The organism is Micromonospora sp. NPDC048935 (assembly GCF_043197875.1).
Taxonomy (GTDB): domain Bacteria; phylum Actinomycetota; class Actinomycetes; order Mycobacteriales; family Micromonosporaceae; genus Micromonospora.
Window position 1 is genome coordinate 113,087 of the sequence record NZ_JBICTZ010000003.1, and the last position, 53,855, is coordinate 166,941.

The following is a 53,855-nucleotide window of genomic DNA, read 5'->3' on the forward strand; positions in this document are numbered from 1 at the left end:
CGGCGCAGCAAAGGCACCGCAGTCACCCCGGCGCCCACGCCCGCTCCTGCTCCTGCTCCAACCCGCCGACGGGCGACCACGCCGAGTGCCGCGACCCCGGCTGCTGTGGTCCGGCCCGTCGATCGTCACCCCACGTCCACCCCGCCCACGACGACCCACTCGTATGTCTCCGACGGGGTGCCCGTTCAACACACGACGATCAACGTCGGGTCCGGTGTCGCCAATATCACCGTGACCACTCAGCAGAGCGACCGAACTGAGGCCGTGATCGCCACGAGGGCGTCGACGGGCCTGTTGGAAAAGCTGAAGGCCGCCGGCTCCTGGATCGTTTCTGGAATTGTGGCCGGAGTCTTCAAGATCCTGGGACAGTAACGGTCCGCAGGGGCCCCGCTCCAGCGGGACCACCGCCGAGCACGATGCCGACCGCGGAGGCGGCCACCAGCCGTACGTTGCACGTCGGGCTGGCCGCAGGGCGGGCAGGTGCGGTTCGGTCCGCCGGCTGGCCGTCGTTCCCGACGAGGTCAATCACGTGGTGCTCGGCCGGCATCGCGTCAGCCTAGGGCTCTCCGGGACCGGCCGGCCGTAGACGGTCAAAGGTGTTCGCGGAGAGCGGGAAGGCCGTACGCGCCGATGGCGGTGACGACCTCGCTCGCGACGTCCGCGGCCTCGACGTCCTCGTTCAGGTCCCACCAGACGTCCTCGTTCACCGGCATCAGGTGGCCGAGCCGCCAGGACCACACGAAGCCGCCGTAGAAGGTGCCCGGCGAGGGCTTCAGGGGTAACCGGCTCTGCTCACGCCTGCGGGACTCCCAGACGATCCGTGGTACGACACAGAGGTTGACCGTGAACGTCAGGTGCTCTCCCGTGTTGAACCGCGAGGACTGGAAACCCAGCAGCGCCCAGGACTCCGGGTCCGGCAGGGTGTACCGCGAGCCCGACCCCGTGAAGCCGAGGGCGCGCAGAGCGGGAGCGACATCGTCACGCAGCATCGCTCGATAGGTGGCCTGCACGTCGACCATGTCCTCACCCGCTCGATGTCGGAGAGCCGGAACCTGGCGTCGAGCATGGACGACCCGAGCACGGTTGAACACTAGCTGGCGCGGAGACCGTCGCAGACGACGGCGATGACCCGGTCGCGGGCGCCGGTGTCGGCCGGGTCGACCTCCCGGGCGAGGCAGCCGCTCATCAGGGCCTTGACGTCGGCGAAGGTGATGTCGCCCCGAACCGCTCCCGCTTGTTGGGCGGCCTTCAGCATGGTGTGCAGCCGACCGGACACGTCACTGCCGGCTTCGACGGCGGCCGACTCGATGTCGAATCCGCCGCCGGCCAGCGACTCCGCCAGCCCTCGGTGGTCGGCACCCTCGTGGATGAGCGCGGCGAAGAAGGTGAAGAAGGCCGTCCCCGGGTCCTCGGTGGCTGCCAGGACGTCCGCCCTCGTCGTCAGCAGCGCCATGCGATCGAGCAGAACCGCCGCGAACAGGGCCTCTTTGGTCGGAAAATGGCGGCTGACGGTGCCGGTGCCCACTCCCGCGCGTCGGGCGATCTCGTGGACGGGCACGGAAAGACCCTCGGTGGCGAACGTCTCCGCCGCCGCCCGCAGCACCGCAGCCCGGTTGCGTCGGGCGTCGGCGCGTGGTGCCCGCGCAGGCTTTCCCGTCATCGGGGGTGATCTCCTTCTGTTCAAACGGGACGACCGTCCCGTATATTCACTTCATCCGGGACGCTGGTCCCGATTGTAGGGATCAGGGGGAACACCATGGCTACGTGGACCGCCGCCGACGTCGGTGACCAGCACGGCCGTAACGTCGTCATCACCGGCGGCAACAGTGGCATCGGCTTCGAGACGGCCAGGGTGCTCGCGGCCCGGGGCGCCTCGGTCGTCCTGGCCTGCCGAGACCGCGACAGGGCGGCGGCCGCGGCCGCCGCCCTGCCCGGCGGGAACGTCACTATCGTCGACCTCGACCTGGGCTCGCTCGCCTCGATCCGCCGCGCGGCGGAGGAGCTGCGAGCGCGCCACGCTCGGCTGGACCTGCTCATCAACAACGCGGGCCTGATGATGCCCCCGCTGGGTCACACCGAGGACGGGTTCGAACTCCAGATCGGCATCAACCACCTGGGCCACTTCGCCCTGACCGGGCTCCTCCTCGATCGGCTGCTCGCCACCCCCGGCTCCCGCATCGTGACCGTCAGCAGTTCGGCGCACCGCCGGGGGCGGATCGACATCGACGACCTACAGTTCCGGCGCCGCACCTACCGGCCGACAACCGCCTACAGTCAGTCGAAACTCGCCAACATCCTGTTCACGTACGAACTCCAGCGTCGTCTCAGCGCGGCGGGTGCCGAGCCCATCGCTGTCGCACTCGAACCCGGCATCATCTCGACCGGCCTGCAACGCCACGTCACGGGCGCGCTGGCCGCCGGCATCGCGGTCGTCGGAAAGCTGATCGGCCAAGCCAGCCCCGCGGCCGGCGCGCTCGCCACCCTGCGCGCCGCCACCGACCCCACGGTCGGGGGCGGCGACTACTACGCCCCGGACGGTCGGCTGCTGAACGCCTCGGGTCAGCCGGTGCCGGCCCGATCAAGTTCCGCGTCCCACGACGTCGACACCCAGCGCCGGCTGTGGACGGAGTCCGAGCGGCTGACCGCCGTGACGTACTCGTTCACCAGCCGGCCCGACACCGAACCCTGATGATCCCCGGGGCGCGAGGAGAGCGGCACCTGTTTGACCCCGGTGGCGACGGGGCATCGTGGCGGAGAGAACGAGCCGAGTCGACAACGACTGCGGGAGGCACCGATGCCAGCAGGATCGAGCCCGAAGAGGGAACGGCAGTACGAGCACATCAAGGAGAGCGCCCAGGAGCGCGGCGCCTCCGCCGGGCGGGCCAAGGAGATCGCCGCCCGTACGGTGAACAAGGAACGGGCCCGCTCGGGTGAGGCCCGCACGTCGAGCCGGTCGTCGCGCAACGACGTGTCGTCCGCGCACCGTGGCGGTAAGCGCTCCCACAGCGGCGCCCAGGGCCGTACCAAGGAGCAGCTGTACAACGAGGCGAGGCAGCGCGGCATCAAGGGACGCTCGTCCATGTCGAAGGCGGAGCTGGAGCGGGCCCTGTCGAAGTAGGGCAGCGGGTCAGCTCATCGTGGCCAGCAGGTCCCGACAGGCCCGCTCGCAGGCCCGACAGGCGTCCGCGCAGAGCCGGCAGTGCTCGTGCTGGTCGGCGTGCCTGGCGCACTCGTCACCACACGACCTGCACGCCGTGGCGCAGGTCTCCAGCAGGCTTCGGCTGAGGTTCGCGTCGTAACCGGTGTGTCGGGACAGCACCCGCGACGTGGTGGCGCAGATGTCCGCGCAGTCCAGATCTGTCCGGATGCACTCGGTCAGGTCGGCGACCATATCCTCGCTGAGGCAGGCGTCCGCACACGCGGTGCAGGCCTGGGCGCAGTCGTTGAGGGCGTCGATCGTCGCCGCCAGCTTCGCGCGGTCCAGGTTGATCGACTTCGGGTACGTCTCCAGCATCGACATCGTGATGCTCGGCATCGGGGATTCCTCTCGTCGGGTCCCCCCGGCCCTACCCGAAGTCTCGCCCCGCACACCTCGCCCCGCTCACCTTGTGCCCGGCGCGGTGGTCCGGCCCCGGCTCGTCCCGGTCACCGGCTCAGACCGGCCCCAGCAGGGCGGCCAGCGCGTCGTCACCCTGGCCGAGCTGCGCTCCGCCGCTCGGTGGCGAGACCAGGAAGCGTCGGCAGCCGTCGAGTTCCACGTACCGGTCGGGGCCGCCGGTGCCGTCCAGCGGCCGCAGCACCGCGAAGCGGGAGGCCGGCGTGGCGCAGTCGGCCACCGCCCGACGGTTGGCGAACGCCCGGAGCACGCCCGCCTGGCGCTCGGCCGGGAGCGGTCCGCCGTACACGAAATCACCAGCCGGCTTGCCGCTGCCCCGCTGTGTCGCGGGCACCTGGTAGACGCAGAGTCGCAGCGGCTCGGCGGTCGCCGGCGCGGGCGGCGCGGGCGGCCCGGCGCGGCCGATGGTGGTCTCCACCGCCACCATGTCCGTCCACCGTTGCGAGCATCCGGCGGCCTCGGCGGCCGGGGCCTCGACCTGCCCGATGGTACGGCTGTCCACGGTGGTCATCGGCAGTTCGGCGAGCGCCGTCAGCACCTCGGCGCGTGGTTTGCCGCAGGAGTCCGTCGGCACGTACGGCCGCAGCCAGCGCCCCCGGTCGTCGAGCAGCGCCAACCACGGCGGGACGACCAGGTCGAGTGTGCAGGCGACGCCCCCGTCCGATTCCTGGTCGGGCAGGCGTAGCGCGGTGAGCAGCGGCGCGATCTTCTCTGCGCGTCGCTCGGTGGCGACCTGCTCCTGCCCTCCGTTGGGGCCCGGAGTGATGGTCCGCCCGCAGAGCACGGCGGCGGCCGGGGTGAACGCCGGGTCGATGCGGCCGATCGTCGGTTCGACCCCGGCCGGTGTCGGCGCCCCCGTGTTCGGCACCGACAGGATCGCGCCGGCCTGCGGCGCGGCCTCGGCGCAGGAGGTCCACCTGTCGACGATCTGGGCCGGGCCGGGATCCTTTGTCCCGCCCGTGCCGCTGCCCGTGCCACCGCAGCCGCCCAGCGCCACGCCGAGCAGTGCCACCGCCAGTGCCGTTCGACCCGAGCGCATCCGGCTCACCACCTCTCCATCCGAGGATGGGACGAACGACTGGCGCGCCCGGTTCCGGCCGTGCGGTCGCGGCACCCAAACCCGGTGATCGACTCGGGTTTCGTGATGTCGCGGTGTCAGACCGCCCCGGACACCCCGACTTCCGTAAACCCGAGTGGATCATGCGCCGGCCGCCGGCCGCCGGCCGCCGGCCGCTGGCCGCTGGCCGAACGTCACGTCGCGCAGCACACCGTGACGCATTAACGACATCGCGCGCACATTGGGTTACGCTCGACGCCACCCATGTTATTCTCCGATGTCGATCTCTGCCGCGCGGACCCCTTCCGGGTCGTTGTCGGAAGGACACCTCCGATGCCGGCCGTTGCCGCTCCCACCGGGCCGCCGCCCACGCTGGACAATCCCGCCGGTGGTGCGCTCGTCCTCATCTTCACCACGATCCCGGCACTGCTGCGCCTGACCTGCGGTGTGATCGGCGGTGCGGTGGCCCTGTCCGTGCAGGCCCCGCCGGTCGACCCAGCCCTGCTGCTGCCCGGCGTGGCAGCGCTCACCGGCTGGTCGGTCTGGTATGCGTACCGCGCGATTCGCCACGGGATCACCTTGGTCCTGGTCACCGCCGACGTCACGGTCACCGCGTTGGCCTGTCTCCTCATCCCCGTGCTTGTCGCACCCGGAGTGCTGCCCGGCGAGGGCAGTTGGATCGCCGTGCTGGCCAGCACCACGGTGATCAACGCGCAGGCCACCGCCCCGGCGCGCTGGTCGATTCCAGCCGGGGTGCTCGTCACCGTCACGTACGCGACGGGCGCGCAGGCGGCCGGCAACCCCACCGAGGCACGGGCACACGCGACCACCCTGCTGGTGCAGACCGCCTGCACGGCGATGATGGCGGCGGTGATGCGCCGACGCATCGGTCGCGCCGACCGCGCGTTCGTCGAGCATCAGCGGCTGACCCGGCAGGCGCTTGTCGCGCGGGCCGCCCGCGACGCCGAACGCCAGCAGAACCGCGACCTGCACGACACTGTGCTCGGCACCCTCACCATGGTGGGGCTCGGTGCGGTGACCGGCTCCTCGGCCACCTTTCGCGACAGGTGCGGCGCCGACCTGCGTACCCTCGTCGCACTCACCGACGTCGGCCCGGTGGCCGGCGACGGCCCGGTGCCGCTCGACGGTCGGTTGCGGGCGGTGGCGGGCCGACTGCCCGAACTGTCGACGGAGCTGGCCCTGACGCCGTGCGCGGTTCCCGCCGGGGTGGCCGACGCGATCGGCGAGAGCGCCTACGCGGCGCTGTCCAACGTGGTCCGGCACGCGCCGGGCGCGCGGGTCACGCTGCGGCTGAGCCGGCACGCGGTCGGCGTCGTGGTCGAGGTCGCCGACGACGGCCCCGGCTTCGACCCGGCCACCGTCCCACCCCACCGGTACGGCCTGCGCGAGTCGATCCACGGCCGGATGGAGACTGTCGGCGGGCGGGCCGACGTGCGATCGGCGATCGGGGCCGGCACCCGGATCCGACTGGAGTGGCCCGGTGTCGGCTGATCTCGGCGCTCCGACGCCCCATACCGTCACGACGGAGGCACCGGACCGGGTCGGCGTGCCCGTCCCCCGGGAGCCGGCGTCCACGGCGGGGCTCGCCGCGCCGGCCGCGGTGGCGCACGCGTCCGACCGGGGCGCCCGGATCGTCGCCGTGACCATCGCACTGGCCTGGCACGCCGCGATCGGGCTGCCGGCGGTGTTGGCCGCCCGGGCGGAGTTCACCGCACCGACGGTGGTGCTCGGTGGCTGGGTGCTGGTCGCGGTGGCCGGCGCGGTCGCCGGGGTGCGACTGCTGCGCGGTTCACCGCTGCCGCCGTGGCTGCTGGCCGGGCTGCTGCTGGCCGTCGACGTGGCCGTGTTCGCCGCGGTCGGCGAGGAGCAGTTGTTCACCGCCGCCAACTGGGTGTGGGGCACGCTCGGCTGGTTCTTCGTGCTGGCGGTGTGGGGTCGTCGGGTCGCGGGGCTGATCGTGCTGCTGAGCACGCACGCGACCATCGCGCTGGTCGCGGTGCTCGGGCACGGCCCCGACCCGGCCGACGTGGCCCGCTACGTGATGTACGTCTACGGCACGTTCTCACTCCCGGTGGCGGTGTTCGTGGGCAGCGCGACGATCGTGAGCCTGGCTCGCGAGCGGGCGGCCGTCTCCGTCGCCGCCCACGCGATGGCGACCGAGCGCGCTGCCGCCGAGCGTGGCCTTCGGGAACGCCGGGACCGGCTCGCCCTGGTCAGCTCGGCGGCCGGGCGCGTGCTCGGGGAGTTGGCCGCCGGCCAGGTCGACCCGGACGACCCGGAGGTGCAGCGCCGCTGCGTGTTGGCCGCCGCCCGGCTGCGTCGACTGATCGCCGAGTCCGACGACGTGCCCGACCCGCTGCTGCACGAGTTGCGGGCGGCCGCCGACCTCGCCGAACGCAACGGCCTGCCGATCGACCTGGTCACCATCGGCACCCCGCCGCCGCTGCCGGTGGAGATCCGACGTCGGCTGGCCGAGCCGCTCACCGGCGTCCTCGCCGACGCCCGGGGCTGGGCCCGGCTGACAGTGGTCTCCGGTCCGGCGGAGGTGGTGGTCAGCCTGGTCACACCGGACCGGGAGGGGCCGGACGCCACCGGTCCACCTTCCGGGGAGCACGTCGACGGGCAGGTAGAGCACCTCTACGAACGGGACGGAAGCATCAGATGGGCGCAGACCCAGTGGCGGCGGTGACCGGTGACCGACCGATCGGGGTGGCGATCGTCGATGATCACCCGGTGGTGGTCGAGGGTGTGCGCGCCTGGCTCGCCAGCGAGCCGCGGCTGACCGTACTGGCCACCGGGGACGATCCGGACGAGGTGCTGCGGGCGGCACCGGACGCCGACGTCGTCCTGCTCGACCTGCGGCTGCACGGTCGGATGGCACTGGACAAGCTGGCCGAGTTGAGCGCCACCGGGCGGCGGGTGGTGGTCTACTCGGAGCACACCGACCCGCAGACCATGCTCGCCGCGCTGGACGCCGGGGCGGTGGCCTTCCTGGCCAAGCACGAGGGTCGGGAGCACTGCGTGGCGACCGTGCTGGCCGCCGCGAGCGACCGCCCGTACGTCCCGCCCGCGCTGGCCGGGGCGATGGTCGGCGACCCACGACCGGACCGACCCATGTTGTCCGACAAGGAGCGTGAGGCGCTGCTGCTCTGGTTCCAGTCGATGTCGAAGGCGTCGGTGGCCCGCCGGATGCACATCAGCGAGCACACGGTGAAGCAGTACGTCGACCGTGCCCGAATCAAGTACACCCGGGCCGGGCGGCCAGCCGCCACAAAGGCGGCACTACTCGCCCGCGCGATCGAGGACGGGCTCGTTCGCCCGGAGGAGATCGGCATCTACCGGTCACAGGCGACACACGACCGGACGACCCCCTAACAGGCGTCATGACAGCGGCCCTCCGATCCGACAGGCTTCATCCACAAGCCAGCTGACCGGAAGGTCGTGACGATGCACGCCGACACGTCCCCCTTCTTCATCGGTCCCCACCGGTTCGACGCTCCGGACGACGACGTGGGGCCGGCCCTGGATCGCCGATACGACCTGCGCCCCGCGCCCGGTGAGCGGGTTCTCGGGCGGCACCACCTGCTGGTCGCGGGCTACCTGCTCGGGCCGAGCGAGGCGCGGCACCGCTGGCAGTTGCCCGGGCCGGTCTCGGTGACCGTCACCGACCAACGGATCTGCTGGGTGGGCAGCGGCGCGCAGTTGTCGCTGGTCGTCGACGACGCGCCCCGGGCACGGCCACCCGCTCGGCTGAACGGCCTGATGAGCGGGCAGATCCGCTGGCAGTGGCCGTCCCGGTTGGAGTTGCCCACCGTCGAGCGGGGAGAGCCGACACAGTTGTTCATCGTGTGCGACGCGTTGCGCACCATTCAGCAGCCGGCGTTGGCCCTGCGCGGAGCATCCGCCGCGGTGGCGGAGTTGGCCCGGCAGGTCCGCCGGGCGGTGGCCATGTTCCGGCTCACCCGCCCCCAGCTCGTCGACCTCTCGGCGCAGGAGCGTGACGTGCTGCTGCTGCGGGCCGGCCCCGGCCTGCTCGCCGGGGACACCCGGGTCACTCTGCCCGGCTCGTTGCCTGTGGAGTTCCACTCCCGGGACGACTACTACCGCTCGGGGCCGGAGCCCGCCCCCTGGGGTGGGCTCACGGGCGGAGCGGCATCCGGGCATCGGTAAGCCCGACGACCCACGCCACGGCGTGCCCGGTCAGGTGCGCGACGCTCCCGTCAACCCGACGTCAGACGCTGGGGGCGCGTTGCTCGTCGACCGAGTCCAGGGCGGCGGCCTCCTCCGGAGTGGGGGCGCTGCCGCCCAGGTGCGCCGGCAGCCACCAGGTGTCGTCCGGGCCGGCGGGCACGTCCGGATATTCCCGCTGGGCCCGCTCGACGAGCGCGCTGAGCCTGGTGGTCAGCTCGGTGGCCAGCATGTTCGGGTCCGGGAAGTCCGCCGGGTCGATCGGCTCACCGATCAGGATGGTGATCGGCGTGTGCCGACGGGTGAGCGTGCGCGGGCGGCCCTTGGTCCAGAGCCGCTGGGTCCCCCAGAGCGCGACCGGCAACACCGGGACCTTCGCCGAACGGGCCATCCGGACGGTGCCGCTCTTCAGCTCCTTCACGGTGAACGACCGGCTGATCGTCGCCTCGGGAAAGACGCCGACGATCTCGCCGCGCTTGAGGGCGGAGACGGCGGCGCGGAACGAGGCCGCGCCGGCGTCCCGGTCCACCGAGATGTGCCGCATCCCGCGCATCAGCGGGCCGGAGATCCGGTGCGTGAAGACCGACTTCTTGGCCATGAACCGCACCAGGCGACCCGACGCGTTCGCGCCCAGACCGGCGAAGATGAAATCGAGGTAGCTGATGTGGTTGCCGGCCAACACCGCCCCGCCGGTCCGAGGGACGTGATGGGCGCCCTCGATGGTGATCTTCAGGTCGAGGACACGAAACATCGTCTTGGCGGCGGCGATGACTGGCGGGTACACGAGCTCCGGCATCCGCAGAATCTACCCTGCCCGGCTGGGTGCCGACCGGCGGCGGCGCGGCCCGCGCGCCGCCGCCGCGGTCGAACGGGTCAGTCCGCGAACTTGTCCAGGTCCAGTCGGCCCCGGGCGAACGCGTCCACCCGGCCCCAGCGACCCGGGATGTCCAGCACCTCGATGCGGCCCATCCCCACCGGCAGCCGTGGCTCGACCGCCAGGTGGCCGTCGTGCGGCTCCAGGCCGAGCATGGTACGCAGCAACAACAGCGGCGTACCTGTCGACCAGGCCTGCGGGCTGCACGCCGTCGGGTACTCCACCGGGAACTTGGTCAGCTCCCGCGGGTAGCCGCCGAACGCCTCCGGCAACCGTCCGTCGAAGTACGTGGCCGCGTCCAGGATGCCGCTGGCGATGGTCGCGGCCTCCTCGGCGAAGCCGTACCGGCGCAGACCCCAGGCGATGAACGAGTTGTCGAACGGCCAGATCGTGCCGTTGTGGTAGCCGATCGGGTTGTACCGGGCCTCCCCCTCGGCGAGCGTCCGCACCCCCCAGCCGGAGAAGAGCCGCGGCCCCACCAGGTGCGCGGCGATCCTCTCCGCCCGCTCCGGTCCGACGATCCCGCTCCACAGCAGGTGGCCGATGTTGGAGCTGAGGATGTTGCACTGGCGGCCGTCCGGGTCCAGGGCCAGGGCGTAGAACTCGCCGTCGGCCACCCACCAGTCCCGGTTGAACCGCTCCTTCAGCGCCGCCGCCTCCCGCTCCAACTGGTCGGCGAACTCCGGGTCACCCCAGAACTGGCGGGCCATCCGGGCCGCGCGGACCTTCGCGTCGTACGCGTACCCCTGCACCTCGCAGGTGGCCCGCGGGAACGGCGGCAGCGTGCCGTCGGAGTAGGAGATCGAGTCCCAGGAGTCCTTCCAGCACTGGTTCTCCAGGCCGGTGTCGGTGTTACGCCGCTCGTACCAGATGTAGCCGTTGCCGACCAGGTCGGCGTAGTTGTCGATCCACCGCAGCGCCGCGCGGGCCTCCTGCTCCAACTCCTTGACCAGCGCGACGTCCCCGGTCCACCGCTCGTACTCGTCGAGCAGCACGACGAACAGCGGCGTCGCGTCCACCGACCCGTAGTACGGCGAGTGTGGCTGCTCCTCGAAGGCCGCGGTCTCGCCGTAGCGCATCTCGTGCAGGATGCGCCCCGGGTCCTCGTCCCGGAAGTCGTCGAACCGGCTGCCCTGCAAGGAGGCGAGGATGCGCAGCGTCGTCTTCGACAACTGCGGGGTGAACGGCAGCGTCTGCAGGCAGGTGAGGATGCTGTCGCGACCGAACATGGTCATGAACCAGGGCAGGCCGGCGGCCGGCAGGGTGGCGCCGCCCAGCGACAGCGGCGAGAAGCGCAGGGCGGCCAGGTCGATCAGACTGCGCCGGTAGGTGCTGGCCACCCGACCGTGCTGGCTGTTCACCTTCGGCGCGTCCGCGATCCACCGTTGCAGGTCATGTTGGAGAGCGAGCCGCTCGGTGCCGTGCATCCGCAGTCCGAAACGCAGATCGCGACCGCCCGGCCCGACCGCGCGCGTCTCGACGTCGATCACGGCCTCCCACTGCTCGTTGGGTTCCAGGTGGACGGTGTACGCGAACCCCCTGTTGTCGTACCGTGCCGACGTCGACGAGGAGATGCTCGTCTCGCGCTGGAAGTTGCCCCGCCGATAACCCAGTCGAAGTCGGTCCGGTTCGACCTCGGTGTAGATCTCGCCCTTCTTGTTGAGCACCTCGTCCTTGACCTGGAACAGGTCGGCGAAGTCCGACGCCGCTTCCATCCGGATTTCCAGATCGACGGGCTTCTCGTCGTGGTTGAGGATGGTGAGCTGCTCCCGGAAACTGCCGCCCACCGTGCGCTCCCGGATGATCGACAACTTGGCGTCCACGTAGTGGGTGGCCACGCCCGGGACGAGGAAGAACCGGGACTCGAAGTACTGCAGGTCGTCGTAGGAGAGCGAGTTGAGCCGCTCGCCGTTGACGGTCAGCACCCAGGTGGACAGAAACCGGGTGTCCAGGGAGAACAGGCCGGTGGGTTCGCTCGGGGTCGCCTCGATGTCGCCGGTGTCCTCGCAGACGACGAACGTGCTGCCGTCCAGGATCCGGATCGTGTTGCTCTGCCCCATCAGTACCCCTCCCCCGCGAAGCGTCGACGGGGCCCGCGGGCGTCCGGCGAACTCGGAAAGACCCGCTCCACCTGCACCACCAGCCGGGCGTCACCGGTCACCGTCATGTCCCCGCGCAGCAGCGCGGCCAGGCCGTGCTCACGGCCCGCGGCGATGTCGTCGAAGAGGACGGGGCTGGCACCGAGGACCGTGTCGGCCTCCCGGTTCTCCTGGCTCACGTTCAGCCGACCGTGGTCGATCCTCAGCAGCCAGTGCCGGGTCTGCGCCCCCTCGTGCAGGTCGATCCGCAGTGTCCCGGAGGCCTTCGCCAGCAGGGGTTCGTACCCCCGCCGGTCCAGGTCCTCGAAGAACCTCGTGGTCGCGTCCACCATCGGGTCCACTCCTCCCAGTTGCCAGGCCCGGGGTCCCGCACCGCGCTCGCGTACGCGCGGACGGCCGGCGTGCACGTCCCCGCACGGGTCCCCGCCGGTCCCCCGGTCAACCTCGCCCGGATCGGGTGAGCGGCCTCGTCGCCCCGGTACGGCAGCGCCGGCCCTCCCCGAGGGGAGAGCCGGCGCGCCGGTGGCGAAAAGCTAGTTGTTCGGGTCGTCGGCGCTGATGTCCGCGAGCACCGACTGCGGTTCGCGCTCGACCGCGAGGTCACCCATCGAGATCAGGCCGACCAGGCGCCCGTCGTCGATCACCGGAAGCCGGCGTACGGCGTACGTGCGCATCAGGTCCGCGGCGGCCACCACGTCGTCGTACTGACTCACGGTGATCACGTCGCGGGTGGTGATCTGGCCCAGCCGGGTCGAGCCCGGGTCCATGTTCTCCGCGACACCCCGGACCGTGATGTCCCGGTCCGTCACGATGCCGACCACGTTGTCGCCATCGGTCACCACCACGTCACCAATCGCACTGTCGCGCATCTCCTGCGCGGCTGCGATGAGCGTCTCGTTGCCGTCCATCGTCACCAACCGGGTCGTCATGAACTCTCCGACCGTTGTCATGGTGCTCCCCTCTCGGTGTCGGCACGGCCCGTCTACCCGCCGCCCGGGAGGGGGTAACGCCGACCGCCGGTGGCTATCCGCGCGGGTGCGGGTGCCGCGGGTGCCGCAGGCGCCGCAACTCGTACAGGCCGCTGCTGGTCAGCGAGAAGAAGATCGGCAGCAGCAGGAAGATCACCAGGGCGAGCAGCGGGGTGACCAGGTATCCGACGAGAATCGCCAGCCCGTACCCCAGGACGCCGGCCGCGGCCCGCGTCCGTTCGCTGGGGAAGAACGAACTCGCCACGGCCTCGTCCAGCAGGTCACCATGTCGGGCCAGATAGTGGTACAGCGCCAGCCAGGTCAGCGAGAGAAAGCCGCCGGCCAGCCCGTAGAGGACCACGCCGGCCCGCTGGTCCGCCCGGTCCCCCTCCCGCAGTGCCTGCGAGAGCACCGAGGTGGCGAACGGCAGCAGCGCGGTGCTGAACAGCACCCCGAGGTTGTACCACTGGAGGCCCTTGCCGCTGCTGGTCACCCGGTTGAAGGCGGCCCGGTGGTTGATCCAACTGACCGCCACGAACACGTACGACGTGACGTAGGCGAGGTACGTCGGCCACTGCTCGACCAACGCGGCCAGCAACCGACCGCGTCCCACCCGAGGTGGCTGGAGGTCGAGCACCAAAAGCGTGATGATGATGGCGAAGACACCGTCGCTGAACGACAGCAGACGGGACGTTTCCCGGCGCAGGGTCGGGCCGCCCGGGCGGGCCTCGTCGCTTGTCGTGTCGGCACCCATCCCGCTCCTCCCCGTGCGCCCGCCGTCCCGCGTTCCCGCGTTCCCGCGTGCCTGGCTGCCGCGTGCCTGGCCGCCGCGTTCCCGGCCGCCGCGTTCCCGGCCGCCGCGGCAGCGCGGCAGCGCGTTATACCCGTCGGTGGGCGGCACACCCACCCGTGGGAGACAGTCCTCGGCGCGGCTGCCTACCGTGGGCGGATGATGCCGGGCGAGGGGGAGTTGCGGGAACTGGTCAACGGCAGCCGTTGGCTGACCCGCGCGCTGGGTGTGGTGCGTGACTCCGGGCTACCGGACGCCTGGATCGGCGCGGGCGCACTGCGCGACCTGGTCTGGGGCGAGCGCTACGGCGACGGGTTCGACCCGACGACGGTCCGGGACGTGGACGTGGTCTTCTTCGACCCGACGAGGCTGACCCGCGACGACGACCACGAGGCCACCGCCCTCCTCGCGCGGGCGTGGCCGCAGCCGCCGTGGGAGGCACGGAACCAGGCGGCGGTGCACACCTGGTACGCGGCGAAGTTCGGCGGTGACCCGATCAGCCCGTACCGCAGCGTGGCCGAGGCGATCGCCACCTGGCCGGAGTACGCGACCGCGGTGGCCGTCCGCCTGGACGCGGCCGATCGGCTGGAGGTCTGCGCCCCGTACGGTCTGACGGATCTGCTGGGCGGGATCTGGCGGCACAACCCGGCCCGGGTGGACGTTGCCACGTCCCGACAGCGGTTGGCCCGGCAGCGCCCGGCGCGGCGCTGGCCCGGGGTGACCGTGATCGAACCAGGCTGACCAGCAGAGACGGGCGCGTCAGCCCTGGGGCGGTATGCCGTAGATCCGCTCCACGTGCAGGCGCAACACCAGCCGCCTGTCGTCGACCATGGCCTGGCGGTACTCGTCCCAGTCCGGGTGTTCGCCGCGCAGCCCTCGATACAGCGCCACCAACTCCTCGACCGTCGCGTCTGCGGGCTCGACGGCGGGCGCGCTCAGCTCGGCGCGCCCCTCGACCACCGCGTACGCCCAGCCGTCCTCGCTGCTGACGTGGAAGCTGGCCCGCGGGTCCCGGCGAAGGTTGGCGGTCTTGGCCCGCCCCTCGGTGATCGAGACCCGGATCAGGCCCGCGTCCCGGTCGAAGGAGTGAACCACTGTGGACAGTTGTGGCCGCCCGTCCCGCTTGATCGTCGCCAGCACGCCCATCGGACGGCCGGAGATCAGGTCGGTCAGCGCCTGCTGGGTGCGGTCGTCCGGCACGGTTTCCTCCAGGGGTCGGCTTCCTTCCATCCAAGCACGCCCGGCCGGCCACCGCCTCGCCCGCACACGACCAACCCCGCCGGCCGCCGCCTCGCCCCGAACGCGGCCGAGCCTCGCCGACCGCCTCGCCCGGACACGACCGAGCCCGCACTGTGCGCCGCGTGGCCCGGACACGACCGAGCCCTCGCCGGGTGTCGGCGAGGGCTCGGAGTGACCGTGCCGGTCAGCGGCGTTCGGCGGCGACCAACTCGGCGAGTTGCACCGCGTTGAGTGCGGCGCCCTTGCGCAGGTTGTCGTTGGAGCAGAACAGGGCCAGCCCGTACTCGGCGGTCTCGTCGGCGCGGATCCGGCCGACGTAGGTCGGGTCCTGCCCGGCGGCCTGCAACGGCGTCGGCACGTCGGTCAGCGCCACCCCGGGCGCGTCGGCCAGCAGCTCGTGGGCGCGCTGCGGCGTGAGCGGCCGGGCGAACCGGGCGTTGATCTGCAACGAGTGGCCGGTGAAGACCGGCACCCTCACGCAGGTGCCGGAGACCTTGAGGTCGGGAATCTCCAGGATCTTCCGGCTCTCGTTGCGGAGCTTCTGCTCCTCGTCGGTCTCGAACGAGCCGTCGTCGACGATCGAACCCGCCAGCGGGAGGACGTTGAAGGCGATCGGCTGGGCGAACGAGCGCGGCGCGGGAAACTCCACGGCCGACCCGTCGAAGGCCAGCCCGGAGGCGTGCTCGGCGACCTTGCGGACCTGCTCGTCCAGCTCGGCGACGCCGGCCAGCCCGGCACCCGAGACCGCCTGGTAGGTGGAGACGACCAAACCGGTCAGCCCCGCCTCGGCGTGCAGCGGGCGGAGCACCGGCATCGCGGCCATCGTGGTGCAGTTGGGGTTGGCGATGATGCCCTTCGGGCGGTCGAGGGCCGCGTGCGGGTTGACCTCGGCGACCACCAGCGGCACCTGCGGGTCCATCCGGAACGCCGAGGAATTGTCGATCACCACGGCCCCGGCCTCGGCGACCCGGGGCGCCAACTCCCGTGCGGTGCCCTTTCCGGCCGAGAAGAGCACGATGTCCAGCCCGGAATAGTCAGCGGTCGCGGCGTCCTCGACGGTGATCTCGCCGTCGCGCCACGGCAGCGTACGCCCGGCGGACCGCGCCGAGGCGAACAACCGCACCTGCTCCGCCGGGAACTCCCGCTCCGCCAGCACCTGCCGCATCACGCCACCGACCTGGCCGGTGGCCCCCACAATGCCGATCCTCATGCCCCGGAGGCTACCCACCCCACCCCCAAACCCGGGAACCCTTTCCCACCCCCCGGGTCCCGCATCACACCCACCCCACCCCCACCCCACACCCCCACGCACCACCACCCCCAGCGCGGGTGATCAAGAAGTTCGCGTCAGAAATCGCCTTCCGCCTGACGCGAACTTCTTGATCAACGGCGCGAGCAGCGGTGGAGTGGGTGGGTTAGGGGTGGTCGAGCAGGTTGCCCAGGGCGGCGGCCTCCAGGTCGTCGCGGATGAGCGCCGCGTCGCCCTCGATGACCAGGGTCAGCGCGTCCGGGTGCAGGTGGGTGGCCGCCGCCGCGGACACCTGGTCCACGTCGGCGGCGAGCAGCGACTCCCGCAACCGGGCGTGGTAGTCGTCCGGCAGGTCGTGCACCACGAGCGTGGTCAGCGCGGACGCGATCGCCCGGGGGCTCTGCAACTCGACCGAGAGCTGCCCGGCCCGCCAGGACCGGGCCACCTCCAGCTCGTCCTCGGTCACCCCGGCGGCCTGGGTACGGCTGATCTCACCCACCGCCTCGACCAGGGCCGGCACGGTGACCGCGGTCTGCACACCGGAGCTGACCCCGAACCGGCCGAAGCGCCGGGACGAGGCGAAGTCACCCCGAACGCCGTAGGTGTAGCCGTGCACCTCGCGCAGCAGGTGGTTGAGCCGGGAGGTGAACGCCCCGCCGAGCACCGTGCCGGCGAGCGTCATCGCCACGTGGTCGGGGTGCGCCCGGTGCGGCGACGGGTGCCCCAGCCGCAGCGTGGACTGCACCGAACCGGGCCGGTCCACCAGGATGATCCGCCGCCCGGCCTGAAGCGGCACCTCGATCGGGCCGCCCCGCCCGGCCGGGCCCCCGCCGGTGCCGGCGAACGCCGCGGCGGCCAGCGCGTCCAGGTCGATCCGGTCCAGGTCGCCGGCGACGATCAGGGTGCCGGGGCGCAGGAACCACTCCGAGTGGAAGACCGTCACGTCCTCCACGTCCAGTCCGGCGACCGACTCCGGGTCGCCGTACATCGGCCGGCCCCAGCGGTTCTGGGCGCCGAACAGGTCCGCGCGCAGCGCGGCGTCGGCCCGGGGGCCCGGGTTGGCCCAGTCCATCCGCAGCGCGGTCGCCTCGTCGTCGCGGACCCGGCGTACGTCGGCGGGATCCAGCCGGGGCGTCCGGACCGCCTCGGCGAGCAGCTCCACCGCGGCGCTGAGCCGGTCCACCGGGACCACCACGCTGGCCTGGAACGAGTCCCAGTCCAGCCCGGTCGTCAACGCCGTGCCGAGCCCCTCGACGGCGAGCGCGTACGCGGCGGCGTCCCGCTGTGCGGTGCCCTCCTCCAACGCCTTGGCCAGCACCCCGGACAGGCCCTCCTTGCCGACCGGCTCCTGGCTCGCACCCACGTCGAGCAGCAGCAGACCCACGGCGAGGTTCTGCCCCGGCAGGTGCGCGGCGACGACCTGGCCGCCGGCCACGGCGCGGCGTACCACCGGCGGGAACCGGTACGGGCGGGCGGCGCCCGGGCCGGGACGGTCGGCGATCAGCGTCATGAGGTCTCCTCGGGCAGGTAGGTCAGCAGCACCCGGTCGGTGGCGAGCACCTCGGCGGCGGCCTCGGCGATCTGCTCGGCGGTGACCGCGAGCAGGCCCGGCAACTGGTCCGCGATGCGGGCCGGGTCACCGAACTGCGTGGCGTACCGGCCGAGCAGGTCCGCGCGACCGTCCACCGTGGACAACTGACGCCACCAGCCGGTGCTCAGCAACGCCTTGGCCCGATCCAGCTCGGCGGCGGTGACCGGCACGGTGGCCAACTCGTCGACGACCTCGGCCAGCCCCTCGGCGAGCCGTTCGGCGCTCACTCCGGTGCGGGCGGTGGCGGTGGCGATCAGTGGTGCCGGGGCGTGCGCGAGGTCCACCCCGTACGCCCCGACCAGGTCCGGCTGGGCGATCCGTTCACCGTCGGCGAGCCGCTGGTAGAGCCGGCTGCCCCGGCCGCTGCCGAGGACGCTGGCGAGCACGGTGACCACGTCGTACCCGGGGCTGCCGAACGGGTAGGTGCGGTGGGCGATGTAGACCCGCGGCGCCGGCACGTCGGCGCTCACCGACTCGATGGCCGTCTGCCCGGTCGTCGGGACGTCGCGCCCGTCCGGGGCGGCCGGGATGTCGACGCGTGCCGGCAGCGCGCCAAAATACTTGTCGGCGAGCGCGAACACGTCGGACGCGGTGGCGTCACCGACGACGGTGAGCACGGCGTTGTTGGGCGCGTAGTAGGTCCGGTGGAACGCCTGGAAGGTGGCGAGGTCGGCGGCGTTCAGGTCGGCCATCGACCCGATCGTCGCGTGATGGTAGGGGTGCCCCGGCGGGTAGAGCAGCGGCAGCAGGCGCAGCCAGGCGTCCCCGTACGGGACGTTCTCGTACCGCTGCCGGCGCTCGTTCTTGACCACCTCGCGTTGGTTGTCCAGCGTCTCCTGGGTGAGCGCGGGGACCAGGCCGCCCATCCGGTCGGCCTCCAACCAGAGCGCCAACTCCAGGTGTTCGGCCGGGACCGTCTCGAAGTAGTTGGTGCGATCCGGATTGGTGGTGGCGTTGAGCGAGCCACCGGAGCCCTGGATCAGCTTCATGTGCTCGGTCTTCGCCACGTTCACCGAGCCCTCGAACATCAGGTGCTCGAAGAGGTGGGCGAAGCCGGTCTGCCCGGTCGGCTCGTGCCGGGAGCCGACGTCGTACCAGAGGTTGACGGCGACGGCCGGTGCGGTGCGGTCCTCACTCACCACCACGCGTAGGCCGTTGTCCAGTCGGGACGTCTCGATGGGCCAGGGGTAACCGCTGTCGGGCATACCCCGACGCTATCCGATCTCGCGGGCGGAAAGGTGACGTGTGGTCGGTCGGCGAGCCCACCCCGGGCATCGAGGCCGCCGCTCGGGGTACCGGAGGGCCATGACCGTCACTGGACCCCCGTCCCGGGCCGCCGCCGTCGTCGAACGTGCCAGCGCCGCGCTCGGCCGGCTGCGCCGCGGCCGGCTGCTGCATCCGTCCGGTCGCTCGTTCGCCGGCGAGGTGCTGATCTGGGGTACGCCCGGACCACCCACCGGGGTCGATCTGCTGGACGACCCCGGCCGGTACCGGGCCGCCGTCCGGCTCTCCAAGGGGACCCCCACCCCCGGCGGTTGGCCGGACGTGCTGGGCCTGGCGCTGCGCCTGCACCGGGACAGCGGCCGACCGTTCGACCTGTTGGTCAGCTCCAGCGGCGCCGCCCCGGTGCTGCGTAACCTGCCGCTGCCCCGACGCGCCTTCACCGGGACGTACAGCACGATCGTGGGTTATCGCGTGGCCCGGCGCCGGCTGTGGTTGGCCGCGCTGCCCGACCCCGATTCGGTAGACCTCGGGCGCAGCCTGAGCACGGTGGCCGCCGCCACCCGGACGGACACGCCGCGCCTGGTGCTCGCGGTCGCGTCCGCCGTCGGGCCGTGGCGGCCGGTGGGGCAGGTCAGCATCGGTACCCAGCTCAGCGCCGAGGAGGACGCCGCGCTCGCGTTCGACCCGGTGGGCAACCTGCCACCCGGCCTGCGGGCGGCGGGCCCGCTCGCCTGGCTGCGCGAGCAGACCTACCGGGGGTCCCGCCGGGCCCGTGGGGCCACTGCTCAGTCCGGCGGCTCGACCGCGACCACCGTCTGATCCGAGGTACGACGTTCCAACACCGTGTCCGGTGCCGCGTTCTGGTCTGCCTCCCGGAGGTCCGACTCGGCGAGGATGGCCGCGGCCTGCGCCTCCGGGTCGTCGCTGCCCACGGCGGCTTCCTCGGGCAGGAGGTGGTGGGCGCGGGACTCCACCCGCTCCTGATCGCTCTGCTCGTCAGTCATGGCCCCCCTGTTACCCCGACCGCACCTCGGGCACGCGGTGTTCGCCCCGCATCTTGGGACGATGGATCGGTCGATCGCCCCGGGTCGGGTACGCTGGCCCCCGTGACACGTTCCTATCGATGGTTTAGGCAGCCGGCTCGCACGCCGGTGACTTCACCATGAACTGACGTCACCGCGGACCGAGCCGGCTGGGCAGGAGCTGTCGTTCCTGCCCTTTTGCGTACGAGCAGCCGGCTCGTCCCGGGCACCGGCCCCGGGCACGGTCGGCGGAAGGATGCCCACCGTGACGACCCCGGAGACCGATCGGGTCAGCGATCAGCGGATCGACCGTGTTGTGCCGCTGACCACGCCCGCCCTGCTGCACCACGAGTTGCCCCTGGACGCCTCGCTCGCGTCGGCCGTGCTGACCGGCCGTCGCGCGGTGGGTCGCGTGCTGGACCGCGAGGACGACCGCCTGCTGGTGGTGGTCGGCCCCTGCTCGGTGCACGACCCGGCAGCAGCACTCGACTACGCGCAGCGCCTTCGTGCGGCGGCCGACCGGCTGGCCGACGACCTGCTGATCGTCATGCGGGTCTACTTCGAGAAGCCACGCTCCACGGTCGGCTGGAAGGGCCTGATCAACGATCCGGGCCTGGACGGCAGCGGGGACGTCAACACCGGCCTGCGGCTGGCCCGGGCGCTGCTGCTCGACGTGCTGCGGGTCGGGCTGCCGGTGGGCTGCGAGTTCCTCGACCCGATCACTCCGCAGTACATCGCGGACACGGTGGCCTGGGGCGCGATCGGTGCCCGCACCGTGGAGAGTCAGGTGCACCGCCAGCTCGCCTCCGGTCTGTCCATGCCGATCGGCATGAAGAACCGCCCGGACGGCAGCATCGGCACGGCGGTGGACGCGATCCGCGCCGCCGGGGTGCCACACGTCTTCCCCGGCATCGATTTCTCCGGCACCCCGGCAATCATGCACACGCGGGGCAACACGGACGGTCACCTGGTGCTGCGCGGTGGGGGCGGCCGGCCCAACTACGACGCGGACTCGGTGGCCGGGGCGCTCGACCTGCTTCGCGCGGCCGACCTGCCGGAGCGCCTGGTGATCGACGCCAGTCACGCCAACAGTGGCAAGGACCACCGCAACCAGCCCAAGGTCGCCGCCGACGTGGCCGCCCAGTTGGCCGCCGGCCAGCGCGGGATCACCGGCGTGATGTTGGAGTCCTTCCTGCTGCCCGGTCGCCAGGAGCTCGACCCGACCCGGGAGCTGGAGTACGGCCGGTCGGTCACCGACGCCTGCCTCGGCTGGGACGACACCGCCGAGGTGCTCGGCCACCTGGCCTCGGCCGTGCGGGCCCGGCGGGCCACCCTGCCGACGACAGTGTGACCGCCGACACTGCGCCGCACGGAACACGAGCGGGGGTCGGCTCGTTGACTGGGGTGTCGGTGTGTCCAGTGTCCCCGGGCCTCACCTAAATAGCCTTCGCGGAATACCGTCCGGCTGGAGCCGCGTAGTGCCACTCGCCGAGAGGCGACCTGCACACCGACACCAGCGCCGCCCCCGGCTCACGAGGCCGGGGGCGGCGCTGTCTCTGGTCTCGTCTGCCCGAACTCGGACCGGGCCGGACGGGCCGAGACGACCGAACGGGCCGGGACGACCGAACGGGCCGGGACGACCGAACGGGCATCAGCCGCTTCCTTTGCTCTGCACCCGCCCATGCACCGCCTACGGTGCGTGACTGGCGCGTGGGCGGGTGCAGAGCAAAGGGAGAACAAAGGCAGGGCAGGGGACCCCCGCGAGGGCGTTCACCCGGCGGCGCAGACGAGCCACCGGGGCACGTTTGACCGATTCCGCCCCGGGTAGCTGATCGGCGTGACCGACGACGCATCCCAGGCCGGCGAGCCGGACACCCAGGCCCTCGACGACCTGCTCGACGACATCTACCGGGCGCAGGAGCGGGTCGAACAGGCGGAGATCTACCGCCACGCGGTGGCCGCCGAACTTCCGCCGGACCTGCTCGCCCGCATCGACGCGCTGCCCGAGGGCGAATACGCGGTGGACGAGGCCAGCGACCTCCTGGGCGGTTCGATCGGCTGAGCGACCGCAGAAGGGACACCGACATGACGCATCACGAGGACCACGACGAGAAGGTGCCGGCGCTGGGTCAACCGCCGAAGGGCAGGGACACCACGCCCGAGCCGGACTTCGCCAACGAACACGACCGCACCGCGGTGGACCGGGACATCATCACCGGGGAGGACGAGGACGACCGGGAGCCGGAGTCGCCGCACGGCTGGTCCGGCATGCAGCGCTGAGGTACGTACGACAAGGGGGCCGGCGGACGCCGGCCCCCTTTCGCGTCTCCTCGGTCAGTCGTCGTCGTGGTGCCCACCCTCGGCGGCCTGCTGCGCCATCGCGTACGCCATCTGGAGAAAGTCGGACGCGGCGACCGCCGTCAACGCGGTGGCCACCAGCCGGGTCAGCCGGGGTGCGAGCACCAGGCCACCGGTCAGCCCGGTGGCCACCCAGACCGCCAGGCAGAACGGGCAGCTCAGCAGCTCGCCGATGGCGTGCCGGGTGGGACTGCCCGAGTCGCGGACCTGCTCCATCACCTCACCGCTGCCGATCGGGCGGTCATAACGGGTGAACGGCGCCCGCAGCGGGCTGGTCACCGCGTCCTTGGACAGCAGCCGGCTCAGCTTGTGCGTGGCGATGGAGAGCAACACCACGTCGGACGGGGTGGGACGCTCCGGCACCGGTCGACCGGTCGCCTTGACCAGACCGGCGAGCGCACCGGTCACCCCGGCGTAGGCGCCCATGGCCACCAGGTAGCCGCCGAGCGGCCGGTGTTCGTGGGGCGCGTACGCCCGGCGCAGCCGCGTCGCCCTCTGTCGCAGGCCAGTGTCGCTCACCCGGTCTCCTTACCTCTTGTGATGTGGTGCGGGAGCGGCGTCCCGCGCGGCCGCCTCAGCCTGCCTGGAGGTTGTCGGCGACCTCGCGTGCCAGGTTGGTGAGCGCCTCGTCGGCCAACTGGTCCGGGTCCGGCCCGCCCGATCCGTCGGCAAGGTCGAGCTGGATCCGGGCGCCACCGGAATCGGCCGGCTCCACCCGGATCTCGGCGGACCAGTCGTCGGCGTCGCCGTCCCCCCACCGGGCCCGCAACTCGGCTTCGCTGATCTCCGCGGCGGGGCTGCCGTCGCCGCGCAGCGGCTCCGGCAGCCAGGCCGAGGCACGGTCGGGGTCGGTAGCGGTGTTGAACACCACCTCGGGTGGCGCGGACATCCCGCGCACCGCACGCGCCGGCATCAGGAGTCCCGCAGACGGTTGGGGTCGACCTCCCGGCCCGGGTGACGCGCCAGGTATTCGGTCTCGAGCTCGGCGGTGCGCCGCAGGTGGTTGGCGAGCGCCGAGTCCGCCGCGTGCCGCAGGGTGTCCAGGCGGGTGCGGTGCAGGCTGTGCATCTCGCGGATCAGATCCTCGTCGGTCAACTCCGTCGGGTCGATGCCGAGCACGTCGCCGTCGGGGTCCGTGGCGCCCACCGGGTCGGCGAGCTGATCTCCACCCCACTCGGGCACCCGCTGCTCCGGGCTCATGTCCGTGCTGCCGCTGGACGCAAAACCGTCCTCACGTACCGATCCGGTCATCATCGCCCCCCTTGATCTCGTTTGGGCTGGCGTCTAGACGATTGCCCATGCGTGGTGACGCCAAACCATCCCGGCCGTGCGACAACTACGACACGGTGTCGGAGACCGGCGGCGTCCCCGGTACCCTCGATGCCATGAGGCGGCTCTGGACCCCGGCGTGGATCGCACGCCACGTGGCCATGGTCGTGCTGGTCGTGGGCTTCCTCGGGCTGGGCTGGTGGCAGATCAGCCGGGCCACCGCCGGCAACAGCCTGAGCTGGGGGTACGCGGTCGAGTGGCCGATCTTCGCCGGCTTCGTGGTCTATGTCTGGTGGCGTGAGGTGAAGCTGGCCCGCCGCCGGGCGGCCGACGGCGACGCGCCGCCGGCCGAACCGGCCGCCGAGCCCGAGCCGGCGGTCGCCGCAGGATCCCGACCGGCGGTACGCCGACCGGTGCGGGTGTCCCGGGTGTCGTCCGGTGGCGACGCCGTCGAGGACAGCGACCTGGCCGCCTACAACCACTACCTGTCATGGTTGAGCGCCAATCCGGGCGCCCGACCCGGTGACTATCCCGGCTGAGCCGGGCTCGGAAGGACGGAACCAAGGTGGGCGCTGCCCTTACCCGGTACCGCGCGATCGCCTGGATCGTGGGTGTCGTGCTGATCCTGCTGGTCGTGATCGGCATGCCGCTGAAGTACGTGTTCGACAACGCGGTGGTGGTGGAGACGGTGGGGCCGGCGCACGGCTTCCTCTACATGATCTACCTGGTGGCCGCGTTCGACCTGAGCCGTCGGGCGGACTGGCCGCTGAAGCGGATGCTGCTGGTGATGCTGGCCGGCACCGTTCCGTTCGTCTCGTTCTACGCCGAGCGCCGGGTCAGCGCCTGGGTGGCCGCGCCGCAGGAGCAGCGGGCTCCGGAGCCGGTCGCCCGCTGAGCGACGGGTGGGCCGACGCCCCGCTCGGCGCGGGCCCACCGTCGTCGCCTCAGCGGCTGGGCCGCCACGGTTCGGTCGAGGCGAGCGGGTCGACCCAGCCGCCGTACCGGTTCATCTCCCGGGCCCGCAGCAACGCCCGGGTGACCTGACCGAACTGACGCTCGTCGTCGGCACTGAAGAGCAGCGTCTCCGCTCCCCCGTACCACCCCCACAGCTCGTGTGGCGGCGGTCGCCACCGATCGCCGACCAGGGCGAGCGCCCCGGGCAGCAGGAAAACCGCGCCGAGGATGAGGTACGCCCCGGCGGTCAGGTGTTGCAGCCCACCGGTGAAGCCGAGCAGCAGCCCGACGCCGCCGAGCATGCCGGCGGTGATGGCGACGGCCCGGACGGCGATCCGGTCGTGCGGGCCCCGGGTGGTACGCAGATGGGTGAGGTCGGCGACCCGGTAACTGGTTCGGCCGACGGTGAACCGGTCGACGGTCACGATGATGCCGGGTCGCGCGTACAACAGGGTCGACCGGGCGCCCGGTACCGTTCGCGGCGGTCGCACGTTTGCGCCTTCACGATTCACGGTTCCTCCCGCGGGGGACGGTTGGCCGAGTGGCCCGGCGGTGGCAGATACCGATATCCGCCGACGGGATTCCCGGCTTCAGCCCTCATTGTGTTGGTGCGTGGCCAGCCGACCTGGGCATTTACCGGCTTCCCAGCGTGCACCCCGGCGAGGGAGATCGCCAGGAAACCGCATCCATTTCGTCTTTTGTCGGTTATGGCGGTCGGGGATCCGGCGGTATACGCCCGGAACGACGAAAGTCGTATATCCGTCACCGGTCGCGAAAGGGGCTTTGCGCACGCCTCAGCAGCCGCCGGCAGCGCCACCCACCGCACCGGCCCGAGCCGCCACTCCTCCCACATTCGCCCCGGCTTCAACTGCGAGCGACATCCGTCCCGGGTTAGGTTGTGTAAGCCGGTCTGGCCCAGTGCCGTCCGCCCGGATGGCCCCGGCCGGTGTCGCCGAGGGCGTCAGCAGCCCCAGCGACCGTGGGAGAGGGGCCTTCCGCTCTTGTCATCCCTGAGAAACCTGCTGCGTACCGTGGCGCTGGCCGGCATGTCGGCCGCGCTTATCGCTCCGACGGCGGTGGCTCACGCCGAGCCGTCCCCCGCCGATCTGACCCGCCGGATCGAGACGTCCTCGGCCGAGTTGGAACGGGTCGTGGAGTCGTACAACAAGTTGCGTGAGGAGATCAAGACCAACGAGGCGTCGGCGGCCCGATTACAGGCCCGCATCGGCCCGCTGGAACAACAGGCCGAGCAGAGCCGGGCCGACGTGACCGAGTTGGCCACCACCGCGTACAAGAGCGGCGGCCTGCGGACCGCGGACGCCCTGCTGCGTCCCGGCGGTTCCGCCGCGCTGCTGGACCGGCTGAGCACGCTCGACCAGCTGACCCGCCAGCGGCAGGAGCGCATCTCCGGCTTCACCGCCGACCAGCGGCGCCTGCTGGACGAGAAGGCCGCCCTGGACGCGACACTGAAGCGGCAGGCCGCGCGGGCCCGTCAGCTCGCGGCGGGCAGGAAGCAGATCGAACAGGATCTGGCCAAGCTGTACGAGCTCCGTCGGCAGGCGTACGGGGCGGCGACCGAGCGTCCCGAGCCCAAGGCCGCGGCCGCCGAGGCCAAGAACGTACCCGCGGTGGCCGGTGCTGCCGGCACCGCTGTGCGCTACGCGTTCGGTGCCGTGGGCAAGCCGTACGTCTGGGCAGCCGACGGGCCGAACGGCTACGACTGCTCCGGGCTGACCTCGGCAGCCTGGCGGGCGGCCGGGAAGTCCCTGCCGCACAACACCCGGTCGCAGTGGGGTGTCGTCGCGCACATCGGTCGGGGTGATCTCCGCCCTGGTGACCTGGTCTTCTACAGCGGGCTCGGGCACGTCGCCCTCTACGTGGGCGACGGCCAGGTGATCGACGCGCCAAGCGCCGGCCGTAACGTGCTCAGGCGAGGTATGAACATCATGCCGATCCAGGGCTACGGCCGGGTTCGCTAGTCACCCGACCGGCAACGGCGAACGGCCGGCGTCCCCCTATCGGACGCCGGCCGTTCGCCGTCATTACTACCAGGTCAGGCGGCCTGTAGCCCCTCCGCCCGGGCCAGCTCGCGCAGCCGGCCGAGGGCCTGGATCTCCAACTGCCGGATCCGCTCGCGGGACAGCGAGAACCGGGAGGCGACCTCGGTGAGCGAGTGCTCCCGGCCGTCCTCCAGCCCGTAGCGGGCCCGCATGATGCCGGCGGACCGGTCGTCGAGGTGGTTGAGCAGACCCTCGATGCGCTGCCGCTCCAGACCGCTGAGGACGATGTCCTCCGGCGACGGCGCGTCACTGTCGGCGACCAGGTCGCCGAGGTTGGTGTCGCCGTCGTCGCCCACCGGGGTGTCCAGCGAGACGGTGTCCTGCGACCAGCGGCGCAGCTCGTTGACCCGCTCGACGGTGACGCCGAGGGAGGCCGCGATCTGCTCCGGCTCCGGGTCGGCGCCCAGCTCACGGGTCAGCTGCCGGGCCACGTTGCGCATCCGGTTGACGTCCTCCACGAGGTGCACCGGCAGGCGGACGGTGCGCTCCTGCTGGGCGATCGCCCGGCTGATCGCCTGGCGGATCCACCAGGTGGCATAGGTGGAGAACTTGTAACCACGCTCGTAGTCGAACTTCTCGACCGCCCGGACCAGGCCGGTGTTGCCCTCCTGGATCAGATCCAGCATGGGCATGCCCGAACGCACGTAACGGCGGGCGATCGACACGACGAGTCGGAGGTTGGCGCGGATGAAGAGGTCCTTCGCGCGCTCTCCCTCGACGACCAGCCACTCCAGGTCGGCCCGGTCCACACCGGCGGGGACGGCTTCCTCACCGAGCAGGTGCTCGGCGTAGAGGCCGGCCTCGATAGCCTTGGAGAGATCGACCTCCTTGGCGGCGTCCAGCAGTGGCGTCCGGGAGATCTCGTGCAGGTAGACGCCGACCAGGTCGCGCTCCTCGGCAACCTCGTCGGTTCGCATGCCGATGTTCTTGTCCACGTTGCCCACGGTCCCCTCGCTCGCGCCGGTTGCCCGGTTCCTTGCCATTCCCCACGTCCGTCAACCCCTGGTAACTTCTGCTGTGCCCACCGGTGCTGACACCTACACAACAGATGAGACGTGTCGGGGATTCCATGTCGTGAGTCGAAAGTGTCACGAATGCCTGAGTAATAGCTGAGAGCGCGGTCCATGTTTGCTGTCAGCATCCCGTCGGATGGCTCGCCGCTGGGCACCACGCACGGGTTACGCACCATGGCAACACCGCCCGCCGTGGGGGCACAGCGACCCGGGTCACCACCGCGCTGCGATCCTGGTCACTGCCAGATACGCACCGGAGGACCGCTCGGTTCATCGTCGAGGGTGTTATTACCCCCCCGGCCAGATGAACAATCCGAGGCTTCGTTCGCTTCCCGGGGGCGCGTGCGGCTAGGACGCGAGCAGGGCGAGCGCCCCGCGTACCTGGTCGGCGGAGCGGGCCAGCGCGGCCCGGGCGGCGTCCACCTCGGCACCGGAGACCAGGGAAACCAGCGCCGTCTTCAGGTCCCCGTCGGCCTCCACGAGCGCCTGCCGGGAGACCTCCTCCGCACAACCGGTGGCCTCGACCAGAATCGAGATCATTCGGCCGCGGAGTTTCGCGTTGGTGGCCACCATATCGATCATGAGGTTCGAGTAGACCCGCCCAAGGCGCACCATGACGGCTGTCGAGAACGTGTTGAGCACCAACTTCTGCGCCGTGCCCGCCTTCATCCGGGTCGACCCGGCGACCACCTCGGGTCCGGTGTCCACCCCGATGAACACGTCCACCGACCGGGCGGCCTCGGCCTCCGGATTGGCGCACAGCAGCACCGTCGAAGCGCCCTTGGCGCGGGCCGCGGCGAGCGCCCCGAGGACGTACGGGGTGCGTCCGCTGGCCGCCAGACCGACCACCAGGTCACCGCCGCGTACACAACTGGCCGCCTCGACCGCGCCGCCCCGGTCGTCGTCCTCGGCGTCCTCCACGGCCCGCCACATGGCGTCCGGGCCCCCGGCAAGGTGGGCGCAGAACCAGTGTCGGGGCGAGTTGAAGGTGGGGGCCAGCTCGGCCGCGTCGAGCACACCGAGCCGACCGGAGGTGCCGGCCCCGAAGTAGTGCACCCGGTGGCCGCCGCGCAGGGCCTCGACGGCCAGGTCGACGGTGGTGGCGATCTCGTCGAGCACCGCGGCGACCGCCGCCGGCACCCGCCGGTCGGCTTCGTTGATCACGGTGAGGACGTCCCGCGTCGACATCAGGTCGAGGTCGACGCTGAGCGGGTTGCGCCGTTCGGTGGGTGCGCCCACCCGGACCGTCGGGCGAACGGGCGGTGCGGGCAGGTCCGCACCGGCCGTCATGCCCGCCTCCGGTTGACACCCACCCGGTGCGACTGGACCGCCTCGGCGGTCGCCTCCAGGGCCTTGCGGGCCCGCGCCCGGTTGCGGGCGGCCACCCCGACGAAGAGGCAGTCGACCACGGTGAGCTGGGCCAGCCGGCTGGCTGTCGCGCCGGAGCGGTAGGTGGTCTCCCGAGCCGCCGTGGTCAGCACGAAGTCGGCCACCTCGGTGATCGGCGAGCGGGGGAAGTTGGTTAACGCCACGGTGCCGGCACCCCGAGTGCGGGCCTGCTCCAGCACCTCGATCACGTCGGAGGTCGTGCCGCTGTGCGAGATGCCGATCGCCACGTCGCCCCGGCCGAGGAGGGCGGCCGAGGTCAGCGCCGTGTGCACGTCCGGGAAGTAGAAGGCGATCCGGCCGATGCGGTGCAGCTTCTGCTGGAAGTCCGATGCGACGAACCCGCTGGCGCCGGCGCCGTAGATGTCGATCCGGCCGGCGCTGTTGATCGCTTCGACCACCTGCTCACAGACGGCGGGGTCGAGCTGTTCGGCAGTCTCCTCGACCGCGCGGGCGTCGTTGAACGCGATGGTGGCGATGATCTGGGCGAGGTCGGCGCCGGGCGGGATGTCGCCGCCGACCACCCGGGCGTCGGGTGGTTCGATCCGGCGGGCGGCCTCGGCGGCGAGCCGGATGCGGAGTTGCGGATAGCCGTCCATGCCGACCGAGCGGCAGAACCGGATGACTGTCGCCTCCGATGTCTCCGCCGCGGTGGCGAGGTCGGTGATGGTCCGCCGGGAGGCGGCGGCCGGGTCGGACACGACCAGCCGGGCAACCCGCTGCTCGGCGGGAGACAGCGACGGCAACAGCCCGCTGATGTGGACGATCAGCCCACCGGGCTCCTGACTCGCAGAAATCTTCGGACTCTTCGCCACGGGTGAAACTTACTTTCACCAAGCGTGAGCGTCAACCATGACTGGCCGGGACGGGAAAACAGCCGACCGCCCGACTACCGGTCCCGCACAGCCTGCCACTCCCGCAATACCGCCGCCTCACCCGCCGGGTCGAGTCCGCCCTGCGGTACGGCGGCCGGGTCCGCTGCCATCCATTCCGCGGTCGCCCGAACAGTGTCCGACAGTGGACGGATCGCCAGCCCGGCGCCCAGAGCCGGTGTGGCATCCCGGTCCATCAGACCACCGGACTCCGGCAGCCGCACCCAGAGTGGCAGGGCCCGCTCCCCCGACCACTCGCGGACGTCGTGGGTCAGAAGGAAATCCTGGTCGACCCAGGTGAGGGTCGGATCGGCGACACCCAACCCGGCGGCCACCCCGTGCAGCAGGTCGGCCCGGGACATCGCCGGTCCGGTGCCGTCGTACGTGCCGGCGAGGCCGGTGCCGGCGGCGTGCAGCAGCCAGCCCGCCAGATCGGCCACGTCCACGAACTGCACCCGGTCGGTCGGGCGGCCGGGTGCGAGCACCTCCCCACCCGCCGACAGCCGCCGCACCCAGTACGGGAAACGATCGCTCGGGTCCTCCGCGCCGACGATCAGCCCCGCCCGGCAGATGAACGAGCGGTCCACGCCCATCCGCTCCCGGACCAGCCGCTCGATGCTCACCTTGCACTCGCCGTACCAGCGGTGGTCCGGACCGACCGGACCGTCCACCTCCGGTGGTGCCGGCGGCAGCACCGGTGCGTCCGTTGCGGTCTGGCCGGGGGTGGTGTGGTCCGCGTACACCGAGATCGTCGACACGAACGACAGGTGGTCGACCCGCTCGGCGAGCACGTCGAGCGCGTGCCGGGCGTGACTGATCTGGCGGGTCACGTCGATCACGGCGTCGAAGCCCTCGTCGGCGAGCTGCGCCAGGGCCCCGGGATCGTCGCGGTCCACCGGCACGAACCGGACCCCGGGCGGCGCGACTCCGGACACGCCCCGGGCCGCGGCCGTCACGTCGTGACCCTGCTCGACGGCGAGCCGGGCCGTCGCCCGGCCAAGGAATCGAGTGCCACCCAGAATGAGAATCCGCATCGACCGATCCTGCGCCACCGAGGCCCGTTCGAACGACCCACTCTGCCCACGGCAGACCGCGATCATGAAGTTGTCGCCACTCACCTCGGGTCGCAGCAATGACCTCATGATCGACGAAGGGGGGTGGAGGGGGTGGGGGTGGGGCGTTAGCGTGGGCGCATGGTGGCGCAAAGCGTTCTGGTGACCGGGGGTTCCGGCGGGCTTGGCGGAGCGGTGGTGGCCGCGTTCGTCGAGGCGGGTTGGCGGGTGGTCGTACCGGAGCGGACCACTCGGCCCGGGTCGGAGCCGGCGGCGGACCAGCTGGTCCGGCTTGTCGCGGACCTGACCGAGCCGGCGGGCGCCGCGCGGGCGGTAGAGGTCGCCGCCGGTGAGTCGGCGGCGCCGCTGCGCGCGGTGGTCAACCTGGTCGGCGGGTACGCCAGCGGCGGCCTGGTGCACGAGACGCCGGTCGAGGACTTCGAGCGGATGCTCACCGTCAACCTGCGGCCCACCTACCTGGTCACCCAGGCCGCGTTGCCGCACCTGCTGGAGGCCGGCGGCGGCGCGGTGGTCTGCGTCGCGGCCCGCGCGGCGCTCGCCCCGTTCCCCGGCGCGGCCGGCTACGTGACCGCCAAGGCGGCGGTGCTGGCCCTCGCCAACGCGGTCGCGGTGGAGTACAGGTCCCGTAACGTGCGCTGCAACACCGTGCTGCCCAGCGTCATCGACACCCCGGCGAACCGGGCCGCCCAGCCCGACGCCGACCACTCCCGCTGGGTGGCACCGGCCGAGATCGCGTCGGTGATCCGGTTCCTCGCCTCGGCGGAGTCCGCGCCGACCAGCGGCGCCACCGTGCCGGTCTACGGGCGGGCCTGAGCCACCAGCGGTCCGTCATCACCCCGCGGCGCCCCGGGGGACGCCGGCAGCCAGGTCCCCAGGTGCGCCTGGATCTGCTCGGTCACCTCCTCGGCCGGGCGGCCCGCGTCCACAAGCACGAAGCTCGGATATTCGGGTAGCGCCCGGTAGGCGGTGTCCGCGGCGGTCAGCCAGCCCATCGTCTCGTGGTCGGTGCCGCGCTCCTCGATGCGCCGGTACGCCTCCGCGGGGTCGACGGCCAGCAGGAAGGTCACCTGCGGGGTCGGGAACAGTCGGTAGCCGGCGCGGGCCAGTCGCTCCCAGCGGTGCCCGCCATGCGCGCGGATGCTCGCGTACTGGCAGGCGGAGTAGCGGTCCATCACCGCCGTCCGGCCGGTGAGCAGGCAGCTGACCAGAGCCATGGCGATGGCGAGCCAGCGCAGCACGGACTCCACCGCCAGCACGCCGTCGCGCCCGACGAGCCGCTGCGCGTCCGGCCGCCCGAGGCGGTGGGCGAGCCGACCCAACCAGCGCCGGCCGCTGGCGTTGCGGCGATATTTCGCGGGGCGGCCGGCGGCAGTCAGCGCGTCGGCCAGTCGGTGTGCCTGAGTGGTCTTGCCGGAACCGTCGATGCCGATCAGGGCGACGGTGCGCAACCGGGCCCTGCCGCGTCGCATCCCCGATGATCTGGCCACCCTCCACAGGTTATCCGACCCATGCACCTACTCCGCGAGTTTTGTACTGTTTCGTTCCTGTTGGCACCTCACCGTGACGCACGGAGGTGTGGGCGACCGGAATGCCGGGTACCGGACCTTTGAAACCCAACCGCCGGTCCACCACATGACGACGGGAGAAACAGATGGCTGAGCGCGGGGACGAGAGTCTGGTGCACACCCTCAAGAAGGTCGCCGCCGTGCTCAAGCAGTCCGAGATCCCGTTCGCCCTGGGCGGCAGCTTCGCCGTCTACGCCCACGGGGGCCACTCCAGTGAGCACGACGTCGACTTCCTGATCCGGGAGGCCGACGTGGAACGAGCGCTGGAGGCCCTGGTGGCCGCCGGTTTCGTCGCCCAGCGACCCCCAGAGGACTGGCTGGTCAAGGTCTTCGACGACGGCCGGATGGTGGACCTCATCCACCGCCCGATCGAGACACCGGTGACCGAGGAGACCTTCGCCGACACGGTCATCCGGCCGGTGGACGCGATCCACATGCCGGTCCTGTCCGCCACCCAGCTGATGGTGCACAAGCTGCTGAGCTTCTCCCAGCACTACTGCGACTTCGCCCGCGGTCTGCCGCTGGCCCGCTCCCTGCGGGAGCAGATCGACTGGGAGAGGGTACGCAAGGAGACGCAGCACTCGCCGTACGCCGAGGCGTTCCTGGTGCTGCTGGACCGGCTGGAGGTGGTGCCGGCCGTCGGCACCCAGCCAGGAGAGGGGACATCGTGACCCATCATCGCGACATCGACACCGGGCCACCGGACGAGTACGTCGACGCGGAGATCCAGCGGCTGCTCGCCGAGGACCCCGCCGTCGCCGAGCAGGGGATCACCGTGGTCCGACGCGAACGCGCCCTCGTACTCCACGGCGAGGTGGAGAGCCCGCACCGGCGTGCGGAGATCCTGCGCCTGGTGTCCGAGCGCTTTCCCGACGTACCGATCACCAGCGACATCGGGGTGATCCGCGCCCAGGCGCCCACGGAGATCGAGCAACTGCCCTGAGGGAGGTTCCATGGTGATCCGGATCGCCGCGGTGGGTGACGTGCATCTGGACGAGGACGTGGTCGGACGGTTCCGACCGGCGTTGGAAGAGCTGCCGGAGTGCGCCGACGTGCTGCTGCTGGCCGGGGACCTGACCCGGCACGGCACCGAGGCCGAGGCGCGCTGCGTGGCGGAGGAGTTCGGCGGGTTGGCCGTGCCGGTCGTGACCGTGCTGGGCAACCACGACCACCAGTGTGACCAGGTGCCCCAGGTGGTCAAGGTGCTGGAGGACGCGGGCATCACCGTGCTGGAGGGCAACGGCGTGGTGCTGGACTGTGCGGGCGGCCGGCTCGGCATCGCCGGCGTCAAGGGCTTCGGCGGCGGGTTCGCCGGGCGCTGTGCGAGTGACTTCGGCGAGCCGGAGATGAAGTCCTTCGTGCGGACCACCACCGAGAGCGCCGACCGCCTCGGTGCCGCGCTGCGCTCACTGGACTGCGACATGCTCGTCGCTCTCACCCACTACGCGCCGGTGCCGGACACGCTTGTCGGCGAACCGCTGGAGATCTACCCGTTCCTCGGGTCGTACCAGTTGGGGCAGGCGATCGACTCGGCACCCACGGCGCTGGCGCTGCACGGCCACGCGCACGCCGGCAGCGAGCGCGGCACCACCCCCGGCGGGGTACGCGTCCGCAACGTCGCGCACCCCGTGATCAAGCAGGCGTACAGCGTCTTCCACGTTGGCGATCAACTTGATACCGACCAGGTTTCCCCGCTCGGCCCGTCGGGTATTCAGAGGTCATGGAGCTGATTCTTTGGATTCTCGCAGTCGTACTCGTGGTCGCCGGCATCCTCGCGCTGTTCCGCCGGCAGATCCTGTGGGGCATCGTCCTCATCGTTGTCGGGCTGTTGGTCGGCCCGGGTGGTGTCAGCATCTTCAATTAGCGTTCGCACGTCGTCATAACCGGGACCCGTCGGGGTCGCCGCGACCGGAGCTCCGTCCTCCCGACAGGAGCACCGGCCGCGGCGATCCCGGCGCTTTTTTGTCGGCACGGTACGGTCCTCGCCCCTCTGCTCCCGGTCCCGGTCCGACCGCGGGTGTCTTGTCGCGTCCCTGTAGAGCTGCCCCGTTATGGGGCGCGGTCCACGAGTGGGGCAGCTCTACAGGCTCCTGACGGGGCCGGTGGGCCGGTGGGCCACGTGCGTCGTCGGCGGTTTGAGCTGGTGCCGGGTGGACATTATCTCGACCATGGAGACAACCCGGAACGCCACGAGGACCTCCGGACGGCGACGGTGGTGGGCCCTCGTCGGCTTCGCCGCGGCCGTCTTCGTCGCGGCCGCGATCGGCGGGCTCGGGGTGCAGGGCACCACCGACGAGTACGCGAGCCTGCGACAGCCCGACTGGGCGCCGCCCTCGTGGCTGTTCGGCCCGGTCTGGTCGCTGCTCTACGCGCTGATCGCCGTGGCCGGCTGGCTGGTGTGGCGGCGGGTCGGCTTCTCGGCCGCGCTCTGGGCGTGGACCGCCCAGTTGGTGCTCAACGCGATCTGGACCCCGCTGTTCTTCGGCGCGGGGCAGTACGGGCTGGCGTTCGCCGAGATCGTCGTGATGTGGCTGGCGATCGGGGTCACCGTGCTGCTCTTCGCCCGGGTGTCCCGGGTGGCGGCCGCGCTGCTGCTGCCCTACTGGGCCTGGGTCACCTTCGCCGCCGCGTTGAACCTGTCGATCTGGCAGCTCAACAACTGACCCCACCGGCCCCCGGCGACTCCCGCCGGGGACCGTGGCCGTTTCCGGGTCAGCAGCGGGGCACGCCCGGGATGTACCCGTCGGAGCCGGTGTACACGTACGCGTCGGCGATGTACCGACCGGAGCCGATGCGGTCCCAGATCGAGCTGGTGCCGTACGTGCCGGTGACCGTTGTGCCACTGGTCTGGCAGGCGATGGTCACGCGGGTGCCGTCGGCGACGGTGCCGACCGAGGCGTACCCGGTGCCGGGGCCGGAGCGGACGGTCAACGGGGTGCCGCTGGTGTCGACCGTGCCGTTGCCGCTGCCCGAGGAGCACCCGTTGTCGCTGGTGTAGGTCTTGCTGCCCCAGTAGAGGCCAAGGGTGCCGTTGAAGCGGACCTGGATGTCGCTGCCGTTGAGGCGCTGCTCGTAGTGCAGGTGCGGGCCGGTCGAGCCACCGGTGCTGCCGACCCAGCCGAGCACCTTGCCGTAGGCGACGGTCTGCCCGACCGAGACGTTGAAGCCGCTGAGGTGGGCGTAATAGGTGCTGTAACCGCCCCCGTGGTTGATTCGGACGTATTTGCCATAGCTGGTGCCGCCGAGGTCGGTCACCCGGTCGACGGTGCCGGGGGCGCTGGCCACCACCGGGTCACCGTTGTCGTCGGTGCGGTTGAAGTCGACGGCGTACGCCGGGCTGTGGTCCGACCTGGTCTGCCCGGACCAGGACTGGCCGCACGGGAAAGGCACCTTGAAGGTCGGCGCGGCCAGCGCCGGGGTCGCCGGCACCAGCGTTCCCCCGACGAGCAGGCCCGTCGCCAGCAGGCTCATCCACCGCTTGCGCATGCAGCTCCTCCTATGTCGAAAACCTTCGATCCGATGCACTCAGCCTGACAGATATCGTCAATCTTCGAAAGAGCCCTGAGCAGGTCGCGGAAGCGCGCCCACCAGGCAGCCCGCAGGTTTCCGGATTGTTACTCGCTCGTGTCTGACTGGGGGTGGACCGGGCCGGATGCAAGCGCTTACATGTGTGCACGCCCAATCGGACCGGCGACGGGTGACCAGCACCGCGCCGGCTAGGAAGGAGGACGGCATGGCGGTCTTTACCAGACCACGCCAGGCCTTCGTGATCGCCGGCGTACTCGGGCTGGCGCTCAGCGCCACCGCCTGCGGTACCGGCGACGACAAGAAGAGCAACAACGCGGGCTCCGCCGAGTGCGCCGCGTACGACAAGTACGAGGGCCACGACGGCAAGAAGGTCTCGATCTACGCGTCCATCCGTGACGCCGAGGCCGACCTGCTGGAGCGCTCCTGGTCGCAGTTCACCGAGTGCACCGGCATCGAGATCGACTACGAGGGCAGCGGCGAGTTCGAGGCGCAGCTCCCCGTCCGGGTCGACGGCGGCAACGCCCCCGACATCGCCTTCGTGCCCCAGCCGGGCCTCGTGAAGCGTTTCGCGGACGCCGGCAAGCTGAAGAACCTCAGCGCCGAAACCAAGGCCCTCGCCGAGCAGAACATGCCCGCCGACTGGCTGAAGTACGGCACCGTCAACGGCACCCTCTACGGCGTGCCGCTCGGCGCCAACGTGAAGTCCTTCGTCTGGTACTCGCCGAAGACGTTCAAGGAGAAGGGCTGGGAGGTCCCGACCACCTGGGACCAGCTCATCGCCCTGAGCGACAAGATCGCCGCCAGCGGCATGAAGCCGTGGTGCGCGGGCGTCGAGTCCGGTGACGCCACCGGTTGGCCGGCCACCGACTGGATCGAGGACGTCCTCCTGCGGACGGCGGGGCCCGAGGCCTACGACCAGTGGACCACCCACGCCATCCCGTTCAACGACCCGAAGGTCGTCGACGCGGTTGACCGCGCCGGCAGCATCCTCAAGAACGACAAGTACGTCAACGGCGGCTTCGGCGGTGTCAAGAGCATCACCACCACCGCCTTCCAGGAGGCGGGCCTGCCGGTCACCACCGGCAAGTGCGCGATGCACCGCCAGGCGTCGTTCTACGCCAACCAGTTCCCCGAGGGCACCAAGGTGGCCGAGGACGGCGACGCGTTCGCCTTCTACTTCCCGACCATCGACCCGGCCAAGGGCAAGCCGGTGCTGGGCGCGGGCGAGTTCGTCGTCGGCTACGCCGACCGCCCCGAGGTCCAGGCGGTGCAGACCTACCTGGCTTCGGCCGAGTACGTGAACAGCCGCGCGAAGCTCGGCAACTGGGTCACGGCGAACAACAAGCTGGACATCGCCAACGTGGCCAGCCCGATCGACAAGCTCTCCGTCCAGCTCCTCCAGGACAAGTCGGGCACCTTCCGCTTCGACGGATCCGACCTGATGCCGGCAGCCGTCGGCGCGGGGACGTTCTGGAAGGGCATGGTCGAGTGGCTGAACGGCAAGCCGACCGCCCCGGTGCTCCAGGGCATCGAGAGCAGCTGGCCTAAGTGATCCCGGCGGTGGCCCGGTCCGCGCTCGCGGGCCGGGCCACCGACCGAGGTGGACCCGGAAGGGAGGGTTGATGAAGTTCGACTTCGCCGATCAGCAGCCGAAGTTCCTCATGCTGATGTACGGGCTGGTCGCCTTCGTGGTGGTCGTGGGTGGTCTGCTCCTGTTGCTCGACGTGGTGCCGGCCTGGTTCGCCCGTCGGCGGGAGGCTCAGCTCGTCGCCGCCTCCGTGGGCGGGGGTCCGCTGCCCCGCCGACGCAAGCAGCGGGAGGGGCTCTTCGCGTTCTTCTTCCTGCTGCCGACGCTGCTGCTGCTCGTCATCGGCCTGGTCGTGCCGGCCATCCGCACCACGCTGCTCTCCCTGATGGACGGAAGCAGCACCAACTGGGTGGGTCTGCGCAACTACGGCTGGATGTTCTCCGACGACTCGATCGTCCGGGTCCTGATCAACACCCTGGTCTGGGTGCTCCTCGTCCCGTTGGTCGCGACCGGGTTCGGCCTGATCTACGCCGTACTCGTGGACAAGGCCCGGTTCGAGGCGGTGGCCAAGTCACTGATCTTCCTGCCGATGGCCATCTCCTTCGTCGGCGCCAGCATCATCTGGAAGTTCGTCTACGCCTACCGGGGTGAGGGCGACCAGATCGGTCTGCTCAACCAGATCGTGGTCAGCGTCGGCGGTGAGCCGAAGCAGTGGCTCCTCGAATCCCCACTGAACACGGTGCTGCTCATCGTCATCATGGTCTGGATCCAGGCCGGTTTCGCCATGGTGGTGCTCTCCGCCGCGATCAAGGCCATCCCCGACGACATCGTGGAGGCCGCCCGGCTGGACGGCGTGAGCCCGTGGCAGATGTTCTGGCAGATCACCATGCCGAGCATCCGGCCGGCGCTGATCGTCGTGGCGGTGACGCTCACGATCGCCACGCTCAAGGTCTTCGACATCGTCCGGACCTCGACCAACGGCAACTACGACACCAGCGTGATCGCCAGCGAGATGTACAACCAGGCGTTCCGGTACGGCCAGAACGGGCAGGGCTCGGCGCTCGCCGTCTTCCTCTTCATCCTGGTCATCCCGGTCGTGATCTACCAGATCCGCAACCTCCGTCAGCAGCGGGAGGGCTGAGATGACCACCGCAACGCCCACCGTCGCCGCCGGCACCCAGGAGACCGGCGGCACCCCGACCACCACGGCTGGACGGGTCCGCAAGCGGTTGAACAGCCGCACCGCGACGCTCGTCTCGATCGTCATCGCGGTGGTCTGGACCATCCCGACCTTCGGCCTGCTCGTCTCCTCCCTCCGACCGGAGGACGAGATCAAGACCACCGGCTGGTGGACCGCGTTCACCAACCCGCAGTTCACCTTCGAGAACTACCAGCAGGTCCTGTTCGGGCGGTCGGCGTCCTCCGGGCAACTCGCCGGTTCCTTCATCAACTCCCTGGCGATCACCATCCCGTCGGTGCTCTTCCCGCTCGCCTTCGCGTGCCTGGCCGCGTACGCGCTGGCCTGGATCAACTTCCGCGGCCGGGACTGGGTCTACATCGCGATCTTCGCGTTGCAGATCGTGCCGTTGCAGATGGCCCTGGTGCCGCTGCTGAAGTTCTTCTCCACCGGCGTCACCCTCGGCGGCGTCACGCTCATGCCCGCCTGGGACCTGGTCGACGAGCAGAAGTTCGCCCAGGTGTGGTTCGCCCACACCTGCTTCGCGCTTCCGTTCGCCGTCTTCCTGCTGCACAACTTCATCTCGCAGCTGCCCGGAGACCTGATGGAGGCGGCCCGGGTCGACGGGGCCACCCACCCGAAGATCTTCCGCAGCATCGTGCTGCCGCTGATCACCCCGGCGCTGGCGGCGTTCGGCATCTTCCAGTTCCTCTGGGTCTGGAACGACCTGTTGGTCGCGCTGATCTTCGCCGGTGGCGGCAACGAGACCGCCCCGCTCACCGTCCGGCTCGCCGAGATGGCCGGCACCAGGGGCAACGAGTGGCAGCGACTCACCGCCGGAGCGTTCGTCTCCATCGTCGTACCGCTCATTGTCTTCCTGTCCCTGCAACGCTTCTTCGTGCGAGGTCTGCTCGCCGGGAGCGTCAAGGGCTGACCCGCTTGCCCGCCGCCGCCCGGCCCCCCGGGCGGCGGCGGGCGTTCTGGCACCGAGCGGGAGAACCGTGACGAGGATCGATGATGTCGCCCGGCTGGCCGGTGTGTCCACGGCCACCGTCTCGCGGGCCCTGCGCGGGCTCCCGACGGTCTCCGCCGCCACCCGGCGCCGGGTGCTCGCCGCCGCCGAGCAACTCGACTACGCGGTCTCGCCGAGTGCGTCCCGGCTCGCCGGAGGCCGGACCGGCACGGTCGCGGTGGTGGTCCCCCGGATCACCCGCTGGTTCTTCAGCACCGTCGTCGAGGCGGTCGAGGAGCACCTGCACCAGTACGGCTACGACCTGCTGCTCTACAACCTGGGCGGCCGGGAGCAGATCCGCCAGCGGGTCCTGCGCACCGCCAACCTGCACAAGCGGGTGGACGCCATCATGCTTGTCGCCACGCCACTGCGGCCGGCCGACCTGACCGCGCTTGCCACCCTGGACCTGCCCGGGGTGACAATCAGCTCGGGCAGCAGGGTGCCCAACTGGCCCTGCGTACGGATCGACGACGTCGCGGCCGCACGGGCCGCCACCCGGCACCTGATCGACCTCGGCCATCACCGGATCGCGCACATCTCCGGCGACCCGGACGACGAGTTGGCCTTCACCACCCACCTGGACCGACGCCGCGGCTACCAGGCGGAGCTGCTCGCCGCCGGCCTGCGGCCCGACCCGAGCCTGGATGTCGAGTCCACATTCACCATCGACGGCGGCATCCGGGCCGCCGCCGAGTTGCTGGTCCGCGGCGACCCGCCGACCGCGATCGTCGCCGCCTGCGACGAGATGGCGATGGGGGCGATGACCGCGGTACGCGACGCCGGATTGCGGGTGCCACACGACGTCAGCGTGATCGGCATCGACAATCACGACCTGGCCGGCGTGCTGGGGCTCAGCACCATCGCCCAGCCCGCCGCCGAGCAGGGCCGGCTCGCCGCCCGGATGCTGCTCGACCCGCTCGGGGCACGCACCCCGGGCCCCGTCGTGGACCAACGCGACGCCGGCGACGACACGCCGGTGATCCTGCCCACTCGGTTGGTCGTGCGGGACTCGACAGCACCACCCCGGGCACACTGAAATCAATCCACCGCGCGACACGGGAGAAGACCCTGAACACCGATCCGACGCAGCAGAAGCCCTCCGGTCACCCGAGCACCGGCTGGTGGACCGAGGCGACCATCTACCAGATCTATCCCCGCTCGTTCGCCGACTCGGACGGCGACGGGATCGGTGACCTGCCCGGCATCACCGCCCGCCTCGGCCACCTGGTCGAACTGGGCGTGGACGCGGTGTGGCTGTCCCCGTTCTACCCGTCGCCGCAGGCCGACGCCGGCTACGACGTGGCCGACTACCGTGACATCGACCCGCTGTTCGGCACCCTCGCCGACGCGGACAAGCTGATCGCCGAGGCCCGCTCCCGCGGCCTGCGGGTGATCGTCGACCTGGTCCCCAACCACACCTCGTCCGCGCACCGCTGGTTCCAGGCCGCGCTGACCGCCCCGCCGGGCAGTCCGGAACGGTCGCGGTACATCTTCCGGGACGGCCTCGGGCCCACCGGCGACCAGCCGCCGAACGACTGGCAGAGCGTCTTCGGCGGTCCGGCCTGGACCCGGACGGTGGACTCCGACGGCCAACCCGGCCAGTGGTACCTGCACCTGTTCGACACCGGGCAGCCGGACCTCAACTGGGAGAACCCGGAGGTGCACGCGGAGTTCCTGGACGTGCTGCGGTTCTGGTTGGACCGCGGGGTGGACGGCTTCCGGGTCGACGTGGCCCACGGGCTGATCAAGCAGGCCGACCTGGCCGACTGGCAGGAGCCACAGGAGATCCTCTCCGGCAACGAGATCGACAAGCCGCGCCCGCCGATGTGGGACCAGGAGGGCGTGCACGAGATCTACCGGCAGTGGCGGCAGGTTCTCGACAGCTACCCCGGCGAGCGGGTGCTTGTCGCCGAGGCATGGGTGGAGCCGGCCGAGCGGTTGGCCCGCTACGTCCGCCCGGACGAGATGCACCAGGCGTTCAACTTCGAGTACCTGCTCGCGGCGTGGACCGCACCGGCCCAGTACGCGGTGATCACCCGCTCGCTGGAGGCGACCGACTCGGTCGGCGCGCCGACCACCTGGGTGCTGTCCAACCACGACGTGGTGCGGCACGCCTCCCGACTCGGCCTGGCGGTCGGCGGTGGCCGCCCCAACGGCATCGGGATCGGCGACCCGCAGCCGGACGCGGCGCTCGGCCTGCGCCGCGCCCGGGCGGCCACCCTGCTGATGCTCGCCCTGCCCGGCTCGGCGTACCTCTACCAGGGCGAGGAGTTGGGGCTGCCCGAGCACACGACACTTGCCGACGAGGCTCGGCAGGACCCGACCTGGGAGCGCAGCGGGCACACCCAGCGCGGCCGGGACGGCTGCCGGGTGCCGATCCCGTGGGAGGCCGACGCCCCGTCGTACGGCTTCGGGCCGACCGACGCGAGCTGGCTGCCGCAACCGCCGGTGTGGGCGGAGTACGCGCTGGACCGCCAGCGCGACGTGCCCGGCTCGACGTACGAGCTGTACCGCACGGCGCTGCGGTTGCGCCGTGCGCACGGGCTGGGTCGCGGCACCCTGGAGTGGTTGTCCTCCGGCGACGAGGCGCTGAGCTTCCGCAACGGTGAGCTGACCGTGCTTACCAACTTCGGTGCCGCCCCGGTGCCCGTGCCGACCGGTGCCGAGGTGCTCGCCACCAGCGCACCCCTGGACGACGACGGCGCGGTCCCGACCGACGTCACCGTCTGGCTGCGCGGCTGATCTCGCGCCGACCGGCCCGCCCGTGAGCATCGCTCGGCGGGGCGGGCCGGTCGGCGCGAATGCTCCGCGCACCGCCCAAGCCCACGCCACCACAACGCCGATCTTGCACTTTCTGTCGCTGAAACGCGTGGAAATGCACCTTGTGTCGGGACAGTAAGTGCAAGATCGCGGGGCTGGGTGGGTGGGGTGGGGTGGGTTAGAGGCGCTTGGCTCGGGTGTTCAGGAGGTTGTGGACATTGTCGATGTCCGTTGGTGAGGTGCGGGAGGCGAGCCAGTACATGACGCCGGTGGGGATGAAGAAGAGCTGGAACGCGGCAAGCCCGACCGCGAAGTTCAGCGGCGGCGGGAATGCCGCCCGTAACCCCTGGAACGCCACCCCCACCAACCCGTTGCCGGCCGCCCGACCGACCCCGTTGACCAGGTTGCCCAGGCTGTAGACGGTGCCGCGGTGCTCCGGCGGGTTCACGTCGGCGATCAGGGCGAACCAGTTCGGCGAGTTGGCCGACGTCAGCGCCAGCGCCACGATCGCGGTGAGCAGGCTCAACCCGACCGACGGCTCGGTGAACACGCTGGCCAACACCGCGCCCACCACCGCGCCGCCGCTGGCGCCGTCCGGCACGTCGATGGTCACCGGAACGAAGAACAACACCAGGTAGAACGGCAGCGCGGCGAGGATGCCGACCGCGGCGACCAACGCCCGACCCCGAGGGGTACGCCGTTGCACCGCGTCACCGATCAGGCCACCCACGATGGACAGCACCCCGCCGAGCTGGAACAGGGTGGCGAAGACGCTGCCCACCATCACCGCTGTCGACGCCGAGTAGCCCTGGGCCTCGGCCCGTTCGGCGAAGAGCACCGGCAGCCACACCAGCGAGCCGAACGCGGCCTGTGCGGTCAGCCCCTGCAGGATCAGCCACCGGTTGGTCCGTCGGGCCAGGATGCGTGGCAGGTCGGCGCGGCTGATCCGATAGTCGTACTCGGCACCGGCATCCAGCCGGCCGGCCAGTTCCGGCTCGCTCTGGCCGCGCCGGACGTCGTACGTGAACAGGTAGGCCAGGGTGGCGACCAGGCCGACGCCGGCCAGGATCAGGAACGGGCGCCGCCAGTCGGTCGCCCCGAGCAGCCCACCGACGAGCGTCCCCGCCAGGGTGCCGACCCCCTGGGAGAGGCCCCAGAAGCTCATCACCAGCCCACGCCGGGTGGGTGAGATCAGATCGGTGACCACGGAGAAGCCCACCGAACCGACCGCACCGAGACCGATCGCCGCGACCAGTTGCGCGACCAGGAACGTCAGGTAGCCGCCGGCGAGGGCGCTGCCTCCGGTGCCCGCCGCCCAGAGCAGCGTGCCCACCATCAGCAGCGGCTTGCGGTTGGTCCGGTCACCGACGTACGCCCAGCCGACCGCGGCCACCGCGCTGACCAGGAAGCTGATCGCGGTGACGAGACCGAGCAGCCGCCCGGACACGTCGAACGCATCGGAGATCGGGCCGTACAGGGGCGGGACCAGCCCGATCGCCACGTTGTCCAGGGAGGCGAGCAGCACGAACACCACGACGCTGTACAGCCGGTGCGCCGGGCCACCGCCGCGGCCGTGCGGGCGCTGGCCGGGCCCGCCACTGGTCACCGTCATGACCGGCAGCCAACCAGACCCCGCAGAGGGTGCCGTCACGCGGGTGGGTGCCTGTCGACGTGCACCGGCACCCACCCGCGTCGATCCCGACGCTCCAAACGATCACCGCCCGCTGGGCGGGCTACCCGGTCAGCGCCGGTCGAGCACCAACCCGCGCGCCGCCGCGTACTGGTCGCGGACGGCGGGGACGGGATCGGCCGCGTACTCCTCGGTGCCCTCGACCGCCCAGGCCGGCGGCGTCGGACCACCCAGGGCGACCCAGGCGGCCTGCCGGGCGGCGCCGTCGGCGACGTACTCCCCGGCCGGCGGCACGACGACCGGGCAGCCGAAGACCTGCGGCGCGATCTGGCGCACCGCGGCCGACCGGGCTCCGCCGCCGACCAGGATGACCCGGCGGACGGTGGCCCCCTGCGCGGTCAACGCGTCGAGGCCGTCGGCGAGCGCGCAGAGCATGCCCTCCACGGCGGCCCGCGCCAGGTGCGCGGGGGTCGACGTGCGCAGGGTCAGCCCGTGCACCGCGCCGGTGGCGAGCGGGCGGTTCGGTGTCCGCTCGCCCTCCAGGTACGGCACCATGACCAGCCCGTCCGCGCCGGCCGGCGCGGAGAGCGCCAACTCGGCCAGCTCGTCCAGGCTGACGCCGAGCATCGCGGCGGCGGCGTCCAGCACCCGGGCCGCGTTGAGCGTGCAGACCAGCGGCAGGAAGCGACCGGACGCGTCGGCGAAGCCGGCGACGGCACCGCTCTCGTCGGCGGCCGGCACGTCGGCGACGCTGAACACGGTGCCGGAGGTGCCGATCGAGACGACCACGTCACCGGGGCCGGCCCCGACGCCGAACGCGGCGGCGGCGTTGTCGCCGGTGCCCGCGCCGAGCAACGCGCCGCCCGAACCACCCCACTCGTCGGCCAGCTTGCCGGCCGACTCCGCCGGACCGAGCACCTCGGGCAGCACCAACTGCCGGCCGAAGCCCCGCTCCAACAGGTCGGGTCGGTAGTCGCCGGTCGCCGGCGACCAGTAGCCGGTGCCGCTGGCGTCACCACGGTCGGTGCGCAGCGCGCCCAACCCCGGTGCGCCGGCGAGCCGCCAGGTCAGCCAGTCGTGCGGCAGGCAGACCGCGGCCACCCGGGCCGCCGCCTCCGGCTCGTGGGTGGCCAGCCACCGCAGCTTGGTGATGGTGAAGCTGGCCACCGGGACACTGCCGGTGGCCTCGGCCCAGAACCGACGCCCGGCCGCGCCGCCGCCGGCCTCCTCGACGAGGTCGGCGGCGGCGTCGGCGGATCGGGTGTCGTTCCACAACAGTGCCGGGCGGACCACCCGGCCGTCCTCGTCGAGGCACACCATGCCGTGCTGCTGGCCGGCGACGGAGATCGCCGCCACGTCGGCCAACCCGCCGGCCTGGTCGACGGCGCTACGCAGCGCCTGCCACCAGGCTTCCGGGTCGACCTCGGTGCCGTCCGGGTGCGGGGCGCGGCCCTGCCGCAGCAGAGCCCCGGTCTCCGCGTCCCGGATGACCACCTTGCAGGACTGGGTGGACGAGTCAACGCCTGCGACAACCGGCATGGCGGGGCCTCAGCGGGCGCCGAGCAGGTGCTCGACGGCGAGCTGGTTCAGCCGGACGAAGGCGAAGCCCCGGGCGGCCACCCCGTCGACGTCGACATCCTCGAACGCGGACCGGTCGGCCAGGAACTCCTCGTAGCCCTCACCGTCGTTGAGCGTCGGCGTGTTCAGGTCGCCGACCTTGCTGGCGGCGAGCGCCTCGACGACCTCGGGGTCGGCGCGGAACGCCGCGGCCCGCTCCTTGAGCAGCAGGTAGGTGCTCATGTTGGCCGCCGCCGAGGCCCAGACACCGTCCATGTCCTCGGTCCGGGAGGGCTTGTAGTCGAAGTGCCGGGGGCCGTCGTAGGCCGGGCCGCCGTTCGGGCCGCCGTTCTCCAGGAGGTCCACCAGGGCGAACGCGTTCATCAGGTCACCGTGGCCGAAGACCAGGTCCTGGTCGTACTTGATGCCGCGCTGGCCGTTGAGGTCCAGGTGGAACAGCTTGCCCTGCCAGAGCGCCTGGGCGATGCCGTGGGCGTAGTTGAGCCCGGCCATCTGCTCGTGGCCGACCTCCGGGTTGAGGCCGACCAGCTCCGGGTGCTCCAGCTGGGAGATGAAGCCGAGCGCGTGCCCGATGGTGGGCAGCAGGATGTCGCCGCGCGGCTCGTTGGGCTTGGGCTCCAGCGCGAACCGCAGGTTGTAGCCCTTGTCGATGGAGTACTGGGTGAGCAGGTTGACGGCCTCGCGGTAGCGGTCCAGCGCGGCGCGGACGTCCTTGGCGAGGTCGTACTCGGAGCCCTCGCGGCCGCCCCACATCACGAACGTGCTGGCACCCAGCTCGGCGGCCAGGTCGACCTGACGCAGAACCTTGCGCAGCGCGTACCGGCGGACGTCGCGGTCGTTGCTGGTGAAACCGCCGTCCTTGAAGATCGGGTGGGTGAAGAGGTTGGTGGTGACCATCGGCACCACGAGGCCGGTCTCGTCGAGGGCCTTGCGGAACCGGGCGATGTGCTGGTCCCGGGTGGCGGCGTCGACGCCGAACGGGATCAGGTCGTCGTCGTGGAAGGTGATGCCGTACGCGCCCAGCTCGGCGAGGCGGTGCACCGCCTCGACCGCGTCGAGCTCGGGACGGGTGGCGTCACCGAACGGGTCACGGGCCTGCCAGCCCACGGTCCAGAGCCCGAAGGAGAACTTGTCGGCGGGGGTGGGACGGGGTGCCATGAGCGACCTCCGGGGTGGTGTTGTCCGCTATTTGTTCAGCGATTGAATTATTTGCTCACCCTATGGCACTGTCAAGGGGTGAGCCTCACCCACGCCCCGGCCGGCGCAGTCCGTCAGGGCAGTCTGCGCGAGCTCAACCTCGCCCTGGTCCTGGGCCGGATCGCCGCCGCCGACCGACCTCCGTCCCGAGCCGATCTGGCGACCGCGACCGGCCTGACCCGAGCGACCGTGTCCGCGGTGGTCGAGGACCTGCTCGCCGGCCGGTTGGTCAGCGAGTCCGACCCGGCGCCCCGCTCCGGCGCCGGCCGTCCGGCCCGCGGGCTGGTCCTGGCCGACCAGGGGCCGGCGGGGCTCGGCCTGGAGGTCAACGTCGACTACCTGGCGGTCTGCGTGGTGGACCTCGCCGGACAGGTCCGGCACCGCATCGTGCACCGGGCCGATCTGCGCCCGGTGGCACCGGCGGACGCCCTCGCCCGGCTGGTCGAGATAGCCGGGGATGCCCGCGACGAGGCCGCCCGCGAGGGCCTCACCCTGGTCGGGGCCGCACTCGCGGTGCCCGGTCTGGTGGACGACGCCGGGCTGGTCCGGCTCGCACCCAACCTCGGTTGGCGCGACGTGCCGGTGCCCGCGCTGCTCGCCGAGCACCCTCCGCTCGTCGAGCAGGTGCCCGGCGTCCCGCCGCTGGTGGTGGACAACGAGGCCAACCTCGCCGCCCTCGGCGAGCTGCACTCCCGGCCACCCGGCCCGTCCAGCTTCCTGCACATCTCCGGAGAGGTGGGCATCGGCGCCGGCATCGTCCTGGACGGCGCGCTGTTCCGGGGCGTGCGCGGCTGGAGCGGCGAGATCGGGCATCTCCCGGTGCACCCCGAAGGCCGTCCGTGCCGCTGTGGCGGGCAGGGCTGCCTGGAGCAGTACGCCGGCCAGGAGGCGATCGTGACCGCCGCCGGGCTGGCCCGGGCGGAACTCCCCGCGGACACCGCGACGGCGCGGCTGGCCGAATTGGCCGAGGCCGGTGACCCGGACGCGCTGCGGGCCCTGCACGACGCCGGGACGGCGCTCGGTGTCGCGGTGGCCGGTGTCGTCAACCTGCTCGACCTGGACACCGTGGTGCTCGGTGGCGGGTACGCGGCGCTGGCACCCTGGCTGTGCCCGCCGGTGCTCGCCGAGATCGCCAGTCGGGTGCTCACCGCAGCCTGGTCGCCGGTCACGGTCCGGCCGTCGAGGCTGGGCGCGGAGGCCGCCGCGGTGGGTGCCGCCGGCTCGGTGGCCCGCCGGATCGTCGCCCAACCCGCCGGCTGGCTGGCCCGCTCCAACTGATCGCCGCCCTGCACCCCTGGGCGCGCCTCAGCGCCGCACCCTGCGCCCTCGGGGCGCCTCAGCGCCGCGCCCTGCGCCCTCGGGGCGCGTCGGCGCCGCGCCCTGCACCGTCCGGGCGCGTCGGCGCCGCGCCCTGCACCCTGGGCGCGTGTCCGAGGGGGTCGGTAGCCTTGCCCCGCAGGCAGCGATCCGCGGCGAGGAGGCGAGAAGCAGCATGCGCACAGGTCGTCAGACGTGCGGTGGCGTCCGACGGTGACCACGACCCGGCACCCCAGCGGCACCGCGCAGCCGGCCGACGCGAGGTTGGCCCGCGAGCTGCTCGACGGGCTCGCCGAGGCCGTGCTGACGACCGGCGAGGCCGGTCGGGTCACCATGGCCAACGCCACGGCGGCGGCGCTGCTCCCGGAGGTCACCGTCGGCAGCGACCTGGCCCGCTCCCCGGTGGTGGCCCTGGCCCGAGCGGTCGCCGCCGACTCCGCGGCCTTCGACACCGAACACCACGGCCGGCGACTGCGGGGCACCCGACGACAACTCACCGACTCCCGGTTCGCGTGGTATGTCAGCGACGTCACCGAGGAGCACGCTCAGGCTGATGCGCTGCGCGCCGAGCGTTCCCGCACCGCGTTCCTCGCCCAGGCCGGCAGCCGGCTCGGGCTCTCCGTGCACCGCGACCAGGTGCTCCTGGCCACCGTCACCCTCGCGGTGCCCTATCTGGCCGACGTCGCCGTGGCGCTGCCCCGCCCGGCCGTCACGGCCGAGACACCCATCCGGTGGATCCGGTACGCCGACGGCGAGCCGGCCCCGGTCACCGGCCTGGCCGGGGCGACGCTGACCAGCGGCGTGCCCGGTCTCGCCGAGGCACTGGCCGGCGAGGCCGCCGAGCCGGGGCGCTGGCTGGACGCCGAGCCCGCCGACCTGTCCCCCCTGCTGCCGCCCGGTTTCGGCGCCCCGGGCACCGTGCTGGTCAGCCCACTGCTGAGCGCCGACGGGTCGACAGGCGCACTGCTGCTCATCCGCCGCGCCGAGCGTGCCGGCTTCGACGGGCGCGAGATCGAGCTGGCCCGTGAGTTCGCCGCCCGGGCCGGCGCCGCACTGGGCACCGCCGACCTGCACGGTGAGCAGGCCCACCTGGCGCAGGTGCTACAGGCCAGTCTGCTGCCATCCGAGCTGCCCACCATGCCCGGTGTGACCATGGCCGGTGGATACCGGGCCGCCGGGGACAGCCTGCGCATCGGCGGCGACTTCTACGAGGTGTTCCCCCACCCCCGCGGTGCCCTGTTCGCGCTCGGCGACGTGTGCGGCAAGGGAGTGGGCGCGGCCGTGTTGACCGGCCGGGTCCGCCAGTCGTTGCGGACGCTGCGGCTCGTCGAGCAGCGTCCACTGGAGCTGATCCAACTGCTCAACGGGGCGTTGTTCGACGCCCCGGGCGCGGCGCGGCACAGCCAGTTGACCACCCTGCTGCTCGGCTGGATCGACAGCGGGGCCGCCGGGCTGGACGTCCGGCTCGCCGGCGGAGGTCATCCGGCGCCACTGCTGGTCACCGCCGACGGCACTGTCACGCCGGTCCCGGTCGGCGGCATGCCGGTCGGCGCGCTGCCCGTCGCTCAATTCGCCGAAACCCGGGTGCACCTCGATCCGGGCGACCTGCTGCTCGCGTACACCGATGGGGTGACCGCGGCCCGCGGCCCGCGCGAGCTGGCGACGTTCGGTGCGGCCCGGCTGCGCGCCGCGGTCGCCTCGGCAGCCGGGCGGTCGCCGGCGGCACTTGTCGACCGGGTGTTACGGGCGGTCGACGACTGGCTGGCCGGGGAGGCCCACGACGACATCGCGATGCTGGCCGTGGGTGCGTCGACGCCGGTGTGATCGACGGCCCGCGCCGACGGCGGCGTGCCGGACGACGGGATCAGGGCGGCGTGCCGGACGACGGGATCAGGGCGGCGTGCCGGACGACGGGATCAGGGCGGCGTGCCGGACGACGGGATCAGGGCGGCGTGCCGGACGGCGGCGGGGGGGGATCAGGCCGCGCCCGCCCGGGGTGGCGTGCCGCCCGGAAGGTGTGGTCAGGCGGTTCGCGCCACCGGCGGTTCGCCGGTCGGCCACTCCCGGGTGGTGCCGACGGACCGTTCCGGGTCGCCCGACGGGTCCGCCCAGGCCGTGCGGGTCTGCCGGTGGCTGTCGCGCGACCAGTCCCCCGACCGCCCACCGGGTCGGTCCGGGTCGTTCGGCCAGCCCTCGGGCCCCGTCGGGTCGTCCGACGGCGGTGTGCTCCGCGCCTGCTGCCGGCGAGCGACCTCGTCGAACTCCCGCATGCCACCCAGCAGCGCGTCGCGGCCTTCCGGGCTCATCTCGGCAAGCACCACAGCCAGCTGCGCCCGGCGGTCGGTCCGCAGCTCAGCGAGGAGCCGGCGGCCCTCCGGGGTGAGGTGCAGCGAGATCTCCCGCCGGTCGAAGCGGCCCGGCTCGCGCTCCAGCATGCCGGCGGCGACCAACCGGTCGCAGAGGCGGCTGGCGGAGCTGAGCAGCATGTCGAGCCGGCTGGCCAGCCGCCGCAGGTTGATCCCGTCGTGCTGCTCCACCACCATCACCGCTCGTAACTGGGCACCGGACACCCGGTGGGCGGTGCCCTCCCGGGCGGATTCCCAGATGCCCAGCAGGGCAGCGGCCGCCTCGTCCAGCGCGGCAGCCATACTCGTCTTGGGGTCCGTCGGACCGTGCAGTTCGGCCATGGTGGCCCGAGACTACTCCGAACACACTGGTGGTCGAGCTTTCAGCGAGGGAGCGACGATGAGCGAACCGGTCAATCAGGCACGCCGTGCCCTGAACCAGGCACCGGCCGACCGGCTCGTGGGCGGTATCGGGGAGGTGCTCGCCCGGTCGTACGGGATTACCGACGTCGAGCTGTACCAGGTCGACTACAAGCTCTCGGAGCTGCTGCCGCTCACCGAGGGTGACTCGATCACCAGCCCCGGGCACCCCGCCTGGCGTGCTTTCGACCACCAGTCGCCGCTCCTGACCGACGGCACCGCCTGGTTCCCGGTGACCATGCGGGGCGAGCGTCGAGGGGTGCTGTGCCTGGCACCCGTCCCGGACGACCGGGAGGTCGTCGCCGAGCTGGCCGACATCGCCACCGCGCTCGCCCACGAGGTGGCGGCGGTCTCTGCCGGCACCGACGTCTACCGGACGGCGCGGCGCGCCCAGCGCCTCACCCTGGCCGCCGAGATGCAGTGGGACCTGCTTCCCGGCCGCAGCCGGATCCGTCCCGCGTTCAGCCTGGCCGGGCAGTTGGAGCCGGCGTACGCGGTACGCGGTGACAGCTTCGACTGGTCCGACGACGGGCAGCGGCTCTGGTTGTCCACGATCAACGGCACCGGGGAGGGTGTCGCCGCCTCCCTGCTCACCTCGTTGGCCACCCACGCGTTGCGCAACGCGCGTCGGGCCGGGCTGAGCCTGGCCGACCAGGCCGCCCTCGCCGATCAGGCCATCTACGACCTGTACCGGGGCGAACAGCACCTCTCCGCGTTGCTGATGGAGCTGGACCTGCGCTCCGGGATGATGACGGTGGTGGACGCCGGGTCGCCCCGACTGGTCCTGCTGCGCGACGGCGACGTCGCCGAGCAACCGCTGGAGGCGCAGTTCCCGCTGGGCATGTTCGAGGCGACCGACTACCACGAGCAGAAGTTCCCGCTGGAGCAGGGCGACCGGGTCTTCGTGGTCAGCGACGGGGTGGTGGAGGCCACCGGTCAGCACGTGCGCTACGGCGAGACGGCCCTGGACCGGTTCCTGCGGCGGACCGGGCCGATGGAACCCCTGGACGCCGTCCGGTCGCTGATCGGTGATCTGCGCGCGTTCGTGGCCGGTGACCTGGTCGACGACGCGGTGGTCGTCTGCCTGGACTGGCACGGCCCGCAAGCGTGACCGGCGGCCGTCAGTACGCTCCGCGGCCGTTGAGGACCGCACCGAAGGTCTTCCAGAGGATGGTGAGGTCGGCGGCGAGGGACCAGTTCTCCACGTAGTAGAGATCGAGCCGGATGCCGTCCTCCCAGCTCAGGTCGGATCGGCCGCTGACCTGCCACAACCCGGTCATGCCGGGCTTGACCAGCAGCCGCCGGGCCACGTCGCCGTCGTAGCGGGCCACCTCCGAGGGCAGCGGCGGACGGGGGCCGACCATGCTCATCTGACCCAACAGCACGTTCACCAGTTGCGGCAGCTCGTCCAGTGACCACTTGCGCAGCAGCCGGCCGACGCGGGTGACCCGGGGGTCGTGGCGCATCTTGAACATCAGGCCGTCGGTCTCGTTGCGGGCGGTCAGCTCGGCGAGCATCGCGTCGGCGTTCACCACCATGGTGCGGAACTTGAACACGCCGAACTCCTGCCCGCCCCGCCCGACCCGGACCTGGCGGAAGAGCACCGGGCCCCGACTGTCCAGTTTGATGGCCAGGGCGATGAACGCGATGAGCGGCAACAGCAGCGCCAGCGCCAGCGACGAGGCCGACCTGTCGACGAGACCCTTCACCAGCTTGCGCGCACCGCGGAACTCCGGTGCCTCGACGTGGATCAGCGGCAGGCCGGCGACCGGGCGGGTGTGGATGCGTGGGCCGGCCACGTCGGTGAGCGCGGGCGCCACGACCAGGTCGACGCCGGTCCCCTCCAGTTGCCAGCCGAGGCGCCGCAGCCGGGTCGCGGTCAGCTCGCCCGAGGCGGTCACCGCGACCGTGTCCGCGCCGATGGCGGTGACGGCCTCCGGAATACCACGGAACGACCCCACCACCGGCACGTCGCCCAGTCGCTGCGCCACCGGCGCGAGCAGCGCGTCCGGGATGCACGCGCCGACCACCTGGTAGCCGGCGTACGGTTCGCGGCGCAGCGTGTGCACCAACTCCAACACGTGGGCGGTGTCACCGACCACCAGCACCCTGCGGGACCAGCCGGCACCCATCGAGCGGGCCCGGTGCAGGCGCTTGCGGGCGCCGAACCGCGCCACCTCCAGCCCGACGGTGCCCACCGCGAAGGAGATGCCCAGGAAACCCCGCGAGACGCCAAGATCGGTGATGTAGCCGATGATGGCTATCGCGCCGGCCAGGCGCAGGCTCGCGGAGCTGACCCGCCGGTACTCGTCCGCCCCGTAGCCGATCACCCGGTCGTCGTAGCAGCCGAGGGCCTTGAGCGAGATCAGCCACGCCAGCACCAACCCGGGAGCGACGAGCACGTACGGGACCTCGGAGCCGCTCGGCTGGTCGTCGCCGAAGCGGGCGACGTATCCGATGAGCAGCGCGATGATGAGAACGGTGGTGTCCAATACCACCATGACCCGAACGTAGGACCGCTCGTCGGCGCGCGCCACGAGCCCGGCCCGGGGGCCGTTCGGCTCCGCCGACGTGGCGGGGGTCAACAGTGTCGCCGCGGTCACCGGCCCTCCCACTCTGCTCAGGGTGGCCCCGGCCAACAGCTCGGACCGGAGGCGGACCGACCGTGCCGGAACAGTCGACATCCTGCCCCGATAACTATGACTGCCGATTGCTTCGGACGTATTGCCGTCACTTTTCTTCAACCTGGAAGCCAATAAAGAGACTTGCCCACCGGATACCCGGTGGGCAGGTCTCGGCCTCCTTCGCGGTGGCTCAGCGCGGTGCCGGTGGGCGCCGCGCGATGGCGCTGAGGAAGATGCTGCCGATCTCGCTC

General features: G+C 71.8%; 59 protein-coding genes (2 of these 59 running past the window's edge). 29 read left to right on the plus strand and 30 right to left on the minus strand.

Annotated features, from left to right (window positions below; translation table 11 throughout):
• Window positions 1–372, plus strand: partial view of a GTPase gene (locus tag ACGFIW_RS11140; protein WP_393313009.1) — the end only. Its footprint begins 720 nt before the window's first position; 372 of the gene's 1,092 nt are visible here — the last part of the coding sequence; its start codon lies off the left edge, out of view; its stop codon occupies window positions 370–372.
• 218 nt (window positions 373–590) lie between these two features.
• Here the strand turns inward: ACGFIW_RS11140 and ACGFIW_RS11145 are convergent, their stop codons facing one another.
• Both ACGFIW_RS11145 and ACGFIW_RS11150 read right to left on the minus strand, forming a co-directional pair.
• Window positions 591–1,019, minus strand: a complete 429-nt coding sequence (locus tag ACGFIW_RS11145) for a DUF4304 domain-containing protein (protein ID WP_393313012.1) — start codon at window positions 1,017–1,019, stop codon at window positions 591–593.
• A 71-nt stretch (window positions 1,020–1,090) separates the two neighbouring features.
• Window positions 1,091–1,660 (minus strand): TetR/AcrR family transcriptional regulator, encoded by a 570-nt coding sequence (locus ACGFIW_RS11150; protein ID WP_393313015.1) that lies wholly within the window; start codon window positions 1,658–1,660, stop codon window positions 1,091–1,093.
• 96 nt (window positions 1,661–1,756) lie between these two features.
• On the opposite strand from ACGFIW_RS11150, the gene ACGFIW_RS11155 reads away from it, so the two are divergent.
• The gene (locus tag ACGFIW_RS11155; protein WP_393313017.1) at window positions 1,757–2,689 is read left to right on the plus strand and encodes an oxidoreductase; all 933 of its coding nucleotides are present in this window, start codon (window positions 1,757–1,759) and stop codon (window positions 2,687–2,689) included.
• A gap of 105 nt (window positions 2,690–2,794) precedes the next feature.
• Entirely contained in the window at window positions 2,795–3,118 is a 324-nt protein-coding gene (locus ACGFIW_RS11160) for a plasmid stabilization protein (protein ID WP_393313020.1), read from the plus strand.
• A gap of 9 nt (window positions 3,119–3,127) precedes the next feature.
• Here ACGFIW_RS11160 and ACGFIW_RS11165 read toward each other — a convergent pair whose 3' ends face one another.
• Window positions 3,128–3,535 (minus strand): four-helix bundle copper-binding protein, encoded by a 408-nt coding sequence (locus ACGFIW_RS11165; protein ID WP_393313023.1) that lies wholly within the window; start codon window positions 3,533–3,535, stop codon window positions 3,128–3,130.
• 118 nt (window positions 3,536–3,653) lie between these two features.
• Window positions 3,654–4,664 (minus strand): hypothetical protein, encoded by a 1,011-nt coding sequence (locus ACGFIW_RS11170; RefSeq protein WP_393313026.1) that lies wholly within the window; start codon window positions 4,662–4,664, stop codon window positions 3,654–3,656.
• Window positions 4,665–5,006: 342 nt separating this feature from the next.
• Between ACGFIW_RS11170 and ACGFIW_RS11175 the strand changes: the two genes are divergently transcribed.
• The 4 genes from ACGFIW_RS11175 to ACGFIW_RS11190 all read left to right on the plus strand — a co-directional run bounded on the left by ACGFIW_RS11175 (window position 5,007) and on the right by ACGFIW_RS11190 (window position 8,864).
• Window positions 5,007–6,185: a sensor histidine kinase gene (locus ACGFIW_RS11175; RefSeq protein ID WP_393313028.1), complete on the plus strand. Its 1,179-nt coding sequence runs from the start codon at window positions 5,007–5,009 to the stop codon at window positions 6,183–6,185.
• Window positions 6,175–7,383 (plus strand): hypothetical protein, encoded by a 1,209-nt coding sequence (locus ACGFIW_RS11180; RefSeq protein ID WP_393313031.1) that lies wholly within the window; start codon window positions 6,175–6,177, stop codon window positions 7,381–7,383. The genes ACGFIW_RS11175 and ACGFIW_RS11180 overlap by 11 nt, the downstream gene beginning before the upstream one ends.
• Window positions 7,356–8,069 (plus strand): response regulator, encoded by a 714-nt coding sequence (locus tag ACGFIW_RS11185; RefSeq protein ID WP_393313034.1) that lies wholly within the window; start codon window positions 7,356–7,358, stop codon window positions 8,067–8,069. Before ACGFIW_RS11180 ends, ACGFIW_RS11185 begins: the two co-directional genes overlap by 28 nt.
• Window positions 8,070–8,141: 72 nt before the next feature.
• Window positions 8,142–8,864, plus strand: a complete 723-nt coding sequence (locus ACGFIW_RS11190) for a hypothetical protein (protein ID WP_393313037.1) — start codon at window positions 8,142–8,144, stop codon at window positions 8,862–8,864.
• A 61-nt stretch (window positions 8,865–8,925) separates the two neighbouring features.
• Here the strand turns inward: ACGFIW_RS11190 and ACGFIW_RS11195 are convergent, their stop codons facing one another.
• From ACGFIW_RS11195 to ACGFIW_RS11215, 5 genes are all read right to left on the minus strand, one after another.
• Window positions 8,926–9,678, minus strand: a complete 753-nt coding sequence (locus ACGFIW_RS11195) for a lysophospholipid acyltransferase family protein (protein WP_393313040.1) — start codon at window positions 9,676–9,678, stop codon at window positions 8,926–8,928.
• Between the two features lie 77 nt (window positions 9,679–9,755).
• Window positions 9,756–11,816, minus strand: a complete 2,061-nt coding sequence (locus tag ACGFIW_RS11200; protein ID WP_393313042.1) for a glycogen debranching N-terminal domain-containing protein — start codon at window positions 11,814–11,816, stop codon at window positions 9,756–9,758.
• On the minus strand, window positions 11,816–12,187 hold the full coding sequence (locus ACGFIW_RS11205) for an SCP2 sterol-binding domain-containing protein (RefSeq protein WP_393313045.1): 372 nt from the start codon (window positions 12,185–12,187) through the stop codon (window positions 11,816–11,818). The genes ACGFIW_RS11200 and ACGFIW_RS11205 overlap by 1 nt, the downstream gene beginning before the upstream one ends.
• Before the next feature lie 201 nt (window positions 12,188–12,388).
• On the minus strand, window positions 12,389–12,805 hold the full coding sequence (locus ACGFIW_RS11210) for a CBS domain-containing protein (RefSeq protein WP_357559795.1): 417 nt from the start codon (window positions 12,803–12,805) through the stop codon (window positions 12,389–12,391).
• 73 nt (window positions 12,806–12,878) lie between these two features.
• Entirely contained in the window at window positions 12,879–13,577 is a 699-nt protein-coding gene (locus ACGFIW_RS11215; RefSeq protein WP_393313048.1) for a TMEM175 family protein, read from the minus strand.
• 195 nt (window positions 13,578–13,772) lie between these two features.
• Here ACGFIW_RS11215 and ACGFIW_RS11220 point away from each other — a divergent pair, with 195 nt between their 5' ends.
• Window positions 13,773–14,354 (plus strand): nucleotidyltransferase family protein, encoded by a 582-nt coding sequence (locus ACGFIW_RS11220; RefSeq protein ID WP_393313051.1) that lies wholly within the window; start codon window positions 13,773–13,775, stop codon window positions 14,352–14,354.
• An 18-nt stretch (window positions 14,355–14,372) separates the two neighbouring features.
• On the opposite strand, the gene ACGFIW_RS11225 is transcribed toward ACGFIW_RS11220, so the two are convergent.
• The 4 genes from ACGFIW_RS11225 to ACGFIW_RS11240 form a co-directional block, all read right to left on the minus strand.
• On the minus strand, window positions 14,373–14,843 hold the full coding sequence (locus ACGFIW_RS11225; protein ID WP_393313054.1) for a PPOX class F420-dependent oxidoreductase: 471 nt from the start codon (window positions 14,841–14,843) through the stop codon (window positions 14,373–14,375).
• A 193-nt stretch (window positions 14,844–15,036) separates the two neighbouring features.
• Entirely contained in the window at window positions 15,037–16,062 is a 1,026-nt protein-coding gene (locus ACGFIW_RS11230) for an aspartate-semialdehyde dehydrogenase (protein WP_393313057.1), read from the minus strand.
• Window positions 16,063–16,267: 205 nt separating this feature from the next.
• The gene (locus ACGFIW_RS11235; protein WP_393313060.1) at window positions 16,268–17,611 is read right to left on the minus strand and encodes a M16 family metallopeptidase; all 1,344 of its coding nucleotides are present in this window, start codon (window positions 17,609–17,611) and stop codon (window positions 16,268–16,270) included.
• Complete coding sequence (locus ACGFIW_RS11240) at window positions 17,608–18,897, minus strand: M16 family metallopeptidase (RefSeq protein ID WP_393313063.1); 1,290 nt, start codon at window positions 18,895–18,897, stop codon at window positions 17,608–17,610. Before ACGFIW_RS11240 ends, ACGFIW_RS11235 begins: the two co-directional genes overlap by 4 nt.
• 100 nt (window positions 18,898–18,997) lie before the next feature.
• On the opposite strand from ACGFIW_RS11240, the gene ACGFIW_RS11245 reads away from it, so the two are divergent.
• Window positions 18,998–19,735 (plus strand): phosphodiesterase, encoded by a 738-nt coding sequence (locus tag ACGFIW_RS11245; RefSeq protein ID WP_393313066.1) that lies wholly within the window; start codon window positions 18,998–19,000, stop codon window positions 19,733–19,735.
• Here the strand turns inward: ACGFIW_RS11245 and ACGFIW_RS11250 are convergent.
• Window positions 19,702–19,920, minus strand: a complete 219-nt coding sequence (locus ACGFIW_RS11250) for a hypothetical protein (RefSeq protein ID WP_393313069.1) — start codon at window positions 19,918–19,920, stop codon at window positions 19,702–19,704. The two genes, ACGFIW_RS11245 and ACGFIW_RS11250, sit on opposite strands and share 34 nt — an antisense overlap.
• 274 nt (window positions 19,921–20,194) lie before the next feature.
• Between ACGFIW_RS11250 and ACGFIW_RS11255 the strand changes: the two genes are divergently transcribed.
• The 3 genes from ACGFIW_RS11255 (at window position 20,195) to ACGFIW_RS11265 (ending at window position 22,218) form a co-directional block, all read left to right on the plus strand.
• Window positions 20,195–21,289 (plus strand): 3-deoxy-7-phosphoheptulonate synthase, encoded by a 1,095-nt coding sequence (locus tag ACGFIW_RS11255; protein WP_393313072.1) that lies wholly within the window; start codon window positions 20,195–20,197, stop codon window positions 21,287–21,289.
• A 486-nt stretch (window positions 21,290–21,775) separates the two neighbouring features.
• Entirely contained in the window at window positions 21,776–22,000 is a 225-nt protein-coding gene (locus tag ACGFIW_RS11260) for a hypothetical protein (protein WP_393313075.1), read from the plus strand.
• A gap of 23 nt (window positions 22,001–22,023) precedes the next feature.
• On the plus strand, window positions 22,024–22,218 hold the full coding sequence (locus tag ACGFIW_RS11265) for a hypothetical protein (protein ID WP_393313078.1): 195 nt from the start codon (window positions 22,024–22,026) through the stop codon (window positions 22,216–22,218).
• A 54-nt stretch (window positions 22,219–22,272) separates the two neighbouring features.
• Here ACGFIW_RS11265 and ACGFIW_RS11270 read toward each other — a convergent pair whose 3' ends face one another.
• The 3 genes from ACGFIW_RS11270 to ACGFIW_RS11280 are packed head-to-tail and all read right to left on the minus strand — an operon-like array spanning window position 22,273 to window position 23,550.
• Window positions 22,273–22,815: a DUF1360 domain-containing protein gene (locus tag ACGFIW_RS11270; RefSeq protein ID WP_393313081.1), complete on the minus strand. Its 543-nt coding sequence runs from the start codon at window positions 22,813–22,815 to the stop codon at window positions 22,273–22,275.
• A 55-nt stretch (window positions 22,816–22,870) separates the two neighbouring features.
• Window positions 22,871–23,209 (minus strand): hypothetical protein, encoded by a 339-nt coding sequence (locus tag ACGFIW_RS11275; protein WP_393313084.1) that lies wholly within the window; start codon window positions 23,207–23,209, stop codon window positions 22,871–22,873.
• Window positions 23,209–23,550 (minus strand): DUF6158 family protein, encoded by a 342-nt coding sequence (locus ACGFIW_RS11280; protein ID WP_393313087.1) that lies wholly within the window; start codon window positions 23,548–23,550, stop codon window positions 23,209–23,211. The genes ACGFIW_RS11275 and ACGFIW_RS11280 overlap by 1 nt, the downstream gene beginning before the upstream one ends.
• Before the next feature lie 131 nt (window positions 23,551–23,681).
• On the opposite strand from ACGFIW_RS11280, the gene ACGFIW_RS11285 reads away from it, so the two are divergent.
• Together ACGFIW_RS11285 and ACGFIW_RS11290 are read left to right on the plus strand one after the other, a co-directional pair.
• Window positions 23,682–24,104 carry a hypothetical protein gene (locus ACGFIW_RS11285; RefSeq protein ID WP_393313090.1) on the plus strand — a complete coding sequence of 141 codons (423 nt, stop codon included), beginning with the start codon at window positions 23,682–23,684 and terminating at the stop codon, window positions 24,102–24,104.
• A gap of 26 nt (window positions 24,105–24,130) precedes the next feature.
• A complete protein-coding gene (locus tag ACGFIW_RS11290) occupies window positions 24,131–24,460 on the plus strand; it encodes a DUF3817 domain-containing protein (protein ID WP_357067037.1) in 330 nt (109 codons plus the stop codon).
• Between the two features lie 49 nt (window positions 24,461–24,509).
• Here ACGFIW_RS11290 and ACGFIW_RS11295 read toward each other — a convergent pair whose 3' ends face one another.
• Window positions 24,510–25,010, minus strand: a complete 501-nt coding sequence (locus tag ACGFIW_RS11295; RefSeq protein ID WP_393313094.1) for a DUF6232 family protein — start codon at window positions 25,008–25,010, stop codon at window positions 24,510–24,512.
• A gap of 510 nt (window positions 25,011–25,520) precedes the next feature.
• Between ACGFIW_RS11295 and ACGFIW_RS11300 the strand changes: the two genes are divergently transcribed.
• Window positions 25,521–26,498, plus strand: coding sequence for an NlpC/P60 family protein (locus tag ACGFIW_RS11300; RefSeq protein WP_393313097.1), 978 nt, complete (start codon window positions 25,521–25,523; stop codon window positions 26,496–26,498).
• A 74-nt stretch (window positions 26,499–26,572) separates the two neighbouring features.
• Here ACGFIW_RS11300 and ACGFIW_RS11305 read toward each other — a convergent pair whose 3' ends face one another.
• The 4 genes from ACGFIW_RS11305 to ACGFIW_RS11320 all read right to left on the minus strand — a co-directional run bounded on the left by ACGFIW_RS11305 (window position 26,573) and on the right by ACGFIW_RS11320 (window position 30,884).
• Window positions 26,573–27,562 carry a sigma-70 family RNA polymerase sigma factor gene (locus ACGFIW_RS11305; protein ID WP_357554940.1) on the minus strand — a complete coding sequence of 330 codons (990 nt, stop codon included), beginning with the start codon at window positions 27,560–27,562 and terminating at the stop codon, window positions 26,573–26,575.
• A 378-nt stretch (window positions 27,563–27,940) separates the two neighbouring features.
• A complete protein-coding gene (murQ, locus tag ACGFIW_RS11310; protein WP_393313102.1) occupies window positions 27,941–28,882 on the minus strand; it encodes an N-acetylmuramic acid 6-phosphate etherase in 942 nt (313 codons plus the stop codon).
• A complete protein-coding gene (locus ACGFIW_RS11315; protein ID WP_393313105.1) occupies window positions 28,879–29,793 on the minus strand; it encodes a MurR/RpiR family transcriptional regulator in 915 nt (304 codons plus the stop codon). Before ACGFIW_RS11315 ends, murQ begins: the two co-directional genes overlap by 4 nt.
• 74 nt (window positions 29,794–29,867) lie before the next feature.
• On the minus strand, window positions 29,868–30,884 hold the full coding sequence (locus ACGFIW_RS11320; protein ID WP_393313107.1) for an NAD-dependent epimerase/dehydratase family protein: 1,017 nt from the start codon (window positions 30,882–30,884) through the stop codon (window positions 29,868–29,870).
• Window positions 30,885–31,043: 159 nt separating this feature from the next.
• Here ACGFIW_RS11320 and ACGFIW_RS11325 point away from each other — a divergent pair, with 159 nt between their 5' ends.
• Complete coding sequence (locus ACGFIW_RS11325) at window positions 31,044–31,736, plus strand: SDR family NAD(P)-dependent oxidoreductase (protein ID WP_393313110.1); 693 nt, start codon at window positions 31,044–31,046, stop codon at window positions 31,734–31,736.
• On the opposite strand, the gene ACGFIW_RS11330 is transcribed toward ACGFIW_RS11325, so the two are convergent.
• Window positions 31,721–32,392 (minus strand): thymidylate kinase, encoded by a 672-nt coding sequence (locus ACGFIW_RS11330; protein WP_393314013.1) that lies wholly within the window; start codon window positions 32,390–32,392, stop codon window positions 31,721–31,723. The genes ACGFIW_RS11325 and ACGFIW_RS11330 overlap by 16 nt on opposite strands.
• 182 nt (window positions 32,393–32,574) lie before the next feature.
• Between ACGFIW_RS11330 and ACGFIW_RS11335 the strand changes: the two genes are divergently transcribed.
• The 5 genes from ACGFIW_RS11335 to ACGFIW_RS11355 all read left to right on the plus strand — a co-directional run bounded on the left by ACGFIW_RS11335 (window position 32,575) and on the right by ACGFIW_RS11355 (window position 35,151).
• Entirely contained in the window at window positions 32,575–33,159 is a 585-nt protein-coding gene (locus tag ACGFIW_RS11335) for a nucleotidyltransferase (RefSeq protein WP_393313113.1), read from the plus strand.
• Window positions 33,156–33,431, plus strand: a complete 276-nt coding sequence (locus tag ACGFIW_RS11340; RefSeq protein ID WP_393313116.1) for a hypothetical protein — start codon at window positions 33,156–33,158, stop codon at window positions 33,429–33,431. Before ACGFIW_RS11335 ends, ACGFIW_RS11340 begins: the two co-directional genes overlap by 4 nt.
• A 10-nt stretch (window positions 33,432–33,441) precedes the next feature.
• Window positions 33,442–34,218 carry a metallophosphoesterase gene (locus ACGFIW_RS11345; RefSeq protein ID WP_393313119.1) on the plus strand — a complete coding sequence of 259 codons (777 nt, stop codon included), beginning with the start codon at window positions 33,442–33,444 and terminating at the stop codon, window positions 34,216–34,218.
• Complete coding sequence (locus ACGFIW_RS11350) at window positions 34,209–34,352, plus strand: GPGG-motif small membrane protein (protein ID WP_007464364.1); 144 nt, start codon at window positions 34,209–34,211, stop codon at window positions 34,350–34,352. Before ACGFIW_RS11345 ends, ACGFIW_RS11350 begins: the two co-directional genes overlap by 10 nt.
• Window positions 34,353–34,656: 304 nt before the next feature.
• The gene (locus tag ACGFIW_RS11355) at window positions 34,657–35,151 is read left to right on the plus strand and encodes a TspO/MBR family protein (protein ID WP_393313122.1); all 495 of its coding nucleotides are present in this window, start codon (window positions 34,657–34,659) and stop codon (window positions 35,149–35,151) included.
• A gap of 49 nt (window positions 35,152–35,200) precedes the next feature.
• Here the strand turns inward: ACGFIW_RS11355 and ACGFIW_RS11360 are convergent, their stop codons facing one another.
• The gene (locus ACGFIW_RS11360) at window positions 35,201–35,974 is read right to left on the minus strand and encodes a peptidoglycan DD-metalloendopeptidase family protein (protein WP_393313125.1); all 774 of its coding nucleotides are present in this window, start codon (window positions 35,972–35,974) and stop codon (window positions 35,201–35,203) included.
• Window positions 35,975–36,221: 247 nt separating this feature from the next.
• Between ACGFIW_RS11360 and ACGFIW_RS11365 the strand changes: the two genes are divergently transcribed.
• The 5 genes from ACGFIW_RS11365 to ACGFIW_RS11385 all read left to right on the plus strand — a co-directional run bounded on the left by ACGFIW_RS11365 (window position 36,222) and on the right by ACGFIW_RS11385 (window position 42,475).
• Window positions 36,222–37,568: an ABC transporter substrate-binding protein gene (locus tag ACGFIW_RS11365; RefSeq protein WP_393313128.1), complete on the plus strand. Its 1,347-nt coding sequence runs from the start codon at window positions 36,222–36,224 to the stop codon at window positions 37,566–37,568.
• Window positions 37,569–37,638: 70 nt separating this feature from the next.
• A complete protein-coding gene (locus ACGFIW_RS11370) occupies window positions 37,639–38,685 on the plus strand; it encodes a carbohydrate ABC transporter permease (protein WP_393313131.1) in 1,047 nt (348 codons plus the stop codon).
• Window position 38,686: 1 nt separating this feature from the next.
• Window positions 38,687–39,655 carry a carbohydrate ABC transporter permease gene (locus ACGFIW_RS11375; RefSeq protein WP_393313134.1) on the plus strand — a complete coding sequence of 323 codons (969 nt, stop codon included), beginning with the start codon at window positions 38,687–38,689 and terminating at the stop codon, window positions 39,653–39,655.
• Window positions 39,656–39,722: 67 nt separating this feature from the next.
• Complete coding sequence (locus tag ACGFIW_RS11380; RefSeq protein ID WP_393313137.1) at window positions 39,723–40,769, plus strand: LacI family DNA-binding transcriptional regulator; 1,047 nt, start codon at window positions 39,723–39,725, stop codon at window positions 40,767–40,769.
• A 32-nt stretch (window positions 40,770–40,801) separates the two neighbouring features.
• The gene (locus ACGFIW_RS11385; RefSeq protein ID WP_393314015.1) at window positions 40,802–42,475 is read left to right on the plus strand and encodes a glycoside hydrolase family 13 protein; all 1,674 of its coding nucleotides are present in this window, start codon (window positions 40,802–40,804) and stop codon (window positions 42,473–42,475) included.
• A gap of 196 nt (window positions 42,476–42,671) precedes the next feature.
• Here the strand turns inward: ACGFIW_RS11385 and ACGFIW_RS11390 are convergent, their stop codons facing one another.
• The 3 genes from ACGFIW_RS11390 to xylA all read right to left on the minus strand — a co-directional run bounded on the left by ACGFIW_RS11390 (window position 42,672) and on the right by xylA (window position 46,859).
• Window positions 42,672–44,105, minus strand: a complete 1,434-nt coding sequence (locus ACGFIW_RS11390; protein ID WP_393313140.1) for an MFS transporter — start codon at window positions 44,103–44,105, stop codon at window positions 42,672–42,674.
• A 129-nt stretch (window positions 44,106–44,234) separates the two neighbouring features.
• Window positions 44,235–45,662: a xylulokinase gene (xylB, locus tag ACGFIW_RS11395; RefSeq protein WP_393313143.1), complete on the minus strand. Its 1,428-nt coding sequence runs from the start codon at window positions 45,660–45,662 to the stop codon at window positions 44,235–44,237.
• Window positions 45,663–45,671: 9 nt separating this feature from the next.
• Window positions 45,672–46,859, minus strand: coding sequence for a xylose isomerase (gene xylA, locus ACGFIW_RS11400; RefSeq protein WP_393313146.1), 1,188 nt, complete (start codon window positions 46,857–46,859; stop codon window positions 45,672–45,674).
• Window positions 46,860–46,937: 78 nt separating this feature from the next.
• Here xylA and ACGFIW_RS11405 point away from each other — a divergent pair, with 78 nt between their 5' ends.
• Together ACGFIW_RS11405 and ACGFIW_RS11410 are read left to right on the plus strand one after the other, a co-directional pair.
• Window positions 46,938–48,176, plus strand: coding sequence for an ROK family protein (locus tag ACGFIW_RS11405; RefSeq protein WP_393313149.1), 1,239 nt, complete (start codon window positions 46,938–46,940; stop codon window positions 48,174–48,176).
• A 252-nt stretch (window positions 48,177–48,428) separates the two neighbouring features.
• Complete coding sequence (locus ACGFIW_RS11410; protein WP_393313152.1) at window positions 48,429–50,039, plus strand: PP2C family protein-serine/threonine phosphatase; 1,611 nt, start codon at window positions 48,429–48,431, stop codon at window positions 50,037–50,039.
• Between the two features lie 197 nt (window positions 50,040–50,236).
• On the opposite strand, the gene ACGFIW_RS11415 is transcribed toward ACGFIW_RS11410, so the two are convergent.
• Window positions 50,237–50,902 (minus strand): MarR family transcriptional regulator, encoded by a 666-nt coding sequence (locus tag ACGFIW_RS11415; protein ID WP_393313155.1) that lies wholly within the window; start codon window positions 50,900–50,902, stop codon window positions 50,237–50,239.
• Between the two features lie 58 nt (window positions 50,903–50,960).
• Between ACGFIW_RS11415 and ACGFIW_RS11420 the strand changes: the two genes are divergently transcribed.
• The gene (locus tag ACGFIW_RS11420) at window positions 50,961–52,091 is read left to right on the plus strand and encodes a PP2C family protein-serine/threonine phosphatase (RefSeq protein WP_393313158.1); all 1,131 of its coding nucleotides are present in this window, start codon (window positions 50,961–50,963) and stop codon (window positions 52,089–52,091) included.
• 10 nt (window positions 52,092–52,101) lie between these two features.
• On the opposite strand, the gene ACGFIW_RS11425 is transcribed toward ACGFIW_RS11420, so the two are convergent.
• A complete protein-coding gene (locus ACGFIW_RS11425) occupies window positions 52,102–53,583 on the minus strand; it encodes a sugar transferase (protein WP_393313161.1) in 1,482 nt (493 codons plus the stop codon).
• Between the two features lie 211 nt (window positions 53,584–53,794).
• Window positions 53,795–53,855 carry the 3' portion of a substrate-binding domain-containing protein gene (locus ACGFIW_RS11430; protein ID WP_393313163.1) on the minus strand. 1,697 nt of this gene lie beyond the right edge of the window, so only the last 61 of its 1,758 coding nucleotides appear in the window; the start codon falls outside the window, past its right edge; its stop codon occupies window positions 53,795–53,797.

Bases quoted from the DNA above. Each gene is read 5' to 3' on its own strand.
- ACGFIW_RS11215 (WP_393313048.1), bottom strand. From the start codon at position 13,577: ATGGGTGCCGACACGACAAGCGACGAGGCCCGCCCGGGCGGCCCGACC.
- xylB (WP_393313143.1), bottom strand. From the start codon at position 45,662: ATGCCGGTTGTCGCAGGCGTTGACTCGTCCACCCAGTCCTGCAAGGTG.
- ACGFIW_RS11175 (WP_393313028.1), top strand. From the start codon at position 5,007: ATGCCGGCCGTTGCCGCTCCCACCGGGCCGCCGCCCACGCTGGACAAT.
- ACGFIW_RS11165 (WP_393313023.1), bottom strand. From the start codon at position 3,535: ATGCCGAGCATCACGATGTCGATGCTGGAGACGTACCCGAAGTCGATC.
- ACGFIW_RS11280 (WP_393313087.1), bottom strand. From the start codon at position 23,550: ATGATGACCGGATCGGTACGTGAGGACGGTTTTGCGTCCAGCGGCAGC.
- ACGFIW_RS11325 (WP_393313110.1), top strand. From the start codon at position 31,044: ATGGTGGCGCAAAGCGTTCTGGTGACCGGGGGTTCCGGCGGGCTTGGC.
- ACGFIW_RS11250 (WP_393313069.1), bottom strand. From the start codon at position 19,920: ATGACTGACGAGCAGAGCGATCAGGAGCGGGTGGAGTCCCGCGCCCAC.
- ACGFIW_RS11185 (WP_393313034.1), top strand. From the start codon at position 7,356: ATGGGCGCAGACCCAGTGGCGGCGGTGACCGGTGACCGACCGATCGGG.
- ACGFIW_RS11320 (WP_393313107.1), bottom strand. From the start codon at position 30,884: ATGCGGATTCTCATTCTGGGTGGCACTCGATTCCTTGGCCGGGCGACG.
- ACGFIW_RS11350 (WP_007464364.1), top strand. From the start codon at position 34,209: ATGGAGCTGATTCTTTGGATTCTCGCAGTCGTACTCGTGGTCGCCGGC.
- ACGFIW_RS11195 (WP_393313040.1), bottom strand. From the start codon at position 9,678: ATGCCGGAGCTCGTGTACCCGCCAGTCATCGCCGCCGCCAAGACGATG.
- ACGFIW_RS11205 (WP_393313045.1), bottom strand. From the start codon at position 12,187: ATGGTGGACGCGACCACGAGGTTCTTCGAGGACCTGGACCGGCGGGGG.
- ACGFIW_RS11240 (WP_393313063.1), bottom strand. From the start codon at position 18,897: ATGCCCGACAGCGGTTACCCCTGGCCCATCGAGACGTCCCGACTGGAC.
- ACGFIW_RS11415 (WP_393313155.1), bottom strand. From the start codon at position 50,902: ATGGCCGAACTGCACGGTCCGACGGACCCCAAGACGAGTATGGCTGCC.
- ACGFIW_RS11255 (WP_393313072.1), top strand. From the start codon at position 20,195: ATGCCCACCGTGACGACCCCGGAGACCGATCGGGTCAGCGATCAGCGG.
- ACGFIW_RS11220 (WP_393313051.1), top strand. From the start codon at position 13,773: ATGATGCCGGGCGAGGGGGAGTTGCGGGAACTGGTCAACGGCAGCCGT.
- ACGFIW_RS11365 (WP_393313128.1), top strand. From the start codon at position 36,222: ATGGCGGTCTTTACCAGACCACGCCAGGCCTTCGTGATCGCCGGCGTA.
- ACGFIW_RS11190 (WP_393313037.1), top strand. From the start codon at position 8,142: ATGCACGCCGACACGTCCCCCTTCTTCATCGGTCCCCACCGGTTCGAC.
- ACGFIW_RS11230 (WP_393313057.1), bottom strand. From the start codon at position 16,062: ATGAGGATCGGCATTGTGGGGGCCACCGGCCAGGTCGGTGGCGTGATG.
- ACGFIW_RS11145 (WP_393313012.1), bottom strand. From the start codon at position 1,019: ATGGTCGACGTGCAGGCCACCTATCGAGCGATGCTGCGTGACGATGTC.
- ACGFIW_RS11160 (WP_393313020.1), top strand. From the start codon at position 2,795: ATGCCAGCAGGATCGAGCCCGAAGAGGGAACGGCAGTACGAGCACATC.
- ACGFIW_RS11265 (WP_393313078.1), top strand. From the start codon at position 22,024: ATGACGCATCACGAGGACCACGACGAGAAGGTGCCGGCGCTGGGTCAA.
- ACGFIW_RS11330 (WP_393314013.1), bottom strand. From the start codon at position 32,392: ATGCGACGCGGCAGGGCCCGGTTGCGCACCGTCGCCCTGATCGGCATC.
- ACGFIW_RS11235 (WP_393313060.1), bottom strand. From the start codon at position 17,611: ATGACGCTGATCGCCGACCGTCCCGGCCCGGGCGCCGCCCGCCCGTAC.
- ACGFIW_RS11355 (WP_393313122.1), top strand. From the start codon at position 34,657: ATGGAGACAACCCGGAACGCCACGAGGACCTCCGGACGGCGACGGTGG.
- ACGFIW_RS11375 (WP_393313134.1), top strand. From the start codon at position 38,687: ATGACCACCGCAACGCCCACCGTCGCCGCCGGCACCCAGGAGACCGGC.
- ACGFIW_RS11360 (WP_393313125.1), bottom strand. From the start codon at position 35,974: ATGCGCAAGCGGTGGATGAGCCTGCTGGCGACGGGCCTGCTCGTCGGG.
- ACGFIW_RS11370 (WP_393313131.1), top strand. From the start codon at position 37,639: ATGAAGTTCGACTTCGCCGATCAGCAGCCGAAGTTCCTCATGCTGATG.
- xylA (WP_393313146.1), bottom strand. From the start codon at position 46,859: ATGGCACCCCGTCCCACCCCCGCCGACAAGTTCTCCTTCGGGCTCTGG.
- ACGFIW_RS11345 (WP_393313119.1), top strand. From the start codon at position 33,442: ATGGTGATCCGGATCGCCGCGGTGGGTGACGTGCATCTGGACGAGGAC.
- ACGFIW_RS11275 (WP_393313084.1), bottom strand. From the start codon at position 23,209: ATGCCGGCGCGTGCGGTGCGCGGGATGTCCGCGCCACCCGAGGTGGTG.
- ACGFIW_RS11335 (WP_393313113.1), top strand. From the start codon at position 32,575: ATGGCTGAGCGCGGGGACGAGAGTCTGGTGCACACCCTCAAGAAGGTC.
- ACGFIW_RS11225 (WP_393313054.1), bottom strand. From the start codon at position 14,843: ATGGAAGGAAGCCGACCCCTGGAGGAAACCGTGCCGGACGACCGCACC.
- ACGFIW_RS11210 (WP_357559795.1), bottom strand. From the start codon at position 12,805: ATGACAACGGTCGGAGAGTTCATGACGACCCGGTTGGTGACGATGGAC.
- ACGFIW_RS11305 (WP_357554940.1), bottom strand. From the start codon at position 27,562: ATGGCAAGGAACCGGGCAACCGGCGCGAGCGAGGGGACCGTGGGCAAC.
- ACGFIW_RS11420 (WP_393313158.1), top strand. From the start codon at position 50,961: ATGAGCGAACCGGTCAATCAGGCACGCCGTGCCCTGAACCAGGCACCG.
- ACGFIW_RS11285 (WP_393313090.1), top strand. From the start codon at position 23,682: ATGAGGCGGCTCTGGACCCCGGCGTGGATCGCACGCCACGTGGCCATG.
- ACGFIW_RS11390 (WP_393313140.1), bottom strand. From the start codon at position 44,105: ATGACGGTGACCAGTGGCGGGCCCGGCCAGCGCCCGCACGGCCGCGGC.
- ACGFIW_RS11150 (WP_393313015.1), bottom strand. From the start codon at position 1,660: ATGACGGGAAAGCCTGCGCGGGCACCACGCGCCGACGCCCGACGCAAC.
- ACGFIW_RS11245 (WP_393313066.1), top strand. From the start codon at position 18,998: ATGACCGTCACTGGACCCCCGTCCCGGGCCGCCGCCGTCGTCGAACGT.
- ACGFIW_RS11200 (WP_393313042.1), bottom strand. From the start codon at position 11,816: ATGGGGCAGAGCAACACGATCCGGATCCTGGACGGCAGCACGTTCGTC.
- murQ (WP_393313102.1), bottom strand. From the start codon at position 28,882: ATGACGGCCGGTGCGGACCTGCCCGCACCGCCCGTTCGCCCGACGGTC.
- ACGFIW_RS11155 (WP_393313017.1), top strand. From the start codon at position 1,757: ATGGCTACGTGGACCGCCGCCGACGTCGGTGACCAGCACGGCCGTAAC.